At 56.7% G+C, this 57,671-nt stretch carries 43 protein-coding genes, 1 other RNA gene and 1 pseudogene (1 of these 45 running past the window's edge); 9 read left to right on the top strand and 36 right to left on the bottom strand.

Annotated elements, in window-relative coordinates; genetic code table 11:
* A partial coding sequence (locus tag B9A19_RS23100) for an integrase core domain-containing protein (RefSeq protein ID WP_139798863.1) occupies positions 1 to 285 on the top strand: 285 nt, incomplete at its 5' end.
* 256 nt (positions 286 to 541) lie between these two features.
* Here the strand turns inward: B9A19_RS23100 and B9A19_RS23105 are convergent.
* Together B9A19_RS23105 and B9A19_RS14610 are read right to left on the bottom strand one after the other, a co-directional pair.
* Positions 542 to 1,264: pseudogene (locus tag B9A19_RS23105) on the bottom strand (metallophosphoesterase family protein); the annotation flags it as partial.
* A gap of 482 nt (positions 1,265 to 1,746) precedes the next feature.
* Positions 1,747 to 2,028 (bottom strand): SIR2 family NAD-dependent protein deacylase, encoded by a 282-nt coding sequence (locus B9A19_RS14610; protein WP_139798864.1) that lies wholly within the window; start codon positions 2,026 to 2,028, stop codon positions 1,747 to 1,749.
* Between the two features lie 128 nt (positions 2,029 to 2,156).
* Here B9A19_RS14610 and ssrA point away from each other — a divergent pair.
* From ssrA to B9A19_RS14645, 7 genes are all read left to right on the top strand, one after another.
* Positions 2,157 to 2,517, top strand: a transfer-messenger RNA (tmRNA) gene (gene ssrA / locus B9A19_RS14615).
* Between the two features lie 195 nt (positions 2,518 to 2,712).
* Entirely contained in the window at positions 2,713 to 3,945 is a 1,233-nt protein-coding gene (locus B9A19_RS14620) for a tyrosine-type recombinase/integrase (RefSeq protein WP_084091550.1), read from the top strand.
* Between the two features lie 199 nt (positions 3,946 to 4,144).
* Positions 4,145 to 4,312: a helix-turn-helix transcriptional regulator gene (locus B9A19_RS23460; protein WP_505579037.1), complete on the top strand. Its 168-nt coding sequence runs from the start codon at positions 4,145 to 4,147 to the stop codon at positions 4,310 to 4,312.
* A gap of 373 nt (positions 4,313 to 4,685) precedes the next feature.
* Positions 4,686 to 5,675: a plasmid recombination protein gene (locus B9A19_RS14630; protein ID WP_176216954.1), complete on the top strand. Its 990-nt coding sequence runs from the start codon at positions 4,686 to 4,688 to the stop codon at positions 5,673 to 5,675.
* A gap of 526 nt (positions 5,676 to 6,201) precedes the next feature.
* On the top strand, positions 6,202 to 6,780 hold the full coding sequence (locus tag B9A19_RS14635) for a tetratricopeptide repeat protein (protein ID WP_084091552.1): 579 nt from the start codon (positions 6,202 to 6,204) through the stop codon (positions 6,778 to 6,780).
* A gap of 33 nt (positions 6,781 to 6,813) precedes the next feature.
* A complete protein-coding gene (locus B9A19_RS14640) occupies positions 6,814 to 7,962 on the top strand; it encodes a tetratricopeptide repeat protein (RefSeq protein WP_084091553.1) in 1,149 nt (382 codons plus the stop codon).
* 27 nt (positions 7,963 to 7,989) lie between these two features.
* Positions 7,990 to 8,376 (top strand): hypothetical protein, encoded by a 387-nt coding sequence (locus B9A19_RS14645; protein WP_139798865.1) that lies wholly within the window; start codon positions 7,990 to 7,992, stop codon positions 8,374 to 8,376.
* A 164-nt stretch (positions 8,377 to 8,540) separates the two neighbouring features.
* On the opposite strand, the gene B9A19_RS14650 is transcribed toward B9A19_RS14645, so the two are convergent.
* The 26 genes from B9A19_RS14650 to B9A19_RS14775 all read right to left on the bottom strand — a co-directional run bounded on the left by B9A19_RS14650 (position 8,541) and on the right by B9A19_RS14775 (position 29,279).
* Complete coding sequence (locus B9A19_RS14650; protein ID WP_084091555.1) at positions 8,541 to 9,287, bottom strand: sigma-70 family RNA polymerase sigma factor; 747 nt, start codon at positions 9,285 to 9,287, stop codon at positions 8,541 to 8,543.
* A 26-nt stretch (positions 9,288 to 9,313) separates the two neighbouring features.
* Positions 9,314 to 10,066, bottom strand: coding sequence for a flagellar type III secretion system pore protein FliP (gene fliP / locus B9A19_RS14655; protein ID WP_084091556.1), 753 nt, complete (start codon positions 10,064 to 10,066; stop codon positions 9,314 to 9,316).
* On the bottom strand, positions 10,063 to 10,365 hold the full coding sequence (locus B9A19_RS14660; protein ID WP_139798866.1) for a flagellar biosynthetic protein FliO: 303 nt from the start codon (positions 10,363 to 10,365) through the stop codon (positions 10,063 to 10,065). The genes fliP and B9A19_RS14660 overlap by 4 nt, the downstream gene beginning before the upstream one ends.
* Before the next feature lie 107 nt (positions 10,366 to 10,472).
* A complete protein-coding gene (locus B9A19_RS14665; RefSeq protein WP_084091558.1) occupies positions 10,473 to 10,817 on the bottom strand; it encodes a FliM/FliN family flagellar motor switch protein in 345 nt (114 codons plus the stop codon).
* Between the two features lie 25 nt (positions 10,818 to 10,842).
* Entirely contained in the window at positions 10,843 to 11,568 is a 726-nt protein-coding gene (locus B9A19_RS14670; RefSeq protein WP_139798867.1) for a FliM/FliN family flagellar motor switch protein, read from the bottom strand.
* Positions 11,569 to 11,607: 39 nt separating this feature from the next.
* Complete coding sequence (gene flgF, locus B9A19_RS14675) at positions 11,608 to 12,789, bottom strand: flagellar basal-body rod protein FlgF (RefSeq protein ID WP_084091560.1); 1,182 nt, start codon at positions 12,787 to 12,789, stop codon at positions 11,608 to 11,610.
* Between the two features lie 17 nt (positions 12,790 to 12,806).
* Positions 12,807 to 13,208, bottom strand: a complete 402-nt coding sequence (locus B9A19_RS14680; protein ID WP_084091561.1) for a flagellar hook assembly protein FlgD — start codon at positions 13,206 to 13,208, stop codon at positions 12,807 to 12,809.
* 2 nt (positions 13,209 to 13,210) lie between these two features.
* On the bottom strand, positions 13,211 to 14,209 hold the full coding sequence (locus B9A19_RS14685) for a hypothetical protein (protein WP_084091562.1): 999 nt from the start codon (positions 14,207 to 14,209) through the stop codon (positions 13,211 to 13,213).
* Positions 14,196 to 14,669: a flagellar export protein FliJ gene (locus B9A19_RS22180; protein WP_139798868.1), complete on the bottom strand. Its 474-nt coding sequence runs from the start codon at positions 14,667 to 14,669 to the stop codon at positions 14,196 to 14,198. Before B9A19_RS22180 ends, B9A19_RS14685 begins: the two co-directional genes overlap by 14 nt.
* Positions 14,666 to 15,994, bottom strand: coding sequence for a FliI/YscN family ATPase (locus tag B9A19_RS14695; RefSeq protein ID WP_084091564.1), 1,329 nt, complete (start codon positions 15,992 to 15,994; stop codon positions 14,666 to 14,668). Before B9A19_RS14695 ends, B9A19_RS22180 begins: the two co-directional genes overlap by 4 nt.
* Positions 15,991 to 16,764 (bottom strand): FliH/SctL family protein, encoded by a 774-nt coding sequence (locus B9A19_RS14700; protein ID WP_084091565.1) that lies wholly within the window; start codon positions 16,762 to 16,764, stop codon positions 15,991 to 15,993. The genes B9A19_RS14695 and B9A19_RS14700 overlap by 4 nt, the downstream gene beginning before the upstream one ends.
* Entirely contained in the window at positions 16,752 to 17,207 is a 456-nt protein-coding gene (locus tag B9A19_RS14705) for a hypothetical protein (RefSeq protein ID WP_139798869.1), read from the bottom strand. The genes B9A19_RS14700 and B9A19_RS14705 overlap by 13 nt, the downstream gene beginning before the upstream one ends.
* A gap of 17 nt (positions 17,208 to 17,224) precedes the next feature.
* Positions 17,225 to 18,616: a flagellar basal-body MS-ring/collar protein FliF gene (gene fliF, locus B9A19_RS14710; protein ID WP_084091567.1), complete on the bottom strand. Its 1,392-nt coding sequence runs from the start codon at positions 18,614 to 18,616 to the stop codon at positions 17,225 to 17,227.
* Positions 18,617 to 18,629: 13 nt separating this feature from the next.
* Positions 18,630 to 18,941: a flagellar hook-basal body complex protein FliE gene (gene fliE / locus B9A19_RS14715; protein WP_084091568.1), complete on the bottom strand. Its 312-nt coding sequence runs from the start codon at positions 18,939 to 18,941 to the stop codon at positions 18,630 to 18,632.
* 2 nt (positions 18,942 to 18,943) lie between these two features.
* Positions 18,944 to 19,369, bottom strand: coding sequence for a flagellar basal body rod protein FlgC (flgC, locus tag B9A19_RS14720; RefSeq protein ID WP_084091569.1), 426 nt, complete (start codon positions 19,367 to 19,369; stop codon positions 18,944 to 18,946).
* Positions 19,369 to 19,749, bottom strand: coding sequence for a flagellar basal body rod protein FlgB (gene flgB / locus B9A19_RS14725; RefSeq protein WP_084091570.1), 381 nt, complete (start codon positions 19,747 to 19,749; stop codon positions 19,369 to 19,371). Before flgB ends, flgC begins: the two co-directional genes overlap by 1 nt.
* 15 nt (positions 19,750 to 19,764) lie before the next feature.
* Positions 19,765 to 20,808: a flagellar basal body P-ring protein FlgI gene (locus tag B9A19_RS14730; RefSeq protein WP_245804351.1), complete on the bottom strand. Its 1,044-nt coding sequence runs from the start codon at positions 20,806 to 20,808 to the stop codon at positions 19,765 to 19,767.
* Positions 20,809 to 20,888: 80 nt separating this feature from the next.
* Complete coding sequence (locus tag B9A19_RS14735; RefSeq protein ID WP_084091572.1) at positions 20,889 to 21,467, bottom strand: flagellar basal body L-ring protein FlgH; 579 nt, start codon at positions 21,465 to 21,467, stop codon at positions 20,889 to 20,891.
* Positions 21,464 to 22,429, bottom strand: a complete 966-nt coding sequence (gene flgA / locus B9A19_RS14740) for a flagellar basal body P-ring formation chaperone FlgA (protein WP_084091573.1) — start codon at positions 22,427 to 22,429, stop codon at positions 21,464 to 21,466. Before flgA ends, B9A19_RS14735 begins: the two co-directional genes overlap by 4 nt.
* Positions 22,429 to 23,199, bottom strand: coding sequence for a flagellar hook-basal body protein (locus B9A19_RS14745; RefSeq protein ID WP_139798870.1), 771 nt, complete (start codon positions 23,197 to 23,199; stop codon positions 22,429 to 22,431). Before B9A19_RS14745 ends, flgA begins: the two co-directional genes overlap by 1 nt.
* A gap of 11 nt (positions 23,200 to 23,210) precedes the next feature.
* Positions 23,211 to 23,915 carry a flagellar hook-basal body protein gene (locus tag B9A19_RS14750; protein ID WP_084091575.1) on the bottom strand — a complete coding sequence of 235 codons (705 nt, stop codon included), beginning with the start codon at positions 23,913 to 23,915 and terminating at the stop codon, positions 23,211 to 23,213.
* A 6-nt stretch (positions 23,916 to 23,921) separates the two neighbouring features.
* Positions 23,922 to 25,964 (bottom strand): flagellar biosynthesis protein FlhA, encoded by a 2,043-nt coding sequence (flhA, locus tag B9A19_RS14755; RefSeq protein ID WP_084091576.1) that lies wholly within the window; start codon positions 25,962 to 25,964, stop codon positions 23,922 to 23,924.
* Complete coding sequence (locus tag B9A19_RS14760) at positions 25,961 to 27,049, bottom strand: EscU/YscU/HrcU family type III secretion system export apparatus switch protein (RefSeq protein ID WP_176216955.1); 1,089 nt, start codon at positions 27,047 to 27,049, stop codon at positions 25,961 to 25,963. Before B9A19_RS14760 ends, flhA begins: the two co-directional genes overlap by 4 nt.
* Before the next feature lie 7 nt (positions 27,050 to 27,056).
* Positions 27,057 to 27,842 (bottom strand): flagellar biosynthetic protein FliR, encoded by a 786-nt coding sequence (locus B9A19_RS14765; RefSeq protein ID WP_084091578.1) that lies wholly within the window; start codon positions 27,840 to 27,842, stop codon positions 27,057 to 27,059.
* Positions 27,835 to 28,101 (bottom strand): flagellar biosynthetic protein FliQ, encoded by a 267-nt coding sequence (locus B9A19_RS14770; RefSeq protein ID WP_084091579.1) that lies wholly within the window; start codon positions 28,099 to 28,101, stop codon positions 27,835 to 27,837. Before B9A19_RS14770 ends, B9A19_RS14765 begins: the two co-directional genes overlap by 8 nt.
* Before the next feature lie 305 nt (positions 28,102 to 28,406).
* Entirely contained in the window at positions 28,407 to 29,279 is an 873-nt protein-coding gene (locus B9A19_RS14775; protein ID WP_084091580.1) for an REP-associated tyrosine transposase, read from the bottom strand.
* Between the two features lie 249 nt (positions 29,280 to 29,528).
* Here B9A19_RS14775 and B9A19_RS14780 point away from each other — a divergent pair, with 249 nt between their 5' ends.
* Positions 29,529 to 30,758, top strand: a complete 1,230-nt coding sequence (locus tag B9A19_RS14780) for an IS4 family transposase (RefSeq protein WP_084091581.1) — start codon at positions 29,529 to 29,531, stop codon at positions 30,756 to 30,758.
* A 171-nt stretch (positions 30,759 to 30,929) separates the two neighbouring features.
* Here the strand turns inward: B9A19_RS14780 and B9A19_RS14785 are convergent, their stop codons facing one another.
* The 8 genes from B9A19_RS14785 to B9A19_RS14820 form a co-directional block, all read right to left on the bottom strand.
* Entirely contained in the window at positions 30,930 to 31,256 is a 327-nt protein-coding gene (locus B9A19_RS14785; RefSeq protein WP_217807078.1) for a transposase, read from the bottom strand.
* 88 nt (positions 31,257 to 31,344) lie between these two features.
* On the bottom strand, positions 31,345 to 31,677 hold the full coding sequence (locus B9A19_RS14790) for a hypothetical protein (RefSeq protein ID WP_139798871.1): 333 nt from the start codon (positions 31,675 to 31,677) through the stop codon (positions 31,345 to 31,347).
* Between the two features lie 10 nt (positions 31,678 to 31,687).
* A complete protein-coding gene (locus B9A19_RS14795; protein WP_084091583.1) occupies positions 31,688 to 53,005 on the bottom strand; it encodes a polymorphic toxin-type HINT domain-containing protein in 21,318 nt (7,105 codons plus the stop codon).
* 186 nt (positions 53,006 to 53,191) lie between these two features.
* Complete coding sequence (locus B9A19_RS14800) at positions 53,192 to 55,069, bottom strand: UvrD-helicase domain-containing protein (protein ID WP_084091584.1); 1,878 nt, start codon at positions 55,067 to 55,069, stop codon at positions 53,192 to 53,194.
* A gap of 176 nt (positions 55,070 to 55,245) precedes the next feature.
* Entirely contained in the window at positions 55,246 to 55,569 is a 324-nt protein-coding gene (locus B9A19_RS14805) for an H-NS histone family protein (protein ID WP_084091585.1), read from the bottom strand.
* 132 nt (positions 55,570 to 55,701) lie between these two features.
* Positions 55,702 to 56,655, bottom strand: a complete 954-nt coding sequence (locus B9A19_RS14810) for a hypothetical protein (RefSeq protein WP_084091586.1) — start codon at positions 56,653 to 56,655, stop codon at positions 55,702 to 55,704.
* Between the two features lie 17 nt (positions 56,656 to 56,672).
* Positions 56,673 to 57,434 (bottom strand): hypothetical protein, encoded by a 762-nt coding sequence (locus B9A19_RS14815; RefSeq protein ID WP_139798872.1) that lies wholly within the window; start codon positions 57,432 to 57,434, stop codon positions 56,673 to 56,675.
* A gap of 57 nt (positions 57,435 to 57,491) precedes the next feature.
* Positions 57,492 to 57,671 carry the final stretch of an RDD family protein gene (locus B9A19_RS14820; RefSeq protein WP_084091588.1) on the bottom strand. Its footprint extends 528 nt past the window's final position, so 180 of the gene's 708 nt are visible here — the last part of the coding sequence; the start codon falls outside the window, past its right edge; the stop codon is at positions 57,492 to 57,494.

The following is a 57,671-nucleotide window of genomic DNA, read 5'->3' on the forward strand; positions in this document are numbered from 1 at the left end:
CACTCGCACGCCTTCGGGGATGCCTGCGCAGCGTTGGGTATCCGCCAGCGCTTCACGCGGGCCTACCGGCCGCAGACCAATGGCAAGGCGGAGCGCTTTATCCAATCAGCCCTGCGCGAATGGGCGTATGGGTGTGCCTATTCGAACTCGACGCAACGCCGGGCGGCCCTGCCCGTATGGACGCATTTCTACAACTGGCATCGGCAACATCATGGGATTGCTTGCAAGACGCCAGCGTCCCGTCTCCCACTCGCAGGAAACAACGTCTTGACTCTTCACAGCTAGGCAATGGGTAGCACCACCAGTCGCCGTGCCGATGATACTCATGGAAGGCGTCCGTTGCCGGAGTCCAAGCCTGTTGCGAGGCAATCCAGCGCCAAGGCTGTAATCGGACTTCCCCGCCGTTCAGGTCCGCTTCACCCCAAACTAGGCCGTTGCGCCATGGCTCGTCTTCTCGTGACTGAAAGCCCGCCCCGGCCTGAATGGCGAGATAGCCATGTCCGCCACCGTAGCTGGGCTCGCACCAAGCATCGTGCAGGTGGCCGTGCAGGTAGAGCACGTGGTGTTGACCCAGCAGGCTCATGATGGGTTTCTGTTGCTCGGGGCAGAACCAGCCGATCGGGTGGTGGCCGAGGACGATGCGCAATTTTGCCGATTGGATGACATTTAATGCCGTTTCCAGCAGCGGCTTACCAGGGGTGAGTTGGCGCTCGTCCTCCTCGTTCTTGCTGAGCCAGGCAGTGTTGATGCCGACGATGCCGACGTCCTGACCGCGGATCTCTAAACGCTGTGCATATGCACCTTCCGGCTTGGCAAACGCGTCTCTGACGGACGTTAAATCGTTGTCCAGATAGGCCTGGAAGCGGGGTATCAGCATTTCCCTGCGCAGTCTGGCCCCTTCCTCGTTGGGGTCCAAATAATGCGTCCCCGGCTTGGTGATCTCTTCCCGGCTGAAGGCTTGATATTTGGTGCGATCGACATCGTGATTACCCGGCACGATGAAGGTATGTTTCTCGATGTCGCCACCGATCTCTTCTTGCAGTGGCAGGATGAAATCTTGCCAGAAGGTTTCGTACTCACTGGCGAGGCCCCTATTGGCTATATCTCCAGTGATGAACAGCAAATCAGGGACGAATCCTTCGCCCTCTCGTTGGCATACATGGTTGATTATGTAATTGAACATTTTAAGCGTAGCGTAGTCGTCCTTTCCAACGTGGAAGTCGGATAGGTGCAGCCAGCGTATCGTTTTGTCAACCTTGGGCATGCTTACTCTCTGTTTAGATCTGCAGTTGTTGTTGGCACAAAGCCGTGCGCAAATTTCATGGATGATTGCGTACGGTTTGGTAGCTGTTCGTTCATCGGCTCATACCCATTTTATTGCGAAGGCAGCGCCTCGGGCGGCAAAAGCGGTGAAGTAGAGCCAGCCTGAACTACCGCTCTTGGCCGACAGTGGCAACTGTATATGCTTTCGCCATATGACAGCAAGACCACGCTGCAATCGCAGGCAGTGGCTCGCCGGATCTCTGCTTTGGCCGAATACAGCCATACCTGCACAGTGGCATGGCCGGCATCTTTGTTCGAGTTGCTACCTGCGAGGAGGGCTATGACACGAGCGGTATGACGGGCAGTCACGAATGGCTGGATTCTGCATTTATCACGTGCAAGGAGAAATACCATTGCGAGAACTGCGCGCTTGATGCGCACCACGAATACAACAGAGTGAGCAAATGTTGTGCAACTTGGCGTTCAAAACCATGCAATTACGCAAAAACCCCAAGCCAACGCCGGATCAGCCCGGAACGCCTGCGGATTGGCAATCGAACTGAATGCCAGTTTTGCCCGTCCCAGCGCCGGATAGGCCTGCCAGAACCCCTGATTACCACGGAAATCAGGCAACCCCGAGTCCACCCCCATGCCGGCCCCCGCGGTAATCAGCAAGGCATCGGCCCCACGCAAGCAAGCAGCCGCCCGGCGTGCGGCATCGCGCAGGCCGGCATCCGGCAGCAAAGCCGTATCAGGCTGGTTCATGCTGGCTCCAGAGGCGGTCAGACAAAAGAGGATTAAAGCACAAGGCAACGGCAAGCCATCGCAAGATTCACACCCGGCCCGCATTCGACCGGCGCCGCGCTTGCGGGTATACTGTTATTGCTTCACTCGGGGACGCCATGGTTTCGACGGGGGTTTCAAAGCGGGTGGGTGCATGCCGGGGTCTCAGCAGCCCGTAAAACGCTGAAAACAGTTAGTCGCAAACGACGAAACTTACGCTCTAGCTGCTTAATCGCGCTGGACTCTGCACTATCTCTCCCAATGGGTAGGCCAGGTAACTGGCAGCAGAGTCATTAAGTTGGGATCGCTTCCGGTCGGGTCACTTGATCGGGGGTTAAATTCAAGGTGACTCGCCCGAAACAAGCCCGCCGGTCGGCGTGTCGAGGGTTAAATCCAATCGGCCTGGCTAAGCATGTAGAACCCTTCGTGGAGGGCTTTCGGACGCGGGTTCGACTCCCGCCGTCTCCACCACATTCTTGTTCCGGAGAGCTCCGAAACATCTCAAAACCCTCAGAGAATCAACGCTCTGAGGGTTTTTTCATGTCCATACTGTCTCAAAAGAACTTATGGCATCGCAGCGTATTGGGGGTATCTTTAGGGGTACTTTTGTGAGAGTACGGACTAAAATGGCCTGCGTACCCCCAAACCACGCAGGAGGCGCCGCCCATGCCACGCGTTACACGACCGCTAACGGATCCGGAATGCCGAAATGCCAAGCCCGGCGACAAGGATCGGAAACTGTTTGATGGAAGTGGACTATTCCTGCTGGTCAAAGCGAATGGCTCGAAGCTCTGGCGCATGAAGTACAAGCAGCCGGGTAGCGGCAAGGAGTCGTTGCTCTCCTTTGGCCCCTACCCGGAGATCTCGCTAGGTGATGCACGTCGACAGCGGGAAGGGATACGCTCGCAGCTCGCACAAGGCATTGATCCTGCAGAACAACGCAAAATCACCAAAGAGGCTGCAACACTCGCCACCGAAAACTCTTTCGAAACTGTTGCCTTGACATGGTTCGATAAATATCTGAAGGGAAAATCGGAGAGCCATCGTGAACGCACCTTGAATCGCCTCGTTTCCGACATTTTCCCATGGATCGGAAAACGTCCGATCGGCAACATACGGCCGCACGAGCTATTGAGCTGCCTGCGCCGAATTGAAGACCGCGGCGCGATTGAGACTGCACACCGCGTCCGCTGGTCGTGCAGCAAGGTTTTTCGATATGCCATCGCCTGTGGCCTCTGTGATAGCGATCCTGCGGATTTGCTGAAAGAGGCACTTCAGCGCCCGATACAAACTGCATTCCCAACGATTACCGCCCCTCATGAGATTGGGGAACTTCTGCGGGCAATTGATGGCTTGACAGGTTCAGTAGTGGTTCGTATTGCCGCTCGCCTTGCACCAATCACATTTGTCCGACCTGGCGAGCTACGGCAAGCCGAGTGGACAGAGATTGACTTTGAAAAGGCGGAATGGCGGATACCACCGAACAAGATGAAAAGTCGAGTTGTACACATTGTTCCACTATCCCGACAAGCATTGCTTCTACTAGGTGAGATCTATGCGCTAACCGGGAGCGGACGATATGTTTTTCCGTCCGAACGCACACGTGAACGCCCAATGAGTGAGAACACGATAAATGCGGCGCTGCGCCGTCTCGGATATACCAAGGAGCAATTTACCGGCCACAGTTTTCGGAAAATTGCCAGCACACAGTTGAACGAATCACACTTGTGGCACATCGATGCCATCGAAAGGCAACTCGCACATGGGGAGCGGAATGGAATCCGCGCAACTTACAACCATGCCGAATACATGCCGGAGAGAATAAAAATGATGCAGTGGTGGGCTGATCACTTAGATACCCTGCGTGACGAGATCGCCCCAATCTCCTTGCAAAGCTAACTCAGTGCGAGCCTTCACGGGCAAGGCACCCCACCCAAGCATGCGGCAATACGACCACATCAAGTAACATGCCATCTACCAACCTACCGGCAAATGGCTGGCTTCGTATTTCATGATTATTGCCAACCTAAGTTACAGTGCAGCCATGATATTTAGGGAGGATGCAGTCATGGTCAAGCCAAACCACCAATTTGTTCGGATGCGTGATGTGGTGCTGATGCTAGATGTATCGCGAAGCACGATTTACAGATGGATAGATGAGGGGAAATTCCCTTCTCCCGTAAATCTAAGCGAGCGCACAATTGCATTTCGGCAAAAAGATTTGGATGAATGGGCAGCAACTCGCCAATCACAGACCATACGCTAAGTATTTCTGATGCGTGCACAACTTGGCGGCAAAGCTCCTCCCGGCATAGTTGCCAAACTCAGTATCAGCTCTCGCAACTGACGCTCGATCAATGACCTCCTCGCGACCAACCGAGCGGTCGAAGCTAGAGATTTCCGGAAGGTCAGTCAGGAGAAGGCAGCCAAACCCTCCTACTGTTAGCACCCATAACACGCATACGAGTAAACCCCTGCAGCAATGAGCTCCAGCCTACACATAGGCAGTTGAGGGAAGGCAGGGACTCCAAGTCAGCTACAAATCAACATGCACCAAAGTGGGCAGCAGAAAATTGACAGTCGACATGTCGATCGGCCAAGCATATCTTGGCCCCATCTCACCTACACCGGAGTGTCGCATGCCATCCCAATACCTTAGATTCGAAAATTTTTCGAGGGTTTGCTCTCAGCTCAAGAAAAATACTGCATTCAGCGCAGATGGAGTTCTTGGTGAAGCAATGAGAACCCGAAGATTCTCCCGGCACCTAGAAAATCCGCATCCTCCAGAAGTATTGCTTGGTTCGTTCGAACACGCAAAGCAACGCGTCAACACGTATCCACTCAACACAAAAAACTCCAAGGGTCACGCATTAAGAAAGGATGCCAATATACTACTTGGAATTGTTTTTTCCATCCCAAGGCACTGGAAAAATGAGTCTGAAAATAGATTTAAGGAATGGCGAGATAATTCATTGGATTTCTTTAAAAATCTATACGGAAACAGAATCGTTCTTGCAGTGCAACACAATGACGAGAGTCAACCACACATTCATATTTTTGTAGTACCACATGACGGAGAAAAATATGACACCATCAGGCCTGATAATTTTGGCTGCTCAGCAAATACTAAAGTAATTTCGCGATCAGAAAAAAAGGGGAACGTCAAGTCATGGCAATCCCATTACTATGATCATGTAAGTGTCAAATTCGCACTGGACCGATGCGCAGCAATTCCTGGAAAGCATTTGCGCAGGCATGTTTATCTTGACAGATACCATCAAATAATAGCATGCCGAAAGCGTGTGCTATTTTTCATGCAGAATATTTCATCCCTTCTTCACAAGGATGGTTCAAAAATTCCACGGCCATATACCAGCTACCTTTCCAACCATATGAGTATCGCGACTAACTTATGCCAGATAGCCATCCTAGACAAGACAGGAAGACATCTTGACAAATTAATGATGGACATTGAATCCATTCGAGAAAACTACTCCACATCAAGAAGGGAAATAAGTTCGAGCGCCCCGAAAGAAAAAACAATCAAGCAGAACGAAACCACAAATCTGGAATTCGATTATTTAGGAACGTGTATTTCCGACCTCGAAACTGGCTCCATTAAGTTGTGAGAAATATCCAGTGTCAAGCAACAAGATCCGCTAACAAAAAATCTAAGAACCAAATGGCTGGAGACCTTGCCTGACGCTACAAGAAGAGGGCCATCAATCGTTGCAGCTCTTGCTGTCCGTTCAACTCCATTCGCTCCATGGCGGCCATCCTCGATGATCTGCTCCTGCCTTTTTTCGCCACGGCAAACAGGAATTTCTAACCTGTCGAAGCTCAAAATCCGCGGAAGCGGCAGCATGAAAAGTCACGGTTCCGGAAAAGCAGATTGCATTTGCCTTGTAGTTTGTAACAACAGGCACGCGTGTTGAGAAGATTTGCCGGAAGATGGACATTTCTGATGCTCCCCATATTTCAGACGCCAGAAATTCGGCGGCCCTGGGATGACGCCGTCGGTACGGCATGCCGGGGACCACCTCGTGTACCCGCCGAGATCATTCGCCAGTGGTCTGCTAAACTCGCAGCAACAAAACTGGATAGGTTCTTATCGGCGACAGCCGGTCAGCCCATCTCCTTCAAGGCATCAGCAACATGAACGACGTCACCCCCGGCAACGCCCTCTCCGAAAACGAGTTGCTCCACCTCGCCATCGAAGCCAGCAACCGAGAGCGCTACGATTTGTCGATCAGCTATCTCAAGCAGGCTATTGCCGTACCCGGGCCGTTGGCTTCCAAGACGCATTTCCTGCTGGGCACGCAATATGCGCAGATCGGCATGTATGAGGATGCAGAGCGTTTCATGCAGCTGGCGGTGTCGTTCGAACCAGAGTTCGACATCGCGGTGTTCCAGCTCGGGTTGCTGCAACTGACTTCCGGCAAGCCGGATGCGGCCGAGGCCAGCTGGCAGCGGCTGGATTTCCTGCCGGCCGAGCATGGCCTGAATCATTTCCGCCGTGGCATGCTGGCTTTGCAGCGCAATGCCTTGGCCGAGGCCGAGGCCGAATTGCGCGCAGGTCTGGCTACGCCACTGCCCAATGCACCGCTGCTGGCAGAAATGCAGCGCGTCACCGACAACATCGTCAAGATGCGGGCCGAAGCAGGTGAAAGCCCTGCCGAGGGCCAAAACGATGCAGGTGACGAGCACCTGTTCCTGTCGGCATATCGCCACTAATGCCCTGCCCGCAACATTACCATTTGGTTTGATATGACAGAGCAATCCGACACCCTGTCGCGCTATCTGGGTTTTCTGCGCCAGGATCCAGACAACATCGGCCTGCTGTTGCAGGTGGTGGCCCAGTACCGGGCAGCGCGCCAGCCGCAAGAGGCCGAAGCCCTGCTGGATGCGGCATTGAGCAAATGGCCCGGCCATCCCACCTTGTTGCACGAACGTGCCCTGTTGGCCATGGCCAGCGGCGATGCGGCTACGGCCAAGGCCCTGTTTCATCATCTGCAGGAGTCAGGCGCTGATTCACCGGTGCTGCGCTACAACACCGCCTATGCGCACTATCTGCTGGGTGAGTTTGCCGACAGTGCAGCAGAACTGCAGCAGATTGCACCGTCGGCCTATGCCGAGGTGCCGCGTGCGCCGTGCCTGCATGTGCTGGCGCTGCACCATCAAGGCGAGCTGGCCGCCGCGCGTGAATTGGCCGAAGGTTTGCTGGCCACACTGCCGGAAGATGCCGATCTGGCCGGCGCCTTGGCCCTCACCTGCCTGGATGATTCAGACATTGAGCGCGCCAGCCATTGGGCGCAACGCAGTCTGGCCATTGCGCCGGCACAAATCTATGCGCTGACCACTCTGGGCACGCTGGAGCTAGCAACCCAACCGGCCATCGCCGGCCAACACTTCGACCGCGTCTTGGCACACAACCCGCACGACGGGCGGGCTTGGTCCGGTCTGGCGCTGTCCTACCTTGCGCGCGAGCAACTGGATCAGGCTGCAGCGGCGTTCAGTCAGGCCGTCAAATTCATGCCCGGCCATATCGGCACCTGGCATGCCTATGGCTGGCTGCATTTACTGCAACAGCGCATCGACGATGCAGCGCGTTGCTTCCAGGCGGCGTTCGAGCTGGACCACAACTTTGGCGAGAGCCATGGTGCACTGGCCATTATCGCCACCTTGCGCGGCAACACGGCCGAGGCCGATGCCTTGATCAAGCGGGCGCAACGTCTGGCACCGGATGGGATGTCGGTCCGCTTTGTCGCCCTGCTGCAGGCGCAGGCCGGCAATGACCCCACACGTGCGGCAGCAATTGTGCAGGATGCCTTTGGTGCGCTGGGCAATGGCCAGCCGCAGCTACAAGCCCTGATGCAAGGTGCACTGGCGCGCTTTGCGGCCAAGCGGGATCAATAACGTGGCGGCTGCGCTTGGGGTATGGTGATGAGTGTTGATCCGCTCCAGCGCGCCCCGGCCATCCTGGCCCTGCTGCGCCAGCAGCTGCGTACAGCTGGGGCCAGCCCGCGTGGCGCCAAGCAGGTTGCTGGCAAACCCGCGCAAACTTCGGCCCGCAAGAAGAGCGAACAGGAGCTGGAAAAGAAGCTGGTTGCCCGGATCAAATTCATCAAGCCGGATGATCCGCAACGGCAGAAAAAGGCCTTCACTGCTTATATCGAAGCCGCCGTGCTGGCGGAACTGGGTTCAGGCTTGGTCAACGAAGCTGGCTTTCACGACATGATCGACACCATCTGTGCGCAGATGCTGGCTGAACCAGCATTGGCACAGGATATCGCCACGGTGGCGGATCAGTTGCTTGCCACATCGCGCTGATCCTCCCCCATCGCCACACTCAGCATTGTCAGGCCAGTGGCAGATGGCTTGCTTTATTGCGCCGGCAACGGCAATCCGGGCGCAGCGCCCCGCGCGTTTTTAACGATCCGGCTCACTGTGGTGCAACAAAGCGGGAGTAGATCAATTGGCTCACCCCGCACACATCACCATGCCCTGTCGGCCGCACGCATTGCAGCGGCATGCTCGCGCAAGTGGCGTAGTGCACTGCTGTGCAACTGCGAGATGCGACCCTTGCTCAACTGCATCAAATCAGCAATCGCCACAAAATCCATCTGGTGCAGGTAGTGACAACGAATCACAGTCTGCTCTTTATCGGGAAGGCGTTCCAGCAATTGCTGCAAGCAAGTATGTAACTGCTGAAGTTCGTGGTTGCTGTAGTGGGAAGTTGAGACTGCTGCCTCGTTCTCCTGCAGGCACAACGCCTCATTTTCAAGCAGCATGCCAATTGCCAAGCCAATTGCCACTTCAGCGACACGGGCAAATGGATCGCCGGCTTTTCCATCGCCTTCGGCCAACGAAACCACCCGCTCCCTGGCTCGTCGCTGTACAGCGTACTGCCTATTCCTTTCGGTATACCCGGCCAGTTCGTTTTGAATGGTGCCTACGATGCGATACTCGGCATAAGTCGTGAATTGCGCGCCTTGCTCCGGCAGGTATCGATCCACCGCATCAATCAGACCTAACGAAGCCAATTGCACGTATTCGTTAAAATCGACCTCCGCACTTATGCGCTTGGCATATTGCTGTGCGGCCAACATTTTTGCGAATGGCATGTACAGCGTAATCAGCTCTTCACGAACACGGCCATCTGCCTGCTGGCGTCGAGCCCAGAGGTCAGCCTCGACATCTGCCGCAACGCGTTTCCAATCGGGTATTGAGAGTTTGGGCACTTCCAGACTGGCAGATCACGTTGAAATCAGTTGAATGAGCTAAGCAAGGCTCGCACTACGATGTTCCACCCATCAATCATCACAAACATCAGTAGTTTGAGTGGCAGTGAAATCGTAACCGGCGGCACCATCATCATCCCCATCCCCATCAAAATGGCCGAAACGATCAGGTCGATCAGCAGGAATGGCAGGAAAATGACAAAACCGATCCGGAATGCGGTGCGCAATTCCGACAACATGAACGCGGGAATCAGCTGCAAATTACCAATGTCAGCCATGCTGCGTGGTTGCGGACTATGCGAAATCTCGACCAGCAATGCCAAGTCTTCCTCGCGAGTCTGACGAATCATGAAATCACGCAGCGGAGCCATGCCTTTCTCCGCGGCCACAGTTGCGGAGAGTTTGCCAGCCATGTATGGCTGAAAGGCCTCTTCGTTCGCTTTGCTCAGAACCGGCGACATCGTGAACAGCGTCAAGAACAAGGCGAGGCTCATCAAAACCGTGTTTGGCGGTGTTTCCTGCATACCCAGCGCATGGCGCAATAGCGACAAGACGATTACGATGCGCACAAAGCCGGTCATTGATACCAGAATTGCTGGCACCAGGCTCAATACAGTCAGCAACAGTAGCAGCTTGAGCCCTGTCGACGCCTGCTCTGCCCCTGAAGCAGCGACATGGACACCGGGCAGGGTGAGCACATCTGCGGGCAGGGCCATTGCAGGCAGTAGTAGTGCAGCAACGCAAGCCAGAACCGGCAACAATCCAAACCGCTTGTTCATGAATGCTCCACGCTCTGGCGCTCAAGCAGTTGCAAGCCTTGTGGCCCTTCGGCCAGCAACAATTCCTCGCCACGATAGACCACAACCACCAGACTATTGGTTGCCGACACCCGTGTGCGCTGCAGCACACGTAGTACCGCTTTCTGTCCCTTGGCCGCACCAAGTGCAGCAGGCCATCGATGACGCAGCGCCCACGCAGCAGCCAGTGCGATAAGTGCGATGATCAAGAACGCACCCAGCATGCGAGAAAGCAAATCCGCATCTGAAACAGATGCTTGTTTGTAAGGGATTGCCGCCATGGAAGAAGCGACTCCACTGGCCAATGACGCCGGCACTGCAGATCCTGCAGCCCAACTGCAGGCTGCCAGGCCGAGGAGCACGATGGCGAGCAGATAAGCCGGCCGCATCAAACGCTCTGCTGCGGCAGTTCGGTCAGCTGCACACCAAAGCAATCACCAGCGGCGACCAGTTGGCCGCGGGCAACGATTTGGCCATCCAGCAGGATGTCGATCGGATCATCCAGCAATTGCTCAAGCGCCAACACTTCACCTGCCTTCAACGCAGTAAGCTCCCCAACTGACAATTCGACTTCGCCAAGGCGTGCGCTCAAGCGCACCTTGACGTTACGAACGGCCTCCATGCTCGAACCAACCAGCGCATTCTTCGCCTTGGGTTGTGCATGCAGTTCGGGTAAATCTATCAGTTGTGTAATGTCTGCGCCCGTAGCAGCAGCTTGCGATTCGGAACTCAAGATAGGTCTTCCTGAAAGTCAATGATTACTGTATTTCAATGGCACGATGCGCTTGCACTCGGCCTGGATAGGCGGAGAACATTTTTTGCGCGGCAGCATCCTGCACCAACAACGCTTCGTCGAGATGCCGATCAAGCCGGATCACGTCTCCCACGTGCAAACTCTGCAATTGGCCCAAGGTAATCTCGGCGGCCCCCAGCTGAACCTGCAGGCGCAAACGCTGCGGCGCCAGGACCTGATCAAGCGGCACAAGTTCGGAACGCCCGGCTCGAATAGTCGGGGCGGCGATAAGTGCGGAATACACCACGAGTAGTGGCCGCCCCGGAGCAGGCGCCCATGTCATCTGTAATGCGCCAGTCCCCTGTTGCAAGAGCGCATCGGGCAACGCCTCGACATCAGGTTCACGACTGATCAGCCCGGGGTCTGCTTCGCCCACTGCGGCCAATGCCCCCAACAGCGCTTGTACCGCATCTTGGGCAATGCTTCGTGCAATGATGGATTCGGCATGCCGCTCAATCTTTGCTTTCTGTTTGGCCGAGCCAAAGATTTGCCGCTCACACCAATTGGCAAAACCATCAGGGATCTGTATCCAGATGCGCTGGCCAGCGCTACCCTGCCAGCAAGACCAAGGCATGCGTGAAGCGGACCGGGGATCAAGGGCGGTAAGCGCCGCAGAGTCATTCAGCACCACGCCCCAGCCCTTTGCCCATTGTTGCAAGCAAGCATCGACCAGCGCTTGCGCATTGCGCAAGGCGCTATCACCATGCAATCGAAATGGCCGAACGTCCACTTAGCGACCCTTCATTTCCAACAACTGCTGGATCATTTCATTGGCTGCGCTGACCATCTGCGATGAGGCTTGATAGCCACGCTGCATCAGGATCAGATCACTGAACTCCTGCGACAAATCCACATTCGAGATTTCTACCGACGACGTTTTGATGGTCTCTTGACCTTTTCCTGCCACGCCATAACGGACTTGGTCCAGATCAGCGATGGAGAACTGGTTATTGCCTATCTGTTGCAGGCTATCGAAACTATCAAAACGCGCCATGGCCAACTGGAACGGCTTGTCTGTCTGACCGTTTGAATATTTCAGAACAAGCTTGCCTTCCTCATCAAAGCTCTGCCCTGTCACCGTGCCAACACCATAACCATCCTTGGTATTTACGGCCAACGACGAATCAGCCCCCAGCGAATACCCGGTTACATCCGAGCCAAGCTTGAACACGACAGTGGATGCGGTAACCCCCACAGGGCTAAACGTCATTGACACTGAATCACTACCGATAACCGGCAGCGAATTTTTAAATTTCACGTTTCCCGTCGTCGGCGAGGCACCATCCTCGGAAATGGTTACATCCCATTTAACCTCGCCAGTTGCAGCATCCTCTACCTTGTTATTGAACAAGATTTTCAGGACATGTTCCTTGCCCGCGTTGTCGAACACAGAAACATTGTTAATCGTATGATCGCTGTCGCCACTTGAGAGGTTGCCCTTAAAGACAACCGACGCACTCGCCTTCGGTTTGCTGCTGTTCACACCTGCAAGCGAGATTTCCTGGAGCTGACCATTACTGCCAAACCCCATGACTTTCTCACCGCCAACGCGATTAACGAGAATGCCTTGGTCATTGAATTCAAACTGGCCGGCTTTGGTATATGTGATATTGCCGTGCTCATCGCGCAGTACAAAAAAACCGCGCCCGTCGATAGCAACGTCAAGCGGATTACCAGTATTGCGGAAATCGCCGGCAGCAAAATTGAGTGATGTATTCAACGTACTCACCCCTTGAGCATGCTGGTGTGTACCTGTGTTAGCATCCTCGCCCTGATAAAACATATCTGTAAACTGCAGATGCCCAGTCTTGAACCCAGGGGTATTCAGGTTGGTTACGTTGTTGCTGATGGTCTTCAGGCCGCGAGAATAGCTATCGAGACCGGACATACCGATATAAATGGTACCAAGCATGATGTATTCCTCGTTTTTTAGCGGACAGCTGAGATTTGCCCCAGCGTAATGCCAGGAACCAATGTACCGTCTGATTGCTTGATCGTGATCTGCGGATCACCATTGGTAAAGGAGAGGGCGGAAACCACCCCGCTGACTACACCACCATTGCCATTGCTGACATCCACTGTTTTGCCAATCATGCCGATAGTCTGGGTAGTAGATTGAATGCTCAACAACTGGTCTACCTTATTGTTAAGCTGTTGATTTGCCTCAAGCGCAGAAAATTGGGCAATCTGCGCCACAAACTCCTGATTATCCATCGGCTTAAGGGGATCCTGATACTGCAGCTGGGTTAGCAATATCTTGAGCAGGTCCTGCAACCCCAGGCCTGCCCCTTGCAGGTTTGCTGTAGCGGACGAAATGGAACTGGTCGCCATCTTCAGGCTCCTTGCAATCGGTAAAGGCCGTAAAGGCCAGAATGATTCATGTGCATATCGGCCGAGGGCAGCTCACCCTCGCCTGCTTCGCGTCGCACAGGGACATGAGACTCCACAGGAGTCTTCACTGGTTTGCCATTAACCATTACCTGTGACAACACTTGGCCACTGCGCAGCAACTCTTGTTGAATGCGCTGCAATACAGCACCTTGTTGTGCTTCACCCAAGCCGCTGTCGCGCAGCCACAAGCGCACCTGCCCAGCCTCGTCCTCGATCAGGTGCATATGCTGTGGTTTCAGGGAGTCACTTGGCGTCTGCGGCTTTTTCCCGGTTGTTACCGGAGCTTCCTGCGGAACCTCCACGAGCCAGCCATTGCTCATGGGCCCGCCAGCCTGGGCAAGGAATACGTTCCGCCCTGCCAACAACAATGGTGCAATCCCATTCTCTTGCGCTGCCAATACCGGATCCAGCCTCGATGCCAATGCCACAACACCGGCAGCCGTCACCGGCATGGGATTAACCGCCCGGGGTGCCATCTCCAGGCCCGGATCACCTTGCTGAACCTCAGTGGCCGGCTCAGAAATGGCCGCCGATATCTCAGGCTTCGACATTCCCACCACATCAGTACGCCCTGGCACGGCATTTAGCTGTTCTGCAGTCTTCGCCGCCCTAGCCCCTGCGGAGTCGTCAGGACTCGATATTTGGCTAGATGGTTCCAGCCCAAGCTTTTCCTGTGTTTCCTGCAGTCCAGCAGTAAGCATTGAATCTGGCTGCCGATCATGCTGCGCGCCCCCCAGCCGTTGGCCCTGCACGACATAATCAGCAGACATGGCGGGTACGGCCTGATGCAATGCTGTCGCCTGCACAAGCTGGATGCCATCAAGCAAAACCAGATCTGCCTGCTGCATCTGGCGTTGCCAAGCCGCCTGGAAGGAATCCGGCACTTGCTCCCGACCAGACTTCAACGTCTGGTCGAGCTGTTGATTTTCAGAAATTCGCATGATGCCCACCTTGGTAACTGGTCAGCTGCAACCAAGCCTCATCCAGCATATTGGCCTCCTGCTTTTGCAGTTCTTTTGCAAAGGCCGCTGCTTGCTGATCGCGATGCACTTCCAGCCCTTTGAGAAAGCTGTGCCGCTTGCCCAGTTCGGCCAATGCAGCCTCCTTGTCTTCTGTAGCCCGGTCCATTCTTTGTTGTGCAGCGGCATTCTGCCGATCAAGCGAACCCAAATGCCTGAGCCACAGCGCCCTGTGATGAGGGTCGAGCAAAGCATTCTGGCCAGAAGCAGCGCGCACGGCAGCTTCAGCGTGCTGGCAAGCTGCACGGACTGCATTCAGCCTTGCTTCGCATTCCTGCTCATGGTCCACCGCTGCGGCCAAGTGCTGGCGTTGCTCCGAGACCTCCCATTCGGAGAGGCGATGCAAGGCACGCAATGCATATTGAAACTGGCGCGAACTCAATGCAGCCCTCCCTGCAAAATGCCCTGCAACTGGCCGATGACTGCAGCACGTGGCGCATGTTCAGACTTCCCTTGGCGCAAAAAGCGCTGCAAGGCCGGCATCAAAGCCACAGACTGATCAATCTCCGCATTACTGCCTTTGCGATAAGCACCAATCTCGATCATTTCGCGATTACGCTCATAGCAGGCAAGCTGAGCCACGAGTTGTTGCGCCAGCCTGAGCGCATCCTTGTTAGCGAGATCTGGCAGCAGCCGGCTCGTGCTCTGTAGCACGTCAATGGCGGGGAAATGGCCACTTTGTGCCAGCTTCCGGCTCAGCATGATGTGGCCGTCCAGCGTGGCGCGCAGAATGTCCGAGATCGGCTCATTGAAGTCATCACCCTCGACCAGCACCGTGTAGAGCGCAGTGATGCTGCCACCACCATCGGCAGTGCCGCAGCGTTCGCACAGCTCGGGTAGCTCGGTAAATACCGATGGCGTATAACCACGCGCCGTCGGCGGCTCGCCGGCGGCAAGACCGATTTCACGTTTGGCCATGGCAAAACGGGTCACGGAATCCATGGTCAGCATGACCTGCTTGCCCTGGCTGCGGAAATATTCGGCAACCGTAGTTGCTGCATAGGCGGCTCGAGCACGGGCCAGTGCGGGCATATCTGCAGTAGCAACGACAACGACAGAGCGCGCCAGCCCTTCCGGGCCCAATTGCTGCTCGATGAACTCCTTGACCTCACGTCCCCGCTCGCCAATCAATGCGATCACATTGACGTCGGCAACAATGTGCTTGGCGATCATGCCCAGCAAAGTGCTCTTCCCGACACCACTGCCGGCAAAAATGCCGACCCGTTGCCCTTTGCCCAGCGTGAGCACACTATCAATGGCGCGAATCCCCGTCTCGATCACCTGGTCGATACGTGGGCGTTGCAAAGGATTGACGGGCTGCGCGCGCAGCGGCATCGACATCGTGATTTCCGGCGGCGGTAACCCGTCAAACGGCGCACCAAAGGCATCGATTACTCGCCCCAAGAGGGCATCGCCCACACCAATCTCGGGAGACTGCCTCGAGGCCAACACCTCCGATCCGACGGCGATGCCGCGGGTATCGCCGTATGGCATCAACACCAGCCTGTCTTGGTTCAAGCCTACGACTTCCGCACGCACGCGGCGACCATCATTTCGGGAGATGATCTCGCACACTTCCCCGACCGCAGCATCTGGCCCACGGGCTTCGATGCTCAAGCCGGCCAGGCGCGTAACAGCTCCGACCCGCTGATACAGATCAAGCTTGCCTAAGGCATCGAGATAGACCGATTGCGGCGTCGAGGTCATGATGAGGCTCGCTGCACACTCAGAAAAGCGTCGAAAATGCGTTGCAGCTGATTTTCCAGCCGCGCATCCAGTTCGCCCATTGCGGTTTCGACGATGCACCCGCCGCGCTGAACCCGCTCATCGGCACGCCAGATCAGGCCATCGGCAGCATCATCGGTTCCTGCACCTTCAAGCAACTTCAAATCTGCCGGTGCCAGATACACGGTGATCGGCTGGCGCTGATTAACCTGCTTGAGCACCTGTCGCACCACCGCCAGCACACCTTCCACAGTCAGTAGGGTATCCCCGGCAATCTTGCAAATGGCCTCAAAGGCAATCGCGGCTGCCAGATGCTCAACCCGCCGCTGCTCAAGCTGACTTGCCGATTCGATGCGTTGCAGCAGTTGTGCCACCTTTGCGGCCTGCTCGTCTCTAGCCTTGGCAACATCCGCCTCAGCACGGCGCAACCCTTCTGCATGGCCTTGCTCGCTGGCCTTATCACGCAGTTGTTGCAACTCGCAGTCCAACTCGCGACGCATGGCGTCACGCGCTTGGGCGAGCGCTTGTTTGAATTCGGGGGTGTCCTGCACTGACACAGCCTTCACGGGCACCGCATCAGGCACTGTAGGCTTCGCAACCACCGGCGTAGCAGCAGGGAGAACCGGCACAGCAGTTTTCGCAGGCGGCACCACCGGAACAGGCTGGGCAGATGCCGCGGGCGCGGCCTTTCCGCGCCGCCCCAATGCCCGCTTTTCGTCCGAAACGGCAGGTTTGCGGATTATCGGCGCCATGGTTTCCAACCTTGCAGGCGGCTCAACAAGCCACCGTGTTGCCTGGCGCTGGCTGCAACGGGCGCAGCATTTTGCATTGCCGCTTGGGCATGCCGGGCCAGGGAACGCGCCAATGCCTCCGGCACCGCAGCTTCCGCTTCAAGCTGCTGTTGCAACGCATCACGACGAGCGACGTCGAGACCAGCCATCAACTTGGCTTGCCAATCCCATTGGCGCGCACGCAGCAGCATTGCCAAGAGCCAAACCGGCTCTTGCTGCAGCGCAGAAAAAGTACTATCCACCGTCGCGCCCCGACGGCCACCCACAGTTACCAGCGACGAATCAGCAGGGATCCCGAGCGCATGCAACTCATCCAGGTAAGCTGCCAGTTCGGCTCGATGTGCTTCATCCAGCCGTGCCAGTACCCACTCGCGATCAGCAGCAGAAACACCATGCAATGCCAAGGCGGCCTGACGGCTACTCATGCCTTGTCCTCCTCACGCTCAGCCGCAAGCCAGGCATTGACCTTGCCCAGCAGGTGTTCGCGCTCTGCCTCACTCAGACCGGCGGCAACCGAAGGATTGCGCCTGGTGCTCTGCCACAACAAGGCCAGCATGATGATTCCTGCAATGGCACCCAATGCAGCCACAACAGACCAAGGGCGCTGTGCTGTTGGGGGAGTACCTGCCGGTACAACGTCCGAGGGCACTTCACCAGCAGCCGGCGGCACGGCCTGTGGCTGCGATGCCTGCTCGAGCGGATTCATCGTATACAGCGCAACGCGATCCCCACGATCTTCGACCAGCCCGACAGTGTTCGCGACGACACTCTTGAATTGGGCAGCCTCGGCCTCGGACAACGGCTTATCGACCACAACAGCCACGCTGATACGCTCGACCCCACCTGGACCACGCTCGATCTGCTCGGTCTTGCGACCGACCTGATAGTCGTATTCGCTTTGCGTTACCTCGTCGGTATCAACTTGCCCTGCTTTCGGGCGCGTACTCTGACGCTCGCGCAACACCACGCCGGTACCACGCTCCTTGTCTGCCGGCAGGACGTCATCAATGACCTGTTTGCTGGTTTTGTCGTTCAACTGAACATCGACACTGGCAATCGCACGCCCTGCGCCGAAGGTCTTGTCGAGCACTGCGTCAAGTTTCTGGCGCAAATAACCCTCAAGATTGCGCTTGGCCTCGACAACGTCGGCCGACATGGTTTCCCCCGCCAGATCCTTGCGGCCATGTGTCAGCGCAACGCCGTGCTGATCAACAATGGTGACATCAGCCGGTTCGATATCGGCCACCGATGCAGCAACCAGGCGCTGAATGCCCTTGACCTGTTCTGTGCCCAGTTGATGCCCTGGCTTGAGTGTCAGCGTGACAGATGCCTTGGACTGCGCATCCTTGCGTTTGAACAATCCCTGCTCCGACATGGCCAGATGCACTCGTGCAGCCTGGATATCATCGACAGACAGAATGGTGCGGGTGATTTCGCCTTGCAATGCACGTTGGTAGTTCACCTTCTGGGCAAACTCCGTCATGCTGAAATCGCTGTTGTTAAACAGCTCGAAACCCACTGTGCCATGCAGCGGAATATCCTGCCCCATCAGCTGCAGGCGGATCTTGTGCACATTCTCTGCCGGCACGAGGATAGTGCTGCCACCCTGCTCCAGCCGGTATGGCTGCTTCATGCGGTCAAGCGCGCCCACCATGGCAGACGCATCCTGCGCCGACAGCCCGGAGAACAGCACGCCGTCTTCCTGATGCAAAGCCCACCAGACCAGACCCGCCGTCAGCAGCAAAATGGCAAACGCACCAACCATCAGCCCGAAGCGCGCCGCGCGATCGAGCCTGTTCCAGAATTCCTTCACGCTCCGTCTTCCCTTACATCTGCATTCGCATCAGATCCTGATACGTTTCCAATAATCGGTTGCGAACCTGCATGACCAGCTGGACGGACAATTTCGCGTCTTCAAACTGCATCATTACCTGATGCAAATTGCTGGTATCACCCAGCGCCAGCTGCTGCAGACCTTGGTCGGCAACGGCCAGTTTTTCGTTGGTTTGTGCCAGCTGCTGCTCAAACCAAGCAGCAAATCCGGCTTGTGGGCCAGCCGCTGCTGCCACACCGTTTTCGATGCCAACTGGCGCAATCGGTGCAATCGGGGCGATTGCCATCATGGCTTCAATGCTCATGCTCAGCTCCCGATTTCCAGCGCGCGCTGTGCCATGGTCTTGGCAGCATTCATCGCAACAACATTCGCCTCGTACGCGCGCAACGCCGTGGTCATGTTGACCATCTCGGTCAGATGATTGATGGCTGGCATTTCGACATCGCCATCGCTGTTCGCAGCCGGATTACCCGGGTCATGAATCTTGCGTGGCGGCAGGTCCAGGGTTTCGATCCGCGCTTGCGGTGCTTGTGCCAGCAAGGCACCAGCACTGGAAAAATGGCCGGCAAACGATGCGCCTGGGGCAGCAACCACGCGCAGCGGCTGATAAAGCTTGCCATCCACACCACGCGTGGTCTGCATGTTGGCCAGATTGAGGGCCGTCACATCAAGCCGCTGCTTTTCCACCTGCAGACCAGCAGCGCTGATCGCAAATGCGTTCATGTAATTCATCAGCGTTTTCCGTCGTTGATCAGCAAATTGAGAATGGCGTAGTGATGCGATACACCCTTGAGCAGAGATTGATAGCGCACGACGTTCTGGCTGAGCTCGGCGGCTTGCAGATCAAGGTTGCCACCGCCTTCCGCCTGCGCAGTGCTGGCTTGTTCCAGCCGCGCGGCTACACCGGCCAGGTCTGACGGGCTGATGGCGCGGCCGGCAGCAAGGTCGCTGCGCACCGCATCAAGCTGATCCTCGAAACTGACGCTGAATGGCTTGTAGCCGGCAGTGTTGGCATTGGCAATATTGGCCGCAATGGCCTGATGCCGCAGGCTGGCCGCATCCAGCGCCTTGGACGCCAGATCTAGGGTGACTGAACCGATGCTGTCTAGCATGTATAAACCCGGTATTTATTGAATAATCAAATCAGCATGCAAGGCGCCCGACGCCTTGAGTGCCCGCAAAATGGAAATGATGTCGCGCGTATTGGTCTTGATGCGCGTCAGCGACTGGATCAGGTCGGCCACCGTATTGCCAGCCACGTCGACTTGCTTGTTGCTACCCTCAGACACATCAATGCGCGAATTGGACACCACCTCGGTACGCACGCCTGGGCCCGTATCGCGCACAAAGGAGGGTTGCGATACGCTGTTATCGGTCATGATGGCGACTTTCATTTCGCCATGCGAAATCGATACCTTGGCGATTTGCACATCGCCGCCCGACACCACCGTGCCGGTCCGCTCGTTGACCACCACACGCGCACGGTTGTCCGGCTGCACAGAGAGCCGCTCGATGCGTGCAATGAAATCAACCAGCCGCGCGCCCGATTCTGCCGGTGCATCAATCTCTACCGCCGACGCGTCACGCGGCGACGCAACTGTGCGCCCCATTGCCTGATTGATGGCGTTTGCCACGCGCGAAGCGGTCGTAAAGTCCGGGTCTGCCAGCACAAAGGTCAGTTTTTGCCGGTCATTCACAACCTTGGCATTCACGCCGACTTCAACCGTAGCGCCACTTGGAATCGCCCCGACAGTGGGATGGTTTTTCTGCACCACACTGCCGTTCAAATCGTAGTGATAACCACCGACCGCCAAGTCGCCCTGTGCCAGCGCATAGACACGATCATTGGCGCCCTTCAGCGGTGTCAGCAGCAGGCTGCCGCCCACCAAGCTGCGAGCATCACCCATGGAAGTCACCGTTACATCGATCGCGTCGCCCGGCTGCGCAAAGGCCGGCAGGCTGGCCTTGACCAGCACGATGGCCGTATTGCGGCTCAGTACATCCTCGGGCGCCAGATTGATGCCAAACTGGCTCAGCGTATTGCTGATCGACTGCCGCGTGGCCTTGTTACCGGACGAATCACCCGTACCTGCCAAACCGGTCACGATGCCATAACCGACCAGCGCATTCTCACGCCAGCCAGCCAGCCGCCCCAGATCCTTCACACGCACTCCATCGACTGCGGCGCACAAAGGCATCAGCAACGACAGGGACAGCAACAGTACACATTTCACCCAGCAGCGCATTGCCATTACCACCCCAATACCGTCAACAAGCGGCTCCACCAGGATGGCTTCTGCCGATCCGCCAGCTCGCCCTGCCCCGCATAGCGGATCGATGCCTCGCCCAGTCGCGAGGAAAGCACGGTATTGCCCTTGTCGACATCCGCGGGACGCACCACACCCTGCAGCAAGATTTCCTGTTTCTCGTCGTTGATATCCAGCATCTGCCGGCCATTGACCTCGAGATCACCATTCTGTCGAACGGCAACCACGTTCACGGTAATCTGCGCCAGCAAACGCCCAGAGCGCTGCACACGGCCTTGCGCATCGAAATCATTACCCACCTGCAGGCTGGCGCCATGCTTGACGCGATTGTCGTAGTCCAGCTTCAAGCCAACATCGTTGTTGCGGCTGGCCGAGGTATCGGCCGTTGTTGCTGCCGTCGAGTTCTCTACCACCATGACGGTCAGCAGATCACCCGCCCGGTAGGCACGGCGATCAGCGACATACGCGTGGTAAGTCTGCTCGTTGTAGAGCGCCTCGGCCCAAACGGATTCAACACTTGCACAAAGCAGCAACGCGCAAGCAACGGTGACGTATCTGTTCATTGCATACCTATCAAAACAATCTGGCCGCGCCCCAGTACACGGGCTTTCACCGGCTCGGTACCCGCAACAGGGCGAACCTGAATCACGCTGCCGACATCCCCGTCGGCCAGCGCAACAGCAACCGTCTGCAAACGCACGGCGCCCTGCTCTACCTGCAACGGCACCCGATCGCCCAAGGCAATGGCAGGCGCTGTCCTGGCAGCCAGTTCATCAAGCAGTTCACCGGCTCTGAGCGCGCGCGACAAGCGCTGCGTACCGTTGCAATCCGGCGCAACCGGCAAGTTGGGCACACGCGCCACATCAATCTGCCGGCGCTCGAACAGCACGCATGCAACTGCGGCACCGGCAGCCATATCTTGCCGAGCAAACCAGCCATCGCGCATAGCTTGGGCCGTGATCGACACCGCTACGCTGCGATAGAACCGCCCATCTACATTCACATCCACGGTGACGGTCTGCTGTGACTTCAAGCGTCCCGGCACCGGCCTGGCAACAGCCGCGACAGCCCCCAAAGGCACCTCGATGCCAGTCGGCACATCCTGGACGGCCAATACAGGCTGGTCCTGCACGTAGCGCGAGCGCAACGCATCAAGCGCAACCTCGCCCAGCAAGCGAACATCAAGCAGCTGGCCGCGGGTGCGCAACTGCGCCGCGGTGGCGCCTTGCCACGCTATCTGCGCCGCCGGTCCATAACCGGCTTGCCGCAAGGCAGTCACGAGCTGAGTGCGCGTCAGCGTACGCAGCTCACCAATACGTGGGGAAGAACCCAACTGCAGAGACTCCAGCCGGGCACACTCAGCCGTATCGCTGCAGTTCAACCGGGCCAGATCCGCAAAGCGTACCAAGCCACCCTCGACGGTGGCCTGTTCTATCAGCGTCGCAGACACAGTACCCGCACTGGCCATCGTGGCAGCGCAAAAGCTCAAGCAGCAGAAAAGGAAATGGCGCAGCATCGACAACATCAGCGGCGCAGGTTGTTGACCATGCCCATCAGTTCATCGGCGGTCTGTACCAGCTTGCTGCTAAGCTCATAACCACGCTGGGCCAGCATCAAGCGGGCCATTTCGTCGATCATGTTCACATTGGCACCTTCAAGCTGCCCTTGGGCCAAGGTGCCCATACCGTCCTTGCCGGGCGTACCGGTAACCGCCTCGCCCGAGGCAGCAGTGCTGCGGAACAAGCCGTTACCCATGCCCTCCAGCGCATCCGCCCGGGCAAAACGCGACAACTCGAGGCGTGCAATTTCAACCGGGGCCGTGCCACTGGGGAAATGCGCCTCTACACGACCATCGGGGTAGACCTTCCAGCCCGTGGCATTAGTCGGCAACTGCACCTTGGGTTCAAGTGCATAACCTTGCGCCGTCATCAGCACACCATTGTCATCCACGGAGAGCGTACCGCCACGTACATAGGCTGCCGTACCATCGCTGAGCGCTACCTTGAAAAAACCCGTGCCATCAATCGCAATGTCTGCATCGGTCCCGGTTACACGCAGGCTACCCTGCGTGAAATCGAACTGCAGCGGGTTGGCGGCAACGCCGCCCGGCTGCATGACGGGTGCGCCACCAGTGGCATCGGCGGCCGACATACCCTTGTTCATGACCTCGTGAAACTGCACCCGCGTCGCCTTGAAGCCCGGGGTGTTCATATTGGTCAGGTTTTGGGCAATCGCATCAATCTGCGCCTGCTGCGAGGACATGCCACTGACACCAAGATAAAGTGCATCAATCACGCTTTTGCTTCCTAGAATTCGCCAAATTTCTGAATAGCCTTGCTGATGGCGTCGTCATAGCCTTGGAACAGCTTCTGGCTGGCCTCGAAATGCCGCATGGTTTCCAGCAGCCCGACCATTTCGGCTGCGGTCGATACATTGGCCATTTCCAGATAGCCGCTGCGCACTTCAGCCTGAGCTTGTCCGGCCGCTGCACCAGCCGGCGCGCGATAGGTGCCATTGCCAACCGCCTGCAGTGTGATTCCCTGCTCGAAACGAACCAGCTGCAACTGCCCGGCCAGATTGCCATCCACCCGGATATTGCCGGCGCTGTCGACCTTGACGTTGCCGGGAGGCAAGCGCAGCTCGCCCTGGGTTGTCAGCACCGGCATGCCCGTATCGGTTACCAGCCGGCCATCTGCCGCCACCTGGAAATCGCCGCGGCGGGTATACACCACGCCAGCCGGGCCCTGCACGCTGAAATAGGCATCGCCACTCAACGCCAGATCCAGTGCCCGACCGGTGGCCTTGAACGCGCCCGGGGTCGTATCAACGCTAGTCTCATACGGTGCTGCCTGTACCTGACCGTCAAACACGCTGGCAAAGGACTGCAGCTGGCCCACCTGCCGACGGTATCCCGGCGTATTGGCATTCACCATATTGTGCGAATACATATCGATGCGCTGGCTATCGCGCTGCAGCGCCTGGGCTGCGATTACAAAAGCATCAGTCGTCATATCTTCTTATCCTGCCGCTACCGAACCAAACGCCCGCAGCTCCACCGTATTGGGCACTTCGGTCAACGCAATCACCCGCAGATGCGGCATCATCCGCTCCGACAACATGCGCAGCTGGCGGCGCAGTTCGGGCGTGCATAGCAGCACCGGCATCAGATTGCTCTTCATCATTTTCTCTACCTGTTGCGCCAATTGGCGCAGCATTTTCTCGGTGGTTTGCGGATCAATTCCGGCAACACCGTTCTCACCCGGATGAATGCCTTGCAGCAGGCGCTGCTCAACCGCTGGATCCAGCGTCAGCACCTGCAACACGTTCTGATTGTTCGCCAATGCCTGGCAAATGATGGGCCCCAAGCGTTGCCGCGCCATTTCGGTCAGATAGTTGATGTCCTTGCTAGCCTTGGCGGCTTCACCCAGGGTTTCCAGAATGGCCTGCAAGGCGCGGATCGATACCTTTTCGCGCAGCAGGTTTTGCAGCACGCGGTGAATGTCGCCCACGCTCAGCAAAGTGGGCACGATCTCCTCCACCAGGCCCGCCTGCTGCTGGCGCAGGCGGTTCAACAGCCGGTCGGTCTCGGCGCGGGTCAACAGCGCTGCCGATTGCTGGCGCAGCACCTCACACAGATGGGTGAGGAAAACGGTGGCCGGGTCGACCAGCGTATATTTGCCGGCACGGGCCGCATCCTTCTCGCTGTCTTCAATCCACACCGCCGGCAAGCCGTAGCTTGGGTCCTTGGTCTCGACGCCATTGAGCTTGCGTGCATTCGGATTGGCACGAATCGCCAGCGTATGCGCAGGCATCAACTCGCTGCGGGCGGCCACGGCGCCATAAATGGCGATCTCGTACCCGTCCTGCGGCATGCGCGCCGCCTCACGGATTTTGACCTTGGGCAGCACCAGGCCTGATTCGCTGGCATATTGCTTGCGGAATACGCCGATGCGCTCCATCAACACTAGCTGCGACTCGCCCAGCAAACTGCCCAGGCTGGGTGCGATGTATACCTCGACCGGCTCGATATCGAGTTCGCCGTAGGCATCTTCTTCATCACTGGCAGCGTCTGCATCATCCTGTGCATCTGCTGCAGCGGGCTCGTTTTGCAAACGCCGCGACCACCAGGCCATCGCGAAAAAGCCCAAAGACAACCCCGCTGCCGGCAAGGCTGGAATACCCGGCAAAAACAACAACACGCCCAGCGCACCGCTAACCAGCAGCAACGTTTTCGGAAATGCGCCCAACTGCCGGATCACTTCCTTGCCCAAGTGCGCATCGGATGCCGAGCGCGTGACGATCAAGCCTGTACCCACCGAAATCACCAGTGCCGGCACCTGCGTGACAATACCGTCACCAATCGTCAGCAGCGTGAAGGTGCGCATGGCATCAGCCAGCGGCATGCCCATTTGCATCACGCCGATGACCAAGCCGCCGATGATGTTGATCAGCATGATGATGATGCCGGCAATCGCATCGCCCTTCACAAACTTGCTGGCGCCATCCATGGCACCATAAAAACCGGCTTCCTTCTCCAGGTTTTTACGACGGCGCTTGGCTTCTTCCTGATCGATGAAGCCCATATTCAGATCGGCATCGATGCTCATCTGCTGACCGGGCATGCTGTCCAGCGTAAAACGCGCGGCAACTTCCGAAACGCGCTGTGCACCGTTGGTCACCACCACGTACTGCACTACGATCAGGATCAGGAACACGATCAGGCCGATGGCATAGTTACCGCCGATCACATAGCCGCCCACGGCGCCGATCACCCTGCCTGCATCACCATGGCCCAGAATCAGCCGGGTTGCCGCCACATTCAACGACAAGCGGAACAAGGTAGCAATCAGCAGCAGCGACGGAAAGGTGGAGAACTCCACCGGCTTGGGCATATAGAACGTCAGCAGCAGGATCAGTAGCGCAAAGCTGAAGTTGGCCAGAATCAGCACATCCAGCAAGCCGGCCGGGATGGGGGTGAACAGCACCACCAGCACGCCCATCACAAGCAGGACGATGGCGATATCCGTATTTTGCTGAAAAACGCGGCGCAATGCGTTCATGCTGCGCTCCCCTGCTGGTTGGCACGCGCACGGCGCATGGCGTAAATCCACACCAGGATTTTGGCCACCTCGGGGTACAGGGACTCAGGTACGTATTGCTCAGTATCCACCTGGCGGAACAAGGCACGCGCCAGCGGCGGGTTCTGCACCACCACCACATTGTGGCGTGCTGCCACCTGTTTCATCTTGGTTACGATGCCGCCTGCACCTTTGGCCACCACCTGCGGCGCCAGCATGTCGCCATGCTTGTAGCGTACCGCCACCGCGTAATGAACCGGATTAGTGATCAACACATCCGATTCCGGAATCTGCGCCAAACCCTTGGTACGCTTGAGAAATTCCATACGCAATTCGCGCAGGCGCGAGCGGATGCGCGGGTCACCTTCGCGCATTTTGTGTTCATCGCGAATATCGCGGCGGCTCATGCGCATCTGGCGCAGGTATTCCCAGCGCGCAAAGGCAAAGTCCACGATGGCGAAAATCGCCATCACCATCGCCATCTTGAACAGCAGCGAGCCGCACTGCTCCAGCAGCACACGCCCGTATTGATGCACATCGGCATTGGGCAGCGCCACCAGCATGGTGCGCATGTTCAGCAGCCCCATCGCCAGCACGGCGCCGATCACCACCAGTTTGAGCACGCTCTTGCCGGATTCATACACGATGCGCATCGAAAAGAAACGTTTGAACCCGGTGGCCGGATTCAGTTTGTTCCAGTCCGGCTTGATCGGGTGCACGCTGAATACCGGCCCGGTCTGCGCCAGGCTGGTGACCACCGCCGCAATCATCACCGACAGCAGCAATGGCGCCAGCGGGCTGGCCAGCGCCAACAGCACTGCCCCCAGCCAGCTCATGATGCCGTTGGCCGACCAATCACTGCGCCCGGCCTCGTTCAGCACGGCCTGCAAGATGGTCAGTATCTGGTTGACCGCATGCCAGCCATAACCGAAGAAAAACACCAGCAAAGCGCACAGCACGCCGACATAGACCAGGTCCACACTCTTGGCCACCGAGCCCTTGCCACGCGCCTGCTCCAGTTTGTAGGGCGTCGCCTGCTCGCTGCGATCGTGATCTTGCTCTGCCATGATCGCCTTACGCCGCCAGCACGCGTTCCCAGAACGGGAACATGGCATTCAGGGATTTGGCCACCACGGGGCCCAGATAGCGCAGCGAGAACGCCAGCATGCTCAAGCCGATCAACACCTTGAGCGGCATACTGATCACGAACACATTCAACTGCGGAATATTGCGCGACAGCACCGCCATGCCCAGCTCGACCAGCAGCAGGCACACCATCACCGGTGCGGCCAGCTTCAGGCCATAGACGAACATACTGCCCAGCTGCTCCACCAGCACGGTGGGCGAAAGCTGCATGGGCCGGAAAGTGCCCAGCGGCACCACCTCCAGAGTGGCAGCAAAGCCGCGCAGCAGCATATGGTGCAAATCGGCCAGAAAGAACGCCACCACGGCAAACAGATCGAACAGGCGCGCCAGCACTGGTGATTGCCGGCGCGTAACCGGGTCAAACAAGGCGCCAAGATTGAAGCCGATCTGGAAATCCAGCAAATGGCCGGCCAGCGAAAACGCGCCAAACGCGGTAAACACACCAAACGCCAGCGCGGCGCCAAACAGCACCTCGGCCAGCATCATGCCCGCCAAACCGAACACATCATGAGGTTGCGCGGGCAAAGGCCCCTGCCAGCCCGCCATGCAAAACGCCAAGGCCAGCACCAGCATCGCGCGCAAGCGCGTGGGCATGGCCACCCCGGCCAAAACCGGCGTGAGCGAAATGGCAGCAGCCAGCCGCGTTGCGCACAGCAGCGTGGCCACCAGCCGCGCCGTATCGTAGCGCAGCGCCAAGCCCAGCATGTCAGCCATGCTGCCCCGCACTCAGGATCAGGTTGGTGGCGTAGCTGAGCAGCGTGCGCAGCATCCACGGGCCGAACACGATCAGCGCCACCACGCTGGCCACCAGCTTGGGCACAAAACTGAGCGACATGTCCTGCACCTGCGTCACCACCTGGATGACACTGATCAACAGGCCTACCACCATCGCAACCAGCAGCACCGGCAACGATAGCAGCAAGCCCTTCCACAGCATGGCTGCGATTAACTGGTGCGCCTGATCGAACTGCATGAGAAATTTGAAATACAACGTAAGAAAAATAGCAGGCGCATCATACATTCACCCGATACCATCTGGACAAACTGGTATGTAACCGAATGACAAACAGCAATCGCCTATCGCCAAGACACCGCCACTAAGCAAGGAAAGACGCCAAATCAGCAAAAAATTATGCCAGGCAAGTATCGACAGCACACTGTATCAAACTCGCAACAAGCTCGTTAGCGGCCATGCAAGCTGAAGGCTTTCAACAGAACTCAGTGCAAAGCTGACACAAAAAACCAGACCACCCCACACGGCGGCCTTGCTTTGTGCCTTCAGCGCTGTTTGCCGCTTGCCACGCTGTCTTGCCCATTTTTAACGATTCGGCTGACCGTGGCATAGTGCAGACCAAAGTGCACAGCCACTTCCTGCAGGGTATAGCCACCACTGCGATAAGCTGCGGCAATCGCCTCGTTTCTGCTGGCGTGATTTGCTGCATACCAAGCCAGCGGCTGGGCTTGCGGTCGGCGTTGGGCGCGGGGGATTTCGTGCAGGCTGCTTGCATCTGTACCCTGCTCTGCCAACCGGGCCTGCATTTGTGCCAGAAAAGCATCGCTGCCCAGAAACACCTGCCCACGCACCGCCTGCCACGGCGAGGGGCGATGCAGACCCGCCGCGACAAAGCGGCAATAGGCCAACCGGGCCGCATCGGCTTGATCGCCAAAGCAGGCCAGCAATGACTTTGCCGCCAGCCAGTCAGGGGCATCATCACCCAGCATGGCGCTATAGCTGCTCCATGGCCAGTCTGCTGCACTGGCCACCATGCCGGCACGCACCGGGTTGAGCACGATATATCGTGCCAGCTCAAGCAGATACGTTTCCCGCTCGACCAGAATGCCCTTATAGCGCCCCTGAAACACATGACCCACCCGGCCATGGCTGCGGTTGAAATCCTGCGTATACACGCCATTGAGCTGGCGCATGCCGGCCGATAGATTGCCTTCCACCGTTTCCACCAGCAGGTGGTAGTGATTGCTCATCAGGCAATACGCCTGCACCCGCCAGTTGAAGCGCTCGCACACCTGCCCCAGCAGCAACAGAAACTGCTGGCGGTCGGCATCATTCAGATAGATATCTTCGCGCCGATCACCGCGTGCGGTGACGTGGTACAGCGCACCAGCAAACTCCAACCGCAACGGACGGGCCATGATGTTGAAACTCCTGCACAAACTGGAGTTTCAACATAGGTCAGGCTGGGGCGGAATGCAAAAAACAAGACCTGACCCCGAATTTCCCGCTAACCGCAACGGACGGGCCACGATGTTGAAACTCCTGCACAAACTGGAGTTTCAACTTAGGTCAGGCTGGGGTGGAATGCAAAAAACAAGACCTGACCCAATACTGTTTGGTTAGGTGCATTTATCCTATACTGAGCCATCTCCCCCCAAGGTGCAGCGATGGCACGGACCAAGGCAGTCCTCAGTAGTGGCGCAAGGCTCAGTGACCACCTCAGCGCCAGCCTGCTGGCCAGAGTTTACCCCGCCCCGCTGATCAACCAGATTCTGGATCAGCAGGGCCGCAACAGCCAGCGCATCCGCAGCTTTCCTGCCTTGGCCGGCGTCTACTACTGCATGGCCCTCAGCCTTTACCCCGAAGCCAGCTATGAGGCGGTATTTTCGGTGGTGGCGCAAGGCCTCGCCTGGGCCGAAGGCCGGCCCGAGCCATCTCCCGTCAACAAGTCTTCCATCAGCGAATTGCGCAGCAAGCTCGGTGCCGAGCCGCTACAGGCTTTAATGGCTGCGGCCTGCGTACCCCTGGCCGATCCCGCTCATCATCCGCATGCCTTCTATCGTGGCCTGCGCCTGGTGGCCATCGATGGCAGCAATATCGATCTGCCCGACGAAGTCGAGAATGTGACTGCATTTGGCTACCCCGGCAGCCGTACCGGCCAGGCTGGCTATCCTCAGGCGCAATGCGCGGTGCTGGTCGAGTGCGGTACCCATGCCCTCTTTGCCGCCCATCTGGGACCTTATCGCAGTGCCGAGTGGGCGATTTGCCAACCGTTGCTGGCCAACCTGCACGCCGGCATGCTGTGCCTGGCAGACCGGGGCTTCAACGGTTATGCGCATTGGCAGGCCGCCCGGGCCACTGGGGCTGATCTGCTCTGGCGCTGCGCGCATAACCGCCGCCTGCCGGTCGTGACGGCCTTGCCGGATGGCTCTTACCTGAGCGTGATCTATCCCGATGACAAGGCAAGACGGCAGGACATGGATGGCATCCCGGTGCGGGTCATCGAGTACAGTTTGCCCAAGCTGGACGGCGCGGCCATACGCTATCGCCTGATGACGACGCTGTTGTCGGCCGAAGCGGCGCCGGCAGCCGAGCTGGCAGCGTGCTATCACGCACGCTGGCAGGTTGAAGCGGTGTTCGATGAGCTCAAGACCCATTTGCAGCAGGGGCGCAGGACGTTACGCTCCAAGACGCCTGAGCTGGTCAGGCAGGAGTTTTATGGCTGGGTGCTGGCGCACTATGCGGTGCGCTGGTTGATGCATCAGGTCGCCAGTGCGCACCGCAGTCGTCATGATGATCTTTCGTTCGTGGGACACGTGCAGTTGCTGCGGCGTACCCAGCCCCGCTCCGGGGCCTTTCCCCCCAGGGCGGGCAGCCGCAAGGCGCTGGTTTCGTGAGTGGCTGGCAGCGGGTGCGCGCTTGCGGGCGGTACGTACTGTGGGGCAGCGCGCGCCCAGGCAGGTGAAGCGACGGAACTCGCCGTATGCTGCCCATGATCATTGCTACCCACGCAGGCGGCAGGGGGACTGGTCAGTGCAGGTGCTAGTGCGGGAGGAGCGGAAATCTGGCTAACCAAACAGTATTGAGACCTGACCCCGGATTTCCGGAGTTTTTTTAGCGGCGTTTGATGAAACTGCCGGAAACTGCCGGCCATAAAACGTGGTCTGTCCCCCAATATTGCCCTCGGCGGCAGATGACGACAAAAGCAAGTGCACATGATTGGTCATCAATACGTAAGCGTGCACCGCGCAGCCTGTCTTGCCCGCGTATTCTTTTAGCCAATCCAGGTAGACCCGGTAATCCTCGTCGGCAAAGAAGCAGGCCTGCCGGTTATTGCCCCGCTGTATCAGATGCAGCGGAACACCGGGAAGATAGACACGGGCGCGGCGCGGCATGGACTTCTCCAGTTAACGAAACTGGCTGAAACATAGACCATAAAACGTGCTCTGTCCCCTAATATTCTTTTTTTCATGACCCCATTTTTCAGCATTCCGGGCGCTCCCGACTTTCATCCAAAAATTTTAAAATCATATCAACCTGATTCTGAAATACTTCCCAATTACCACCCTCCCGCCAATCAACATTCGTTTCACGCTCTAGATCCTCTACAAATTTTCCTGCCTTATCGCTCCTTGCCTCTTGCAGCACAGCTACAACTGCTTGCAAATTCCCCTTTTTTGCAAAAAATGACAGCCTATACGCTGAATTTTTTGCCAATTCTATAAATGCCAAATCCTCCCAAACAAGTTCATCAGCCTGGTAGTAACTTTCAAACTCCCTAAATACCAGAGCATACATATCACAGTCCTTGATCATTTCCTTCACCTTATTGTGGGAAATACGTTACTTGGCGCCATTCACTAGCAGTTGGCACATACTCCCAAACAACCTTGGCTTTCATCAGGGGGGTAGGATCAATTTGAGTCAGTAGCGACCCAGACGCATCACGGATAGCTTGACCAGTAATTGGATCTTTAACCTTAACAACCGCCGCACCAAAGCCACTAGGGCTAGATGTTGTAACAGTAAGTGTATGTCGTACAGGTGCCCCGTTAGGTAACATATAACTAGGAACGCCATTCGTACCAGTAACGCCAGGAGGAACAATACCATTATCCAAGTCGTTCAGTAGCTGACCATACGCTCTTCCAAGAGCTTCCGCTTCACCTTCTGGAGTAAAAAACTTCGAGGCTCGGCTAGTAGGCGCATTTCTTAAAGTCGGAGTTAGCCCAGTTTTTACTCGCTCTGCTTGCTGCGAATACAGCGTCTGAAATCCATGATCACCATGCCCGTGTCCCATCGACGATGAATTCGGAAGCGGGTTCTCAAGCGGCATGTCCACATTTGAAACGGTTAGCTCTGCGCGCTGGCGTCGATAGCTCAGAGTCCAATCTTCCCTAGTGATGCTTCGCTCATTCGGCAGAGGCCTATAGCCTCGCGCTTCCAGCCCCACTTCATTTTTAACATCCACCCAATTAATACTGGAAGAGTTATGTACCCAAACCCCAAGCGTGCCAACAAAATACGTATGAACGTCAGCAACTTCAAAATTGTAAGCAGTCGCCCGGTTCGGATCTACCTCGACCGCAATGACCTCGGCGCAGCCATGCTCAAGCAACACGATTTGATCGCCAGGCAATAGATCTTTGGCTGCTCGCCAACGCTGCTCACGCACGAAGAACGGGTGTTCATTTGTTGAAGAAATCGTCTCCAAACTACCATCATGGCCGCGTAAGGTAATGTTGACAATTATTTTGTCATCAATCACAAAAAGCTGCTTCACCGCCCTCCAGCTGGTCGCTCCCGTATGTTCGTTGCGTGCAGCAACAAAGTCACCGACGGTGATTGTCTCGATCGGTTTTGATCCCAACTCTGTATGCACCAACGTGCCGGCGACAAAGCACTCGGTATAGTACAAAGATGACCGCTCCGTTTGTACAGCAGTACTTGCCGTTCCTTGAAGCGACATCCCGCGAACCGGCCCACTATACTCCACCTCCGCCGCACGATACGTGAAGGACAATTCACCGCTCTTGTAGTTGCGGCTCAGTACAGACGGACCAATGCCATCCTCCGCCACAGTAGGCGTCTTCAGCAGGTTTGGCTTGGCGGCCATCGACATGGGTATCAGAGCATTGATCGCCATATCCGTCTTGTCGCTTTGCGCAATCATCCACTGCCGGTTGAGCTCCGTCGCCCCGCGGGTAAGAACCCGTTGTGCCGTCCAGCGGTCCTGGCCATACACGTTCTGCAATGAAGGCGGCAGGGCGTTGAACAGCTTGTATTCGTTGCCCCCCTTCCAGGTCTCAGTCAACGCATGCAGATTGTTTCTATTGAACTCAGCCGAATCCTTCAATCTGGATGCAAATTCACGCGCATCCGTACTCCGGCCAGTATCGGCAGAGACAGCCTCCAGGTAGCTGCGCGTTTTTTGAAGGTCATTGATATTTGCAAACGCTTCATTCCAGGTTCTTGCACTGCTGGTTGCATCCAGCCCTCTCTTGACCGACTTTCCATATGAGTCATATGCGCCATATGTATTTACCAGTTGTAGATCAAGATCCCCAACGCCGAGGAGATTCACATGGCTTCTTACAACATCAAAAACTGGATTCGTAGACGGCTGCAATTTATCCAGCACATCACCCACATTCTTATATATTTCTCGAACAGCAGGCCCCAGTGTATTTCGAGAGAAAGACTCAGCACTATCTAAAAAATCATAAGCCATACCAACCGGGCCACGATTCTTGAGATAATTTACCCACCCATCGAATTTCTGATTAAGTCCATCCTCTACTTCCTTGAACTTCAATCCTCGGTTGTTCAGGGAAATCATGCCTCCGCCCAGCTTGCTTAATTCACCTAGCTGAGCCGGAGAATAAGCATTCAAATCCCCTACTTGCAGGAGTTGGCCAATCTTCAAGAGAGGAGATCCGTATTGATTGTTCTTGATAGAATTATCTCTACGCATCATGACCATGGTTGCGCGCCAATCCGAACCACCAACCTCGCGCGCAAGCGCTTCAAGAGTGTCTCCTTTCTTGACAATGATAGAGCGCGGCTCTTTTTCTGCTGTAACGCCAGATGCCCCGAAGTGCCCAACCGAGGATAAGTCAAACTCCTCAGGCAGAAGACTACCCTCCCAAGGGTTTTCATAACGCCGCCGCGAGTCATTCCCAATCCAATCGCTACCATCCGGAATGGCCTTGTCACTGTTCCAACGCCCTTTCATCTCATCAAAGGAGTCGGAATAAGCTTTACCAACGCCCATCACGCTTGCCATATCATCAACTGGAACAAGCTGATTACGGTAGATATACGAGATGGACTGGGCTTGCTCCTGGCCTGCGGCCATCGCTTGCGTTCGTTTATCAATCCAAGGGTAGGCACCATCCGGTGCAGCAGGTGCATTCGATGCCTTGGCACCATACCAAAGGTCACGATAAATCCCATCTGGATCTGCAGCAACCGGCGATGTCTTCAGCTCGAATTCATTCTCCAGCGCCGTATTCAACGTCGCATCAAACACCTGCATCGGGTCAACCTTGCCGGTATTGACCAGCTGGCTGATCACGTTGCCGCCGATCCCCTTCAGGAAGCGCTGCGCGGTGCTCAGGCTGTTCGGATCACCAAATGCCCCGCCAGCAGCCCCCTGCAAGGCACCCGCCGCTACGCCGCGCCAGCTAAAGGAACTGATGCCGGCTGCCGACATCACCCCTTGGCTGATCACGCTGCTGGCGGCGCCGGTCAATGCGCCTGCGGCGACATTGCTCCATTGGAAGCCCTGGGTAGTCGCTACCGTCGCTGCTTCGGTAGCTGCGCCGGAGGCGGGGGTAAACATGCCCTTGATGGCATTCCCCAGCCCGGAACCACCAATACCAGCCGTCAAACCAGCACCAAGCGCGGCAATCCCTACCTGGCTCCACGAGAAGCTCTGGACATTGCCCATTGCCATGCCAACCCCTTGGCTGGCAATGCTCCCCACAGCGCCACCTATGGTTGCAGACAGCGCGGCCGTGGCTAGGCCACCGATTCCGGAAGCAATTGATCCACCCGCGATAGCCACCCCCAACTCCCCTCCTATCGCGGAGAACCCGGCAGACATGGTGGCACCAAACGTACCCAGACTTTGCCCCGCCAACAGCGTTGAAGCAGCCCCTGCGGTATAAATCGTCACCACCGCTGCCACCACCAGCATGATGACTTGGCCAAGCACCCCGCAACCATCATCATCCGCCTTCGGCACCGGCGCATTGGGCAAACTGGGGTTCACCTCACCCATTGCCTCGCCCGGGTTGTAGACCCGTTGCGTGGTGGCAGTGTGATGGATGTTGGTAACCTTGTTCGGCGTGCTCAATACCTGACCAGCACTCAGGGTTTCCTGGCCGGTTAGCCCGTTGGCTTCAGCCAATACGTACCACATACTGGCATCACCCCAAATCGCTTGGGCAATGCTTTGCAGGGTGTCACCGGTATTGACTATATAGCTGCCGCTGCTGTTGCCAGGGTAATCCGGGCTGATCGGCTCGTAGTTTTGGTCAAAGTCGGCCGAGGAAATCGGCTGCCAATCACGGTAGCGGGTGTCGTTGTTGCCCTGATTATTCAAGGCCTGCAGCGCGTCGGCATAGTCGTTGCGCGATGGGCCGTCATTGGCAACGTCGCCCACCCTCTTGCCGCCAACGTAGTAATACTGCCGCCAGCGGTACTGATTGCCGTTGATGTATTCATCGCGGCGCAGAATGAGGCCTTGTGCATCAAGCCGGTAAACGAAGTGGCGGTTGCCAATGCCGTTGTCGACCTTGTCGGCCACTTCAACATCGATCAGATGGCCGTTCACGTCGTATTTGTATTTGGCTTCGCCGGGCTTCCAGCCCGACACATTCGGCTGTAGCCCGCTAACGGTGACCTTGCTTTGCTTGGCGCCATCCCATAACTCATAGGCATAGGTGGTATCTACAATCGTGCTGGGACCGCTGTTGCCGGTTGAGACGGCGTGCGTACCAGCTAGCGTGCCGTTGGTTTGATAGTCGTAACGGGTATCGTTGGTGCTGGCCGTCGTACCGCTGGAAATCACCTTTAGGGTATTGATGCGGTTGTCACCCAGATAGGCGGTTTCGGTCGATTGCAAGACGCTTGTACCATTTTCCTTGTATTGCAAGGCCAAAGTCGTACGCCCGCCGGCATCGATGGTATTTGCGACACGTTTTGTGCCATTGATATTGACCTGAAGCAGGTAACCATCGTTTGAATATGTGTACTGCTCCGTGTGGCCGTTCTCGCTGTCGGCACCATATCCGGCAGAGTAGTCGGCAGCAATACGGCGCCCTGCCAGGTCATACGCCACGATGACACCCTCGGTGCCCTTGGTGATGGTGCCATTAACCAGGTTACCCTGGCTAACCAGAAAACGGTTCATGCTGTCGTAGGTGTACCAGAGGTCTTGGGTGCTATCGAGTACGCCATCAGCCGACTTGTAAGTAGTGTTCACCCGCCGCACGTTGCCATTCGCATCGTACTCATAGCGGATATCGGCACGCTGGTCGGCATTGAGCACGCGGCTGATGCGGTTTAGGGCGTCGTAGCTGATATTGGCACTTTGGTAGTACTCGCTCTGGCTGCCTGCCGGCACCAGATTGCGGTAGCCCTCAAAGGTACGATTACCTTCCCTGTCATAGGCATAATCGGTCTCGATCTTCATGGTGTTATCCGCGATCGATTTAATGTAGCCGTTGGCGTAATAGGTGTAGTCGATGTTCTGGCCGGTGGAGCTGGTTTGCTTGATTAGCCAACCCGCACGGTTGTACTGGTTGACGAAGTCATGCCCACCTTGATCCACCCGGTGGGTGAGGTGGCCAAAAACATCCTGATCGTCAATCGAGGCGCGCGCATCTGCAGTGCCATAGCCAACGGTAGTGATCTTGCGATAACCACCGGTGGCCGCACCATTCAGGCCCTGAATGGTGTTGAGATAGTTGTACTGATAGTCGGTAACGATCTTGGCGCCGTTGATGGTACGCACCACGCGACCAGCAAAGTCGTAATAAGTTTTGCTGACATTGCCATTGGCATCGGTGGTCTGGATACGGCGACCAGCGGCGTCATACACGTAGCGTTCGTGCGGATCCTTCACCGGATCGGCATTCAGCTGGCTATATGGGCTGGCATCTCCAATGGCCTTGGGCGCGATGTCTCTTCGCAGCCGGAACACATCGCTGATCTGGCCAGTATTGTTGTAGTTGTAGAGCGTGGTGCTGACCTTGCTGCTATCAATCACCTCGGTGCGGGCACGCACTTGACCAAACTCGTCGTAGTCATTCTGCACCCAGCCCTTGTCAGCATGCAGTTCTTTCTCTACCAGCGCCTGGCCTTGGGCATCACGATAGCCATTGGTGAAGTAATAGATGGCATTGCCATTGGCGTCGATCATGCCAACTTGGCGACCAGCCAAGCTATACAGGTATGTCGTGGTCGGCGTCACTGGGGCGGTGGCGCCATTGCTCAGTTTATTGGTGACGGAAGGATCACGCCGTTCGATCAGTTGCCCCAGCACGTTGTACTTGAGGTTGCGCACATTACCCAAGCCATCAGTCTCGCTGATGATTTCGCCAAAAGCGTTGTAGGCTTGTGAGCGGGTGATATTGAGATTACGCGTGGCGGTGAGTGAGTAGGTCCAGCGTTCTTCAACGTTGCCAGCCGGGCCACCGGTGCCAAGAATGAAGCTATCGCTACGGCGGCTCAGCACGTTGCCGCTGGCGTCAAGCAGATCGTAGAAATACTCGTAGCTGCGCCAGCCTTGCGCTGGTGCGAGCGTGGTGGCATCGAGCGTAAAGTAGCCGTTGTAGATGCCTAGCGTTTGGGTGGTAAACGGCTGGACGCTGGCCAGATCCTGATCGGAGGTGAGGCGGCCCGCATCGTCGGAGCCCTTGATACGATAGGACAACCGTGCCGAAACGGCGTTTGGGTCATTGGCGGTGAAAGTGACTTTGGTGGGATCGCGAGTCAATTCACCCGCAACCAATACCTTCGCGTCGGCGCCCAGCGCAACCGTTGCTGTGCCCTTGGTAATCGGCGGATTACCGCCGATCGGCGATTGCGCAGCAAAAGTGACATCGTACCAGTAAGTTTTGGTCGGATCGGGCACCAACCGCGACACATCAAAGATATATGTGGTCGGCGCGTTAAAGTCCGCATGGCCGCCCTGCGCCCAGACATCGTATGTCCAGCTTAGGTTGGAATTGGTCTGGCCATTGCTCTTGGCGGTGAAGGTAATCCTCATATTGGCAGGACTAGCCGAACCATTGCCAAAATACCCGTTAATGGTAAATTGGGACGGGAATAACGTGTCGTTGTTCTTATAATCAGCCATTGGCATGTAGGCCAGCACATTGCGTCTACTGGTATCCAGCCTGCCAGCAATGTCATTCGTAATCACTGGCGAACTTGTGCTGCCGCCGGACGGAAGCGGCGTCTGCATATTGAAATAACTGATCAATTCGAAATCGAGTTCAATATCCTGTGAACTGCTGGCATTGCTAAATCCCAGCGCAATCAATTTATCGGTCGTGAATTGGCTGGTGTCCACGGTAAACCAGCCTGGAATCACTTGGTTATTGACCATTTTTGGCTGTAAGATATTGTTGCCAGCTGCGTAAACGGACTCGGTACCACCGACAAAGGCCCAGTCGCCCATCGCCATGCGTTGCACCTGGCCATTGACGACGTTTTTCTGAATCGCCCGAACTTTCAACCAACTATAAGTCGTCGGCATGTTGCCCAAGCTGTCGCCTCTCCCCTGATCTACCAGATTGAGCAAGCCATTGCTATCCACATAGCTGAAACCATCCCCCCCCACCTTGGGCGCTTCCCCCAAAACAGGGGAGAAATAGCTGTTATCGCCAGCGCTGAGCATGGTGCCATTCAGGCGGGCCAATACCATCTGGTTACCGGTGCCCCCAGGGGCCCCCAGACCAATATACTGGAATTCGTAGGCCACCCCTTCCTGCATGCCGGCACTGGCTGCAGTAAAGAGAAAGGTATTGGTCAAAGCCAAATCTTTACTCAGGGTTAGTTGCTGATAACCCGTAGTGCTGCCCACCGGGCGGTAGCTAACGACCAGCGTCTTGACATCGCTATTGATATTGCGCACCAAGAAACTACGTTGATAGTTGTCCGTTTTCATCTCAATAGAGTATGGCTGGACTGCCCCGCTTGGTCTTTGGGGAGCTTGTGTTGCCGACTGCTTGGCCCCCCAGCCGGTAGGTGCCGCCAACACCAATTGGGATTGCGCCACCATGATTCTGTCGGTGGCCCGCTCCAAAAACATCTTGACCTTGATTCCCTTCACATTAGTCAGGTTAACCGGCACGTTGAACTTGGTATCTTGTGCTCCGGCATAGGCTTGGTACAAGGACTGGTCATTACTGTTCTGCACTTCCAGGATGTAACGATCTCCCCAGCCCTTCAAACTGACGGGGATATCCACCGAGACGTTGGTAATGTTGTAGCTTCCATACGCGAAAGACACCATGGTGTCCGGGCCGTTGCCGGTATAGTTTTCAATCACATTGCCGGAGGCCGCTACAGTTGCCGTCAATGTTTGTCCACCCGCCAATCCCGCCGAATAAACAACACCGGGGTTGGGCACGGCAATGCCCGGCTTGCTCGAACTGCTGCCAGGCTGCGTGACAGTCGGTTGCGTGGCGCTGCGGCGCATCAAGACACCATTTTTCAGGCTTGCCTCGCCAATGCTGACTGCATTGCCACTGCCATCAATGGCTTTGAACAGCATTTCATAGTTGCCACTCAGCACATCGCTGCGGCCAAAATTCGCCAGATCGCAGCTGAACCAGGTGCTGTTATCAGTACCAATCTTCACAACAGCAGGCTGGCCGGTTCCGGCCGTGCCCCATACATCATTGCTGCCTAACGGACGCAGCCAGACTTGTACCTGGGATGTGGTGGCCGGCTGGCCTGAGATCAGCAGCTGCGATTGCGCAGTAGCAGCCGTTGCTGCTGTCAATGCCGTGTAGAGCGTGCTCGACGGCGGCGAAAGATTTTCATCCCTGTCGTACTTGTAATTGGGCAAGGCAATTTGCGCGCTCGCGCTGCGCAATTGCCGCTGGCCATACATCATTTTGTAAATGCTGATGCTGTAGCCGTAATAAATACTACTCACCGAAACTTGGGTAGTCGTAGTGGACCCGCTAACCTGTTTGGTCGCGATAATGCGATTGGCACTATCCTTAATCTCAATAACAAAGTCACCTGAGTCATAGCCCGGCGTGGCCGGTAGTGTCACATTCAGTGCGGCTGCTACAATTTGTGGCGGTTCAGCAGGATAAGGACGAAGCCCCCAAGTAATATTCTGAAGCACTGCTTGACCAGCCTGATTCGCGCTGGCTTTGAATAGCGAAATCTGGCCAGACTCTGGGATGACGGCCTGAGCAGCTTGGGCCGATTTGGTCACTGTAATGGTAATTGGATTAGTTGGCGATAGATCCTGATTGACCGACAAATTGGCAGTCTGCAGCTGCGCCAGCACATCCGCCACAGTAAAGTCAGGCTGGTAAGTCTTGATCGCCTGATTTTTCTTGTCGTATTCGGTGATGGTCTTGGCAAACGAAGCGTATTGCGACACGGTAGCGGTCGACACGTCTTCATTCCCCATACCAGCCTGGAAGCTGAGTGTGGCATTACCGTTGCCATCATAGATGTATTGCGTCACCACACCGGTGTTGCTGGTACCTGACACCATATGGCCCAATTGATCATACTTGGACCATTGCTGCCATGTGCCGAGGTTATCGGTAATGGTTGGCGCAACAATATCGCTGTCATAGCGTGCCTTGCGGGTACGGCGCTGGGTAATTTCGCCAAAGGCGTTGTACAGCGTATCGGTGACCTGATCATATTGCGCGCTGCTGCCCGTCATCCGCTTGGACATGCGGCTGATCTCACGCCCCATCTGGTCGTAGTTGACGATAGTGACATCGGTAAACGCCTGGCCACTACTGGCAGCGTTGGCAGCAAATACCGAACCGACATAGGTGAGATTACCCAAGCGATCATACTTATAGACCACAACGTTGTTGGCTGCGTCGATGGTTTTCGTGAGCTTGCCATTCGCCCAGAACTGCTGCTTGGTGCGATCATCGGTGCTGGAATTAGCCAATTGGGTTTCCGTCACCACATCGCCAAGACCATCGTAGGTATAGCGGGTACGCTCGGCGGTAGTGTCACCAGTGGCAAGCTTGCTACGGTAAACCCGTTTTTCAGTTACCCGCCCCAAAGTGTCATACACCATCTCATTGACATAGCCATCCGCATCAATCTGCCGGGTAACGTTGCCCAAGCCATCATAGAACAGACTGGTGATGGCTGTGCCAGTTCCACCAGTAACTTGCAAGTCACCCTGACCCATATAAACGTTGGAACCGTAAGGATTATTGCCAAGAGTCAGATTTGTATATTTCACATTACTAACGGTCTTGCGAATTACCCTCCCCATCGCGTCCAGATCAGAAATGGTAACGCGATCATCGGCACTGACCGTGGGGGTTTGTTGCAGACCACGCTGCGGGTTGGCCAATTTGTTGGCATAGCGAATCTCGACAACCCGGTTCGGCAAGTACTGCCAAGCAGTCACATACCCCTCAGCATCCACCAGCTGAATCTGCCGGCCCAACCCATCGTAGTAGCGGTAAGTCGAATTGCCACGACGGTCGACCTCCTGCAGCAAATTACCAATGGCATCGAAATACTTGACGGTCTGCAGCGACCCGGTATTCAGCTGATAGGTGCCATTCGTCATGGCGCTATACACCACAGCCGTGGTGCGTTCGCTGCCCATGTGGCCGAGGGCATCGTAGGTATAAAATAACGTACGGTCTTTCATCCCATCCACCACCACAGTAGGTGGTGTCGCAGCGCCCACCGCCGGCATGCTGGTCAGCCTGTTGGCATAGGTGGTGGTATCCAGAACCAACGCGCCGCTGTCATAACGACGTATGGTACATACACCTTCCGGGCTCACCTGCACCACGACACGGTTAGCCCTGTCATAGAAATTGAGCGTACGGTTGGGGTTGCTGATCTGGCCCGGCGCATTCTGGTCTTGCAAACCCACCTGAGTTTCCACGACATTGCCACGATTGTCGTAAAAGGTTCGCTCCAGCATCTGGGCGTTTGTGGAGCCACCAGTTAGTGGATCGTAGGCTTCGAACGACTGGGACAGTTTGCTGATTTGCCGGCCTAATTTGTCGTAGCCGAACTCGGTGATGCGTTGTTCGGTTAGCCCAGCGGCTTCCACCGCCCGGATACGGTTGCCAAATACGTCATACTGGTATTGATTTTTCACCACCTGCCCGCTGGCATTGGCAACCGGCAGTATGTCTTCAAGCCGATTACCGCGACGGTCATACCTGTAGCTAGCTGTGCCGCCGTTAGCATTGGTCGCCGTGGCTTGCTGACCAAACGCGTTGTAGCTATAGCGTTCCTGGACCAGAGCCGTGCTTTGATCAGCCCGAACCACGCTAGTGGCGCTGGCAACACGCTGATTACGCAGGTCATAGCTATCGTTGGAAACGAAATCCTTTCCATCGCTATTTATGAAGGCAGCCTGTGGCGTTTGGCCGCTCAAAACAATCTGGATGAACTGACCAGGAACAATCGTGCCTTGTACGCGATTCAGATACGTTGTCTTGCCCACCAGGTTGCCAAAAGCATCGTAGCGATAGTCAGTCAGGAAACCGGTCGGGGCGATATTTTGAATCACCTGACCCTTGGTGTCGTACACCTTGTAAGTCGTATTGCCAACAAAGTCGACCGATTTGATTACATTCCCAAAGGCGTCGTAATTGATCTGCGTCTGGTTGCTCAGTTGGTTCTTCACACCAGTCAGGCGGCCTAGTACGTCAAAGCTTTGAACTACGCTAAGGGCGGCTCGGATAACGAGATTACCGGTGACCTGTGCGGCAGAAGCCGCATAGCCACGGCTGGTACGCTCGACCTGTGCCCAGGCCGCATCCGAGGTGTAAAGCGCATAGTTGCGTGGATCAAGTATCGCCACGCGATTGCCCAGCGCATCCAACGTGTATTCGGTCACGCCAACCTCGGCCGTGCCATAGGCCGTGCTTCTCCGAATCAATCGACCCGCACGATCATAATCAAAATGCGTGACAACGCCATCGGCAGTGCCATCGGCATCAATCTGGTCGGTAACCAGGCCACGTGCATCGTAAACGTGACGAACCTGGATGCCGGCTTCGTTCACATCCGTGAGCTTACGGCCAGCACTGTCATAGGTAGCACGCTGTACCCGATCATTGGCGCCCGCTACATTCGGCCGCAGCGCATCCAGATTGATCGGCAGCTTGTCGGTCGGGCTGAAGCCGCTGGCGAGCGCCTTGGCGGCATAACGCACCACGCTGGTCTGACGACCTGCACTATCGAGCAGGTATTCGGTCAGGTAGCCTTCGGCATCGACACTGGCCACTTGGCGGCCAACGCTGTCATAGACGGAATAGCTGGTGCGATCATTGGCAGCATCGGCAACGACGGCATTAGCGAGATTGGCTGCGCTACGGACCGCCGGCACCGTGATGGCTTTGGCATATTGGGTAACTGCGGCCAATTGGCCATAGCTGTTGTAGCGAGTCTGCGTGACATATCCCAGTGCATCGATGCGATAGATCTGCCGATCCAGCGCGTCATAAACCGCATAGCTGGTCTGATTGGCCGGATTGGCGGCATTAAGTAGCGCAACCAGATCGCTACGTGTTTGCCAGACCGCCGTGCTCGCCAGTGGCGTGGCATAGGCAATGCGTTGCACCACGTTATTGTCACGGTCATAACGCTGCTCGACCACGTTGCCCAGCGCATCCACCGTCTGGGTCAGGCGGTTGTCCTGGTCGTAGGCGTAGCGAGTGATTTGCGCAGCAGGGTCCACAACACTGCCATTAGGCCCCGGATAGAGGCCTTGTAGCGTCGCCAGCACGTTGGCATCGTTGACGGTCGCTGGAATGGTGATGGGTTTGCTGTAGCGAATGTCGGCAATGCGGTTGCCTTGTGCGTCATAACGCACCTCACTGACGTCACCTAGCGCGTCGATGGTGTAATGCACCCGGCCATTGCCATCGTAGGTGAAGCGGGTGGCATTGTTGGCGGCATCGTAGCGTGCAGTCACCTGCCCTACCGCATCGTACTCATAACGCGTGGTTAGCTTGAGCCCGTTGGCGTCAGCAACTTCGGTCAGGCGACGGTTGAAGTTGTCATAGGTGTAGGTAGTAACACGCGGGGTGCTGCTGCCGGCCGCTTCGGTCAACTGAGTGATGTTGTCGGCGGCGTCGTACACATACTCGGTGCGCAACGCCAACGCGCCAGCCTTGGTCGAGCCATCCGGATTGGTAGCCGGGTCGATCGTGCTGGCCGTCACCCGACCACGCTTGTCGAACTCGGTCTTGACCCATACGCCGTCCGGGCGCTTTTCCCAGATCTTTTGGCCGGTGCCGTCAAAGCGATACTCACTCGTGAGGTTCGCATTGCCTGGGTCAACCTGACGCGTCAGCACGCGACCGCTGGCATCGTAGCTGAAGCGGGTAATGACGCCATGCGCATTGGTCTCAATGACATTGCCCGCTTTGTCATAGCTGGTGGTCGAGACCAGATCGACTTCGTTGGCGCCATCCACCTCCGCGATGCGTTGACCATTACGATCATAAAGATAAGTCGTAATGTGACCTTCACCATTGGTCACTTTGACGACTTCACCCTGCGCATTGCGCTGGGTGGTGACAGCCACGCCTTCCGGGGTGGTGACGCTGGCTTCGCGCGTGGTGCCGTTGTAGGCGTAGCGGGTGGTTTTGCCATTGCCGTCGGTGGTGGAGTACACCCGGCCCAGCATGTCGTAGCTGGTGTAACGGCTAGCGCCGGTGGGGTCAGTCACCTGGACGATGCGGCCATCGCCGTCATAGGCGGTGGTGGTGGTGCGGCCCAGCGCGTCGATCTGGGCGATCAGGCGGCCAAAGGTGTCATAGCGGTTCTCGGTGACGGTGCCGCTGACCCGGCTGAAGCGCAGGTGGCCCAATTTGTCGTATTCACGGGATTCTGCCCGCCAGCCACCATCCGTCGCCACCGCGCTTGCCGTCAAGGCCTCACCAAAGGCGTTGTAATCGACTGATCGAAGCGCCCCTACGGCATCCCGCTCGTTAGCAAGCAACCCCAGACTGTTATAGCTGAATGCCTTGAATTGGTCCTTGCTGGCATCCTTGAGCGAAGCCAGTTGAGCATATGGGAAACTGGTAATCGCGCCTCCCGCCAAGCTCGTCACCAGTGAGCGAGCGAGCTTGTTGGCATAGCGAGCTGAGCTGGCCACCAATCCCAATGTATTGTAACTGGTTTCCTCAACCTCGCCATCATCATTGACGGTCAGGACGATGCGATCATTCGCATCGTAGTAATACACTGTCAGGCGACCACTCCCATCCCGCATCGTCGCCCGGCGACCCGCTGCATCGTAGGTATAGGTGATCTTGCCCGCTTCATTGCCACTGGCCACCGCCTCGCCATTCAGCTCGGCCGTCACATGACCTTGTGCGTCGTAGCGCCACTGTTGCGTGCGCTGGTCGGCAGTGCCCTGCGCCGTGACTTTTTGCGTGAGGTTGCCGGCGGCGTCGTAGCTGTAGGTGGTAATGCTGCTCTGCGGCTGGCGCTCTTCGCGGATCACCCGGTTCAGGTAGTCGAAGCTGCGGATCAGGGTCTGGTCTTCGCTGCTGCTGCTCGGCGTGGCAGCTGCGAGGGTCTGCGCATTGCGATCCTTCGCCGCCAAGGCATAGTGTATTTCGTAAGTGGAGTTGCCGGCCTGGTCGTAGCGATACTCGGTCAGCGCGCCGGTGGGGTCGATCGTGCCGACCAGACGGCCACGGCCGTCGTAGATGTAGTTCGTGCTGATATCCGTCGCGCTGCTGGCCGGGCGCAGCGCAGTGAGATCACCGCTCTGGCGCAGTGCCGGGTCGGTGGCGGTGCCGTAACGTATGCTGGCGGTGCGCCAGCCTGCGGCATTGTATTTGTATTCGTTCAGTGCACCTTCGCCATCCAGCTCGGCTTGCAGCAAGCCATCGGCGCTATAGAAGTAACGCTGCTGGCGGTCGTGCGTGGCATCTGCCCCATAAGTGGCGGACTGACCGCGCACTGCAGCGTCACTGCCTTCGTTGCCCGCAACAATATTTGAGGTGACCGCGTAGGAGTTGATCGTTTTGGCATAGCGAATCACATCGGTACGCGCACCGCTACCATCGTAGCGATATTCAATGACGTTGCTGGTGCCGAGCGTAAGTTCATCCAGCTCGAACGTCTGCTGCCCTGCGGCGTTGTAGAAGTAACGCACCACGCTGTCAGTACTGGTGCTGTTGCGCAGTGTTGCCAGTGCAACGCCAGCCGGGTTGGCAGCCAAGGTAGACAGATTACTGGTGGTCACCCGCAGGGTATAACGGGTCTTCTGGATCAGCAGTCCGTTCTTGTCATACACGAACTCTGTCAGCGCGCCATCAGGCGCGACCTCGCCGATCTTGCGACCTGCCGCGTCGTACAAATAGTAAGTGCTATCGCTGGCCGGGTCGGTACGCTGCACCAGGCGATTGAAGGCGTCATAGGTATAGCGGGTGGTGCCAAAGTCGCTGGCGCCCGCCTTCTGATTCTGGCTGATCAGATTGCCCAGCGCATCATAGCTGGACGTGAGTACCAAGCCGTTGGCCTGGGTGACCTGAATCTGATGATTGATGTCATCGTAAACCGTGCTGGTGATAGCACCAACACCATTCGCATCATATTGCGTGCGGGTCAGTACACGCCCGAAACTGTCATAGGTAAACGCAGTGCTGTAGTCGTTGGCAATGCCGGGGGTATTCAACCCGCGCTGCTCGGTCTGCTGCTGCAAACGCCCCAGAGCATCATAGGCAAAGACCGTCTTGATCGGCGTTTGCGGCTGGCCGCTGCCATCCAGGCGCTCGTAGGAGGTGGTCGCAACCACCTCGCCAAAGCTGTCATAGTCGGTATCGGTGCGCATGACCGTGGTCGGGTCGCTGGCAACAGCCCAGGCGGCAAGGTCGCTCAGGCCAGCAGCAGCTGCGGTGTAATAGCTACCGTTGTACTGCAACGTTTGCACACGCTGGCCACGATTATCGTAGCGATATTCGTTGACACGCCCTTCCGGCGAAATCTTGAAGCGCAGTTGGCCCAAAGCGTCGTAAACATAGCGGGTAGCGCGCGCACCGCCGGGGTCAGTCCCTGCCAGGCCATCGGTATCGAAGCCGGTAAATTCACGCCGCTCGATAACATGGCCGGCATTATCGAATACCTGCCGCACGGCGCGGCCAGTGGCATCAAGCTGATAAACCTGGTTGCCAAAGGCGTCATAAGCAAAACGGGTTACATTGCCCGCCGCGTCATAGCGGGCCGTGACATGACCAAGGCTATCGTATTCGTAACGGGTTACCGACTTGATGCCGCTCGGGTCTACCGTTTCAGTTAGTACATTGCTATTGGCGTCGTAGGTGTATTCGGTGATGCGCTGCGCAGCCGTCCCAACCGCTTCGGTCTTGCGGATGACCCGGCCTGCCAGATCATAATCCAGGTGCGTGGTGACCTTGCCAGCTGTATTGTCTGCCGCTACCTGATCAACCAGTTGGCCCAAACCGTTATAGACATAACGGGTTTGCGTGCCATCCGCCGCAATGGAAAGCACCATGCGACCTGCAGCATCAAACACACTGCGCGCATTGTGGTCAGTGCTGCCCACGCTGGCTGGCTTGACCTGGCTCAGCACCAGTTGCCAGTTGGCACCCGGTACGAAACCATCTGCCACGACCTTGGCGGCATAGCGGATGAAGGCGGTACGCTGGCCCAGGCCGTCGTATTGGTATTCGGTCAGATAGCCAGCGGCATCGAGCACACCGTTCTGGCGGCCGGCACTGTCATAGCTGTAATACTCGGCGCGATCAGCAGGGCTGCTGACCAGTGCTGCACTGACCGTGGCAGCGGTCAACGATGCTGGTAGCGTGATCGGCGTTGCATGGTGAATCACCGCGACCAGGCGGCTTGCACTGTCATAGCGCTTCTCGGTCACCAAGCCAGCCGCATCGATCTCGAATGTCGGCCGGTTGAATGCATCCACCACGGTGTAGTGAGCCTGATCGGTAGCCCCCGGCTGCAATGCGGCGGCAACAGCCGCAGCCCACTGAGTGGCATCGCTCGGCCAAGTGATGGCAATCGGTTTGGCATATGCAATCGTCGCACTGAGATTGCCATACACATCGTAGCGACGCTCAGTCACGCCGCCATTGCCATCAATGCTGTATTTCAGGCGACCCTGGTTGTCGTAAACCGAATGGGTTTCTTGGACAGAACCAGAGAAGAAATCTGCCGGAACATTGAAGCAATTCCACGTATTTTCATTGTGGTAGCTGGTGTTCAATACGCCAGTGCGCGCCAGAATGGCATTACCATTTTCATCATAGACATATTGCGTGGCATTGAATTGAGGATCAACCACCAACCAAAGACGATTATAATTAGTATCATATCGATAAGATGTCTTGTTACCAGATGCATCGTATGTCGCAGTCAGCAAAACCCCACGCGCGGCCGAATATTCGTAGCGCTTGGTTAGCTCAAGGCCTGTATGCGCGGGAATACTATTAGCCGTCGAAGGATTGATCGCAGGCGTACTTGGATCCACCATCTCGGAAAGACGGTGATGTGTCGTATCATAAGTATACGTCGTGATGCGGGGAGCAAGCCCAGTAGCGTCCTCACGCTTCTTGATGACATTACCTGCCACATCATAGGTATATTCTGTGCTTATCGCCAAAGCACCGGGCTTGCTGACACCATCCGGACCTACCGGTGGGTCAATGATAGACATAACAATCCTACCTTGCCTATCAAATAGGTTCTGGGTCCAGATGCCATCCGGACGTCTCTCCCAAACTTGATATCCCCTGCCATCGAACTGATACTGCGTGACCAGATTCAATCCGTCTGGATCAACCTGCCTTGTCAATACCCGACCGCTGGCATCGTAGCTATAGCGGGTCAGCACGCTGTTTTCCGTACGCTCGAGCAAATTGCCAGCGCCATCGTACTTGTTGCTGGTGACCAGATCTGAGCCATTGGCATGCACGATCTTGGTCAACAAGCGGCCATTCAAATCATAGGTATAGCTTTCTGACCGGCCTTGATTATCGGTAATGGACAACACCTCACCAAATACGTTCAACTTGGTGGTAACAATCAGCCCATCCGGTGTGGTCACCGTCATTTCACGGGCACTGCCATTGTAGCTGTATAGCGTTTTAGCTCCATTGCCATTCGTGACAGTGGAGATGCGCCCCAATCCATCGTACGATGTATAAGTCAACCCGGTGAGACTGCTGTAGCGACTTAGCGCTTGCCCTACTTTATTGAGTGAATAAGAAACGTACTCTCCGGAATAAAGATACTCGTACGTCAAATTACCAAATGCGTTATAAACCTTTCCAACCAAGGTCGTCGACGCTGAAAAATCGCCTGACTGGACTGACGAAGCCCCCAGCAAATCAGGCGAAGCAACTAAATCACTCGAAGATCTTACTATGCCATTCAAATCGGCAAGCTGCTGCCCCTGAAGCCCAAATCCGGTACCGCTAGGCAAATTTCCGTAGATCCCCTTGAGTTGGTCAAATTGATTATAAACGTACCGAGCACCCTGAGCCGACACCAAAGCCGAAATGAGCAAACCACGCGCATTAAATTGCTTGGATGTAACTTTCGACACTCCAGGCAGCTTGGAAGCAATAAGAGAGGAAACGGATGCGGTCAGGTCGCCACCACCAAGGGACAACAAATCACTTTGAGGCAGCTTGGCTGAATAATTCAGCACCATTATCCAGATCGGCGAGTTGTACTGCGTTTTCTCAACTTCACCATCTGGGCTCACTGTCAATACAATTCGATCATTCACGTCATAATAGAAGACGCTTCTTCTTCCATTGCCGTCAATGCTTGCAATTTTCCGACCCGCCAGATCATAGACATTGGTAATCGTGCCAATATCCGTCCCACTGGCAACGGCTTCTGCACTAATTTCCTGCACCAAATGACCTTGCGGATCATAGCGCCAGCGCTGGGTGCGTGGTGCAGCAGTACCCAAGCCACTTGTTCTTTCTACCAGATTGCCAACCGCGTCATAGGAATAGACGGTGATCAGCCCTTGCGGCTGCAATTCCTCGCGGATTACCCGATTCAGGTGGTCATAAGCTCTTAGCGTGCGTTGGTCTTCCAAACTCGCGTCGGGGCGTGCCGCTGCAAGCGTTTCCGCGCTTTTATCCTTGGCCAAGGCCGCATAGCGAATTTCGCTGATGCGATTTCCAGCATCATCGTAGGCATACTCAACAAGACGGCCTTCCGGATCAATTTCGCCAATCAACCTGCCAATGCCATCATAATAGCGAGCATAGAAACGATCAGGGCTACGCGCAGCACCTGCGACAATTTCGTTCAGCGTTTTTTCAGGCCCACCATCTCGAATACCGCCATATTCCTTCTCGTTAATTCGCGTTACCTGGCCAAGAATGTTGTAAGTATATACATCGATAGTTGCAGATTTTTTCACCTCCCCTGATAGCAACCCATCACCAGTGTAAAAGTAATGTATATATTGATTCTTTCCAGCCCACGCCCACGTGGCAACAGAAGCCGGAACAAATTTTGACGACAGGGACGCCACAATACCGGCGCCAGCCTCAACACCAGCAACAAATTGACTAGTTACATCCGAAAGAGAGATAGTCTGATCATAGAAAAAGATCAGCGTTTTCCGCCCAAGGCCATCATAACGGTATTCATATACAGATGCAGTTCCATCGGTCAAATCATGCACTTCATAACCCAATTGACCGTCAGCATTATAAAAATAGTAATTGCTATTAGTCACACCTGCCGGGCGAATTGAATTTAGCGTCAAATCGGCAGGATGGGTCGAAAAACCCGCCAAAACGGTCAAGTCCACAAAGCTTGAGTATTTAATACTCTGAACCACTTGGCCAGCATTGTTATATACCAGCTCTGAAATCGTGCCATCTGGCTTGATCTCGGCCACCTGCCGATTATTGTTATCAAACAGATAGTACGTAATATGACCCAACGGATCAATTTGCTGCACGCGATTGCCGCGCAGGTCATATGCATATTGTGTGGTGCCTAACGCCACACTGTTGGCGCTTTCGCTATGCGTGATCAGCTTGCCAGCCTGATCGTAGACCGAGGTAATCAACAAGCCATTGGCTTGGGTCAACTGCATTTGCCGATTGGCATCGTCATACACGGTACTGGTCACCGTGGCTACGCCGTTGGCGTCGTACTGGCTCATGGTCAGCACGCGGCCCAGGCCATCGTAGGTGTAGGCGGTACTGTAATCGTTGGCAACACCCGTGGTCTTGACAACGCGCGGGTCGATGCGTTGCAGCAAACGACCAAATGCGTCGTAGACATAAGCGGTGGTGAGCGGATTTTGCCCCTGACCGGCCGCATCCACAGCACCATAGCTGGTGACCGCCTGAATCTGGCCAAGCATGTCGTAGGCGGTGTCGGTGCGCTGACTTTGTGTCAGGTTACGTGCAGCAGCCCAAGTGGTCAGGTCGGCCAACGTGGCAGTCGTGCCAGCATAGAAGACGTCGCCATATTGCCATTGCTGTACGGCCAAGCCGCGGCTGTCATAGCGCAGTTCGGTCACGCGCCCGTCGGGAGTAATGCGGAAGCGCAGATTGCCTTGTGTATCGTAGACGTAGCGGGTGTCGAGCCCGTTGAGCGGATCATTGCCACCCAGACCATCAGTGTCAAAGTCCGTAAACGTACGCTGTACAATCAGTCGATCATTGGCATTGTAAATACGGCGAATCGCGATCCCTGAGGCATGCAGTTCGTAGACTTTGTTGCCACGGGCATCATAGCTGTAATCCACCCGGCCGCCCCGGCCGTCGATCACGCTGGTGAGATTGCCGGCCGCGTCGTAGCCAAAGCGGGTGACATTGGGGCCAAAGCTGTCGGATGGGTAGGCAATCTGGCTGAGCTGGCCGCTGGTATCGGTAGTGAATACCGTCTTCAGCCCGGTCGGATCGGTGACAGTGGTAGCGCCGGCGGCGCTGTCGTAGCTGTAGGTGCTGGTGCGGATGTCGCTGGCGCTGCGCACGTCCTTGACGGTGGCGATACGGAAGCTGCCGTCGTAGGTGAATTCCAACCGGCTGCCGTCGGTCTGGCTGAGGCTGGCCAGGCGGTTGCTGCTGCCGTCGTAAGTGTAGGTGGTGACGTAGGCTTTGCCATCGACAGTGCTGCTGTCTTCCGGGGTGAGGTCGACGGTGACCTTGCTCAGGCGGTTCTGGGCGTCGTAGGCGTAGCGGACGCGAGAGGTGCTCACGTCGACGTTGCTGGCATTCTTGGCGATGTTGGCGACTTCGGTCAGCAGCGTGCCCGAGTAGACCAGTTGCAGCGCGCTGTTGTAGTTGCTGTCGCCAGCGCCCCAGGATTCAAGGCGCCTGATCTGGCCGTTGGTGTTGTACTGGATGCGGATTTCGTCACCAGCAGCATTGATCTGTGTGGCCAGTCGCCATGCCGTGCCGCTGCCGTCGGTCTTGTAGACTTCGCTACTGCCGCTCTTGCCGTCTTTCCAGCTCCATTGCTGGTTGCCGGCGGTGTAGCGCAGACTATCGAAAGCGCCATCACCGGCGGTGCTGACATATTCGCCTCGAGCGATGTCGTACGCGTAGGTGGTTTCGAATTCGTCGCCATCCACCCGCTTGATGGTGCTGCCAGCAGTATTGACCGTACCCGTCAGTCCATAGATGCGCTTGTAGAAGCCGATGCGCCACTGGTCGTTGTTGTCGCCGTCCCAGCTGCCATTGCTGTTGTAAGTACGCAGCAGATCCGGCTGTAGGCCACCGCCCAGCAGCAAGGTATCGTGCTGCTGCAAAACCAGATTGCCGGTGCTGGCGTTGACATAAACGCCCTCGCCGCCGTTACCGGTTTTGGCATCCCCAACGACTCCTTGCGAGCCCAACACCTCGCGCGAGGAACCCGACAGACCCAGACCATTGCCACCAACAATCGCAACCATGCTCGATATCTTCCGTATGCGTTATGCGCCACAGCGCCATTGCACAACGTGTCCAGCTACTTACGCGAAAGTTTAGGAGTTGGCGGACTTTTTTTGTGAGGACACATCGGAGCGCGGTTAGACTCTTTTGCATCAGCGTGATGGCTGATCGCTTCGCACCCAGTGACCTTCTTACACACTCGCCTTCTAGCAATAAATCCTGACACGCGCCCGGGAGCACGCCACATACCGCTCCCGGCGCTCCAGCAAGGTCTGGTTGCGATTCGTACTCCAGGCCAGCGGTGGCATGATGACCACCCGCCACTCCATGCCCTTGGCCTGCAGCACCGAGGACACCAGGATTTTCTGGACGCCACGCCCCAACATGCTGCGCTCGCGCAGCAGATCCAGTTCCGCCACGAATCCGTCGCCGCCCAGTTCGCTCAGGCGGTGCGTGGCATCCATGAGCAAGAAGTCGGCCCCCTGCCTGGATGCCTGGGTCACGGCGCGGTCTTGCAGGTATTTCAACACTGCTAGTCGCTGTAGTGTCGTATCCAGCGCAGTCATGGAGAGAGGCAAATCGGTGCTGATGCCGAGCTTCTTGCGCAGCAAGGCCAGCACATCGGAGACAGCGTCCAGCCGATAGGTCAGTTCATGGCTTTGCCCGCGTTGCGTGCCGTGCTGGTCAATCAACATGTCTTCGAGTTGCCGCAATTCCATGGTGCTGAGTTTCAGCCCTGGCTGCTGGATGAATACCCCCAGCGCCAGCGCATCGCCAATGCTGAGCGGCGTGCTTGCCCAGCCGGCAAGCCGGGCGATGATGCGCATGATCTGCATCACATCGACCAGGTCACAGCGGGGCATGCCGGGGCCCGCTTGCACCGGGATACCCGCCAGCAGCAGCCCACGCATGACGGGGATGGCTTGTTCGGCCGCTGGGGTCAGTATGGCAATCGGCTGTTCCCCGTCATTGAGGTCTTCTTGCTCGGCCCGCGCCAACAACTCGCGGCATAGCAAGGGCAAGGAATACGGCAGCGCAAGCGGGATATACGCGCTCTTGTGCGTAGCTGCCCGCAGTCCGGTGTCCTGTTCTTCCGCCAGCGCCAGTTGCGTCTCGACCAAACGGGCGATTTCCCTGCCATAGCGATAACTGCGCGTCAGGCTCAATACGTTTTCGGTTTGACTGGAAAGCCGCGTCACGGCGTTGAAAGGGCCAATGCCACGGAACTCGAAGATATCCTGTGCCGGGTCGCCCATGGCGATGACCGATACGCCGTAATCAATCATCGCTTTGATGATCTGGAAATGCGCGGCCTTGGTGTCGTGGAATTCATCCACCAGCACGACATCGACTTTGCTTTCCCGGCACCAGCGGCCTATCGCATCTGGCTCACGAGCCAGGTCATAAGCGGCATCGCCCCGGCCGAGATAGGTAGCATCACGGCGGCAGTTTTCATAGCGGCAGAATAGAGAGAAGGCGTAGGCTGGCAAATGCAATCCACGCAGCGCATCGTGGATATCGGCTTCGTCTTCGTCCGAGAGTTCGCCGTTGATGTCCAGCCATTTGAACGGGGCGTCTTCGAAGGTCAGGCTGATCTTCAGATTGCTGATCAATTCAAGATAGAAACGCAGATCATCATCCCGCGCCGGCAGCAATTCATGTTCGTCGGTTGCGGCATAGCGTTCGTTCAGTGCGGTCACGGCCAGACGCATGGTGGCCTTGGCCGCTTCGGGATCGTCCAGCCGGGCATTGATCTTGCCGCCCTCCCACCGTTTAAGGAGGGAGTGATCCTTGAGGCAGGTCAGCACGAACGATTCGATGCTGACGCATTCCGGCAAGCTCGCGTTCGGGCCAAACATGGCCTGCTGCTTGTCGTTGAAGCGTTGCACACCGCGCCGGGAGAACGCCATCGGCAGCACCTTGAGCCCCTGCCCGGCCAGCTGCTGCTGGCAGAGCAGCAAAGCGGTGGTTTTGCCGGTGCCGGCCCGCCCGTGCACCACGATGGCCGCGTTCATGTCACGACGAAGGCCGGCACATGCATCCAGCAGCACCTGCAGCTCGTCGGTGATCTTGATGTCGCTCATGCGGTTCTCTTCCTGCTGTTTTCGTTGAGATATCCAGGTCAGCAGGCATCAGCACCAATCCCAACATGGGGTTGCGCCGATGCTGGCATCGTGATGCCACAGCGCAGGAAGAGACAGGCCGATCTGAGCAAACCCGGATACTCGCCGGGCCGCTCTGGTCACACGCTCAATGCAAATTAAATCTTGAGCGTATCCAGCTCGCCACCATTGGCAAGGAAATCAATGACCCATTGCGGTTTACGGCCGCGGCCCGTCCAGGTCTGGCTGGCATCTGCCGGGTTCTTGTATTGCGCAGCCCCGGCAGTTTTGGGCTTGTTGCCCTTGCCTGCCGGCGCGGCGCCAAGCAATTCATGCAGATCAAAGCCGCGATCCTGGGCCAGCTGGCGCAGCGCAAGCAGCGTGTCGTGCTTGTCAGTAACCTGCTTACGTGCGATCTGTGCAGTGACTTCCTTTTGCAGTGCATACAGCTCAGGCAAGGTGTATTGGGACAAATCAGCCATGGTCGTTTCCTGTTATTCAGATATGGGCTCGCTTCATGCCGGGCGGGAATGAATTCAGGATAACGGATTCTGCCGGAATTGTCGGTGGCTGGTATCCAGATTGGAATCCGGCAATCAATGGCTGCATCTATCCTAATCCACCCACTCCCCATCCACATTGATCAAATGGCAGGTGCCTTTCGAACCGGCGTATTGACGACGGCATTGCGTCAAGACCTGGTCTTCGGCTTCCTTGCGACTGGCAAAGCCGGCATCCCAGTAGTACGCACCCTGGCCATATTTGTAGGCAAAGGCCTTGTGTCCGCCGGCGTAGCGGTAGCCATGGGTGAATTGCGATACCGCTGCGCCCCAGTGCTCGGTGATGGTTTCAATCCGTGTCATGTCCTTGAGCTCGAAATAGGGTTGTTCCGGTGCGCCGATAGCGTCCAGTCCCTGGCCGTTGATATCGAGCACTTCACAGCCGTCCGGTTTGCCGGTCTGGCTGCGGCACCATTGGGCCGCAACGTCGTTCAGGCGTTGGGCATCGCGGATGTCGTACCAGTTTTGCCAGGCGCCGCCCGGTGCACGCATGAACAGGCGGTGGTTGGCATGATGGCTGTAGCGGTAGAGGAAGGAACCCAGGGCAGCTTTGTTGTTGCCGAACAGGTCGATCGCATGTTGGGGTTTCTGGACCGTGAGCTGGATCGTTTCGTGAGGCGGTAGTTGCAGCGCTTGTGGCTCACCATCAATGTCGATGAGTTCGCACGGTCGTGCCCAGGCGCCACGTTCGCGCTCGCACTGGTCTTTGGCACGGGCGATGGCGGCCTGGCGAGTCTCGGCGCCGACGGCATAGCCCGCGGCAAAATCCACCGACAGCACGAAGGCTTTGTGCCGATGCAGGCCGGTTGGCGCCGGCAGATAGATATTGCGGTAACCGTCCAGGGTGTCTTGCTGACCGGTGCGGATCGGCAGCGGAATACTGTTGTTGCTTGCGGTGTCGGGCGCACTGGCCGTGTCGCTGGCCGGCCCGGCCAGGGCCGGACCGAGTGACAAGACCAGCAGTCCGCCGGGGATGAGTCTGGTGAAGTGCGTGGCGAGGTGCGTCATGTATGGCCCTCCCCGCCTCAAGGCAGATCCGGCACGGTCTGCAGCGTGCCCTCAGTGCGGGCGGCAAGCATGGCGGCCGACATCTGGATGGTCCAGTTGGTGAGCTTGTCGGTCAGTGCACGGTGTTTGGCATCCAGATTGTCGAGATGCCAGCTGCTGTCCTTCCATTCGGCGGTTGCATCCGGGGCAAAGCCCAGTGCTTCCGGGTTGATGTTGTAGTAGGCCTTGACGATGCCACCGCGGTAGAAGTCTTCATAGCTTGGGTTCAGCGTGGTGGTGGGCAGGCTCAGACCCAGTGCCTTGATGTTCTTCCGTGCTTGTTCGTAATAGGCGCTGTCACCCTTGAGGAAGCCGGTCCAGTGATTCAGCTTGGCGCAATGGAAGAAGTTGCTGCCGCCGCTGGCGCCGTAGTTCTCGAAATACAGGATGGGCTTGTCCGGCTTGATGCAGGTGGTGGAGGACCATTTGATTTCGTTGCTGGACTGGCCAAGGTTGCCCCACAGGTTGGCCGTGGCCAGCAGGCGTTTGCCATCGGTCTTGATCAGGAGGACGGCACGCATTTCGTCGGTTTTGCGTTTGCTGCCGTTGTTGCTGAGGGTGATGTCATCCTGGCTCTGGGCGACGACTTGCCAGTCGCCGGCCGGTAGCGGGATCAGGTTGCGGCCGGCGTGCACCGGGCCGGTGACATGGTCACCGATCTTGAGCTGGGTGATGTCGGCATCGGCAAGGGCGGTGCCGGCGACGAGGAGCGACAACAACATCAGAGCGCGGGTGGGCATGGGGCTTCCTTATGGAGTGAGGAAATGGATTGAGCTGGATTGCGCTGAATCGGTGTTTCAGGCTCGCGCCGGGTCGCGGATCACGCAGGTGCCGGCGACCATGTCGTGCAGTGTTTGTTGTTTGGGGTTGAACAGCGCCCAGAAATAACCAAACCAGAGCAGCAGTGCCGAGGGCACCGACATCACGGCGCGCAGGAAGGCTTTGTCGTTACCGATGCGCTGTCCCTGCAGATCCAC

Origin of the sequence: Andreprevotia lacus DSM 23236, from assembly GCF_900176275.1 — a bacterium.
GTDB classification, from domain to species: domain Bacteria; phylum Pseudomonadota; class Gammaproteobacteria; order Burkholderiales; family Chitinibacteraceae; genus Andreprevotia; species Andreprevotia lacus.

Bases quoted from the DNA above. Each gene is read 5' to 3' on its own strand.
- B9A19_RS14795 (WP_084091583.1), bottom strand. From the start codon at position 53,005: ATGGTTGCGATTGTTGGTGGCAATGGTCTGGGTCTGTCGGGTTCCTCG.
- B9A19_RS14780 (WP_084091581.1), top strand. From the start codon at position 29,529: ATGGCACGGACCAAGGCAGTCCTCAGTAGTGGCGCAAGGCTCAGTGAC.
- B9A19_RS14765 (WP_084091578.1), bottom strand. From the start codon at position 27,842: ATGGCTGACATGCTGGGCTTGGCGCTGCGCTACGATACGGCGCGGCTG.
- flhA (WP_084091576.1), bottom strand. From the start codon at position 25,964: ATGAACGCATTGCGCCGCGTTTTTCAGCAAAATACGGATATCGCCATC.
- B9A19_RS14790 (WP_139798871.1), bottom strand. From the start codon at position 31,677: ATGATCAAGGACTGTGATATGTATGCTCTGGTATTTAGGGAGTTTGAA.
- flgA (WP_084091573.1), bottom strand. From the start codon at position 22,429: ATGTTGTCGATGCTGCGCCATTTCCTTTTCTGCTGCTTGAGCTTTTGC.
- flgB (WP_084091570.1), bottom strand. From the start codon at position 19,749: ATGCTAGACAGCATCGGTTCAGTCACCCTAGATCTGGCGTCCAAGGCG.
- B9A19_RS14805 (WP_084091585.1), bottom strand. From the start codon at position 55,569: ATGGCTGATTTGTCCCAATACACCTTGCCTGAGCTGTATGCACTGCAA.
- flgF (WP_084091560.1), bottom strand. From the start codon at position 12,789: ATGCTTGGTACCATTTATATCGGTATGTCCGGTCTCGATAGCTATTCT.
- B9A19_RS14630 (WP_176216954.1), top strand. From the start codon at position 4,686: ATGCCATCCCAATACCTTAGATTCGAAAATTTTTCGAGGGTTTGCTCT.
- B9A19_RS14810 (WP_084091586.1), bottom strand. From the start codon at position 56,655: ATGACGCACCTCGCCACGCACTTCACCAGACTCATCCCCGGCGGACTG.
- B9A19_RS14680 (WP_084091561.1), bottom strand. From the start codon at position 13,208: ATGGCGACCAGTTCCATTTCGTCCGCTACAGCAAACCTGCAAGGGGCA.
- B9A19_RS14700 (WP_084091565.1), bottom strand. From the start codon at position 16,764: ATGGCGCCGATAATCCGCAAACCTGCCGTTTCGGACGAAAAGCGGGCA.
- B9A19_RS14785 (WP_217807078.1), bottom strand. From the start codon at position 31,256: ATGCCGCGCCGCGCCCGTGTCTATCTTCCCGGTGTTCCGCTGCATCTG.
- B9A19_RS14685 (WP_084091562.1), bottom strand. From the start codon at position 14,209: ATGCGAATTTCTGAAAATCAACAGCTCGACCAGACGTTGAAGTCTGGT.
- flgC (WP_084091569.1), bottom strand. From the start codon at position 19,369: ATGAATTACATGAACGCATTTGCGATCAGCGCTGCTGGTCTGCAGGTG.
- B9A19_RS14775 (WP_084091580.1), bottom strand. From the start codon at position 29,279: ATGGCCCGTCCGTTGCGGTTGGAGTTTGCTGGTGCGCTGTACCACGTC.
- B9A19_RS14610 (WP_139798864.1), bottom strand. From the start codon at position 2,028: ATGAACCAGCCTGATACGGCTTTGCTGCCGGATGCCGGCCTGCGCGAT.
- B9A19_RS14750 (WP_084091575.1), bottom strand. From the start codon at position 23,915: ATGACGACTGATGCTTTTGTAATCGCAGCCCAGGCGCTGCAGCGCGAT.
- fliE (WP_084091568.1), bottom strand. From the start codon at position 18,941: ATGAGCATTGAAGCCATGATGGCAATCGCCCCGATTGCACCGATTGCG.
- B9A19_RS14800 (WP_084091584.1), bottom strand. From the start codon at position 55,069: ATGAGCGACATCAAGATCACCGACGAGCTGCAGGTGCTGCTGGATGCA.
- B9A19_RS14695 (WP_084091564.1), bottom strand. From the start codon at position 15,994: ATGACCTCGACGCCGCAATCGGTCTATCTCGATGCCTTAGGCAAGCTT.
- B9A19_RS14635 (WP_084091552.1), top strand. From the start codon at position 6,202: ATGAACGACGTCACCCCCGGCAACGCCCTCTCCGAAAACGAGTTGCTC.
- B9A19_RS14640 (WP_084091553.1), top strand. From the start codon at position 6,814: ATGACAGAGCAATCCGACACCCTGTCGCGCTATCTGGGTTTTCTGCGC.
- B9A19_RS14735 (WP_084091572.1), bottom strand. From the start codon at position 21,467: ATGAACAGATACGTCACCGTTGCTTGCGCGTTGCTGCTTTGTGCAAGT.
- B9A19_RS14620 (WP_084091550.1), top strand. From the start codon at position 2,713: ATGCCACGCGTTACACGACCGCTAACGGATCCGGAATGCCGAAATGCC.
- B9A19_RS14645 (WP_139798865.1), top strand. From the start codon at position 7,990: ATGAGTGTTGATCCGCTCCAGCGCGCCCCGGCCATCCTGGCCCTGCTG.
- B9A19_RS23460 (WP_505579037.1), top strand. From the start codon at position 4,145: ATGCGTGATGTGGTGCTGATGCTAGATGTATCGCGAAGCACGATTTAC.
- B9A19_RS14660 (WP_139798866.1), bottom strand. From the start codon at position 10,365: ATGGCGGCAATCCCTTACAAACAAGCATCTGTTTCAGATGCGGATTTG.
- fliP (WP_084091556.1), bottom strand. From the start codon at position 10,066: ATGAACAAGCGGTTTGGATTGTTGCCGGTTCTGGCTTGCGTTGCTGCA.
- B9A19_RS14760 (WP_176216955.1), bottom strand. From the start codon at position 27,049: ATGGCAGAGCAAGATCACGATCGCAGCGAGCAGGCGACGCCCTACAAA.
- B9A19_RS14770 (WP_084091579.1), bottom strand. From the start codon at position 28,101: ATGCAGTTCGATCAGGCGCACCAGTTAATCGCAGCCATGCTGTGGAAG.
- B9A19_RS14815 (WP_139798872.1), bottom strand. From the start codon at position 57,434: ATGCCCACCCGCGCTCTGATGTTGTTGTCGCTCCTCGTCGCCGGCACC.